Origin of the sequence: Ramlibacter sp. (assembly GCF_050250995.1) — a bacterium.
In the GTDB taxonomy this organism is placed as follows: domain Bacteria; phylum Pseudomonadota; class Gammaproteobacteria; order Burkholderiales; family Burkholderiaceae_C; genus Ramlibacter.
Genome location: NZ_JBFWNP010000037.1, coordinates 1 through 55,863, shown reverse-complemented (window position 1 = coordinate 55,863; position 55,863 = coordinate 1). Strand labels below are relative to the sequence as shown.

55 protein-coding genes (1 of these 55 only partly in view) are annotated in these 55,863 nt (G+C 69.8%); 49 read left to right on the top strand and 6 right to left on the bottom strand.

Translation table 11 applies throughout. The features are described 5' to 3' along the window. The 5 genes in view from AB7E83_RS20320 to AB7E83_RS20300 are tightly spaced (at most 30 nt apart) and all read left to right on the top strand, a layout consistent with a single transcriptional unit that may run on beyond the window. Positions 1-228 carry the final stretch of an IclR family transcriptional regulator gene (locus AB7E83_RS20320; RefSeq protein WP_428572620.1) on the top strand. 585 nt of this gene lie to the left of the window's left edge, so 228 of the gene's 813 nt are visible here — the last part of the coding sequence; the start codon falls outside the window, past its left edge; the stop codon is at positions 226-228. After that, on the top strand, positions 225-1,028 hold the full coding sequence (locus AB7E83_RS20315; protein WP_428572619.1) for an IclR family transcriptional regulator: 804 nt from the start codon (positions 225-227) through the stop codon (positions 1,026-1,028). Before AB7E83_RS20320 ends, AB7E83_RS20315 begins: the two co-directional genes overlap by 4 nt. 30 nt (positions 1,029-1,058) lie before the next feature. Continuing rightward, entirely contained in the window at positions 1,059-2,249 is a 1,191-nt protein-coding gene (locus AB7E83_RS20310) for a CaiB/BaiF CoA transferase family protein (protein WP_428572618.1), read from the top strand. Then, positions 2,236-3,159 (top strand): alpha/beta fold hydrolase, encoded by a 924-nt coding sequence (locus AB7E83_RS20305; RefSeq protein ID WP_428572617.1) that lies wholly within the window; start codon positions 2,236-2,238, stop codon positions 3,157-3,159. Before AB7E83_RS20310 ends, AB7E83_RS20305 begins: the two co-directional genes overlap by 14 nt. Continuing rightward, a complete protein-coding gene (locus tag AB7E83_RS20300; RefSeq protein ID WP_428572616.1) occupies positions 3,122-4,045 on the top strand; it encodes a LysR family transcriptional regulator in 924 nt (307 codons plus the stop codon). The genes AB7E83_RS20305 and AB7E83_RS20300 overlap by 38 nt, the downstream gene beginning before the upstream one ends. 6 nt (positions 4,046-4,051) lie before the next feature. Here AB7E83_RS20300 and ppc read toward each other — a convergent pair whose 3' ends face one another. Continuing rightward, a complete protein-coding gene (gene ppc, locus AB7E83_RS20295; protein WP_428572615.1) occupies positions 4,052-6,844 on the bottom strand; it encodes a phosphoenolpyruvate carboxylase in 2,793 nt (930 codons plus the stop codon). 143 nt (positions 6,845-6,987) lie between these two features. Here ppc and hemC point away from each other — a divergent pair, with 143 nt between their 5' ends. From hemC to AB7E83_RS20275, 4 genes are all read left to right on the top strand, one after another. Then, positions 6,988-7,887 carry a hydroxymethylbilane synthase gene (gene hemC / locus AB7E83_RS20290; RefSeq protein ID WP_428572614.1) on the top strand — a complete coding sequence of 300 codons (900 nt, stop codon included), beginning with the start codon at positions 6,988-6,990 and terminating at the stop codon, positions 7,885-7,887. Between the two features lie 11 nt (positions 7,888-7,898). Then, positions 7,899-8,663, top strand: coding sequence for a uroporphyrinogen-III synthase (locus AB7E83_RS20285; protein ID WP_428572613.1), 765 nt, complete (start codon positions 7,899-7,901; stop codon positions 8,661-8,663). An 87-nt stretch (positions 8,664-8,750) separates the two neighbouring features. After that, the gene (locus tag AB7E83_RS20280) at positions 8,751-9,833 is read left to right on the top strand and encodes a uroporphyrinogen-III C-methyltransferase (RefSeq protein WP_428572612.1); all 1,083 of its coding nucleotides are present in this window, start codon (positions 8,751-8,753) and stop codon (positions 9,831-9,833) included. A gap of 8 nt (positions 9,834-9,841) precedes the next feature. Beyond that, entirely contained in the window at positions 9,842-11,095 is a 1,254-nt protein-coding gene (locus AB7E83_RS20275; protein ID WP_428572611.1) for a heme biosynthesis protein HemY, read from the top strand. A gap of 37 nt (positions 11,096-11,132) precedes the next feature. Here the strand turns inward: AB7E83_RS20275 and AB7E83_RS20270 are convergent, their stop codons facing one another. After that, complete coding sequence (locus tag AB7E83_RS20270; RefSeq protein WP_428572610.1) at positions 11,133-14,420, bottom strand: Rne/Rng family ribonuclease; 3,288 nt, start codon at positions 14,418-14,420, stop codon at positions 11,133-11,135. A gap of 94 nt (positions 14,421-14,514) precedes the next feature. Continuing rightward, entirely contained in the window at positions 14,515-14,673 is a 159-nt protein-coding gene (locus tag AB7E83_RS20265) for a hypothetical protein (RefSeq protein WP_428572609.1), read from the bottom strand. Positions 14,674-14,890: 217 nt separating this feature from the next. Between AB7E83_RS20265 and AB7E83_RS20260 the strand changes: the two genes are divergently transcribed. The 4 genes from AB7E83_RS20260 to AB7E83_RS20245 are packed head-to-tail and all read left to right on the top strand — an operon-like array spanning position 14,891 to position 17,981. Further along, entirely contained in the window at positions 14,891-15,865 is a 975-nt protein-coding gene (locus tag AB7E83_RS20260; RefSeq protein ID WP_428572608.1) for an RluA family pseudouridine synthase, read from the top strand. Beyond that, positions 15,862-16,530, top strand: a complete 669-nt coding sequence (locus tag AB7E83_RS20255; protein WP_428572607.1) for an HAD family hydrolase — start codon at positions 15,862-15,864, stop codon at positions 16,528-16,530. The genes AB7E83_RS20260 and AB7E83_RS20255 overlap by 4 nt, the downstream gene beginning before the upstream one ends. Before the next feature lie 8 nt (positions 16,531-16,538). Further along, positions 16,539-16,904, top strand: coding sequence for a Rieske (2Fe-2S) protein (locus tag AB7E83_RS20250; protein WP_428572606.1), 366 nt, complete (start codon positions 16,539-16,541; stop codon positions 16,902-16,904). Next, positions 16,905-17,981 (top strand): S49 family peptidase, encoded by a 1,077-nt coding sequence (locus tag AB7E83_RS20245; RefSeq protein ID WP_428572605.1) that lies wholly within the window; start codon positions 16,905-16,907, stop codon positions 17,979-17,981. It abuts the gene before it with no gap. Between the two features lie 25 nt (positions 17,982-18,006). Here the strand turns inward: AB7E83_RS20245 and AB7E83_RS20240 are convergent, their stop codons facing one another. Together AB7E83_RS20240 and AB7E83_RS20235 are read right to left on the bottom strand one after the other, a co-directional pair. Continuing rightward, the gene (locus AB7E83_RS20240; protein ID WP_428572604.1) at positions 18,007-18,768 is read right to left on the bottom strand and encodes an SAM-dependent methyltransferase; all 762 of its coding nucleotides are present in this window, start codon (positions 18,766-18,768) and stop codon (positions 18,007-18,009) included. Next, positions 18,765-19,370 (bottom strand): Maf family nucleotide pyrophosphatase, encoded by a 606-nt coding sequence (locus AB7E83_RS20235; protein ID WP_428572603.1) that lies wholly within the window; start codon positions 19,368-19,370, stop codon positions 18,765-18,767. The genes AB7E83_RS20240 and AB7E83_RS20235 overlap by 4 nt, the downstream gene beginning before the upstream one ends. A 26-nt stretch (positions 19,371-19,396) precedes the next feature. On the opposite strand from AB7E83_RS20235, the gene AB7E83_RS20230 reads away from it, so the two are divergent. The 22 genes from AB7E83_RS20230 (at position 19,397) to nagZ (ending at position 38,450) form a co-directional block, all read left to right on the top strand. Continuing rightward, a complete protein-coding gene (locus tag AB7E83_RS20230) occupies positions 19,397-19,960 on the top strand; it encodes a YceD family protein (RefSeq protein ID WP_428572602.1) in 564 nt (187 codons plus the stop codon). Positions 19,961-20,091: 131 nt separating this feature from the next. Beyond that, entirely contained in the window at positions 20,092-20,274 is a 183-nt protein-coding gene (gene rpmF / locus AB7E83_RS20225; RefSeq protein WP_428572601.1) for a 50S ribosomal protein L32, read from the top strand. A 61-nt stretch (positions 20,275-20,335) separates the two neighbouring features. Then, the gene (gene plsX, locus AB7E83_RS20220) at positions 20,336-21,385 is read left to right on the top strand and encodes a phosphate acyltransferase PlsX (RefSeq protein WP_428572600.1); all 1,050 of its coding nucleotides are present in this window, start codon (positions 20,336-20,338) and stop codon (positions 21,383-21,385) included. Beyond that, positions 21,386-22,363 (top strand): beta-ketoacyl-ACP synthase III, encoded by a 978-nt coding sequence (locus AB7E83_RS20215; RefSeq protein WP_428572599.1) that lies wholly within the window; start codon positions 21,386-21,388, stop codon positions 22,361-22,363. Positions 22,364-22,377: 14 nt separating this feature from the next. Then, positions 22,378-23,328: an ACP S-malonyltransferase gene (fabD, locus tag AB7E83_RS20210; protein WP_428572598.1), complete on the top strand. Its 951-nt coding sequence runs from the start codon at positions 22,378-22,380 to the stop codon at positions 23,326-23,328. Then, positions 23,325-24,074 carry a 3-oxoacyl-ACP reductase FabG gene (fabG, locus tag AB7E83_RS20205; RefSeq protein WP_428572597.1) on the top strand — a complete coding sequence of 250 codons (750 nt, stop codon included), beginning with the start codon at positions 23,325-23,327 and terminating at the stop codon, positions 24,072-24,074. The genes fabD and fabG overlap by 4 nt, the downstream gene beginning before the upstream one ends. A gap of 95 nt (positions 24,075-24,169) precedes the next feature. Beyond that, positions 24,170-24,409, top strand: a complete 240-nt coding sequence (gene acpP, locus AB7E83_RS20200) for an acyl carrier protein (RefSeq protein ID WP_428572596.1) — start codon at positions 24,170-24,172, stop codon at positions 24,407-24,409. 7 nt (positions 24,410-24,416) lie between these two features. After that, positions 24,417-25,664, top strand: a complete 1,248-nt coding sequence (fabF, locus tag AB7E83_RS20195; protein ID WP_428572595.1) for a beta-ketoacyl-ACP synthase II — start codon at positions 24,417-24,419, stop codon at positions 25,662-25,664. Between the two features lie 22 nt (positions 25,665-25,686). Continuing rightward, positions 25,687-26,178 carry a hypothetical protein gene (locus AB7E83_RS20190; protein WP_428572594.1) on the top strand — a complete coding sequence of 164 codons (492 nt, stop codon included), beginning with the start codon at positions 25,687-25,689 and terminating at the stop codon, positions 26,176-26,178. Further along, positions 26,175-26,810: an RNA polymerase sigma factor RpoE gene (rpoE, locus tag AB7E83_RS20185; RefSeq protein ID WP_428572593.1), complete on the top strand. Its 636-nt coding sequence runs from the start codon at positions 26,175-26,177 to the stop codon at positions 26,808-26,810. Before AB7E83_RS20190 ends, rpoE begins: the two co-directional genes overlap by 4 nt. 58 nt (positions 26,811-26,868) lie before the next feature. Then, positions 26,869-27,423, top strand: coding sequence for a sigma-E factor negative regulatory protein (locus tag AB7E83_RS20180; RefSeq protein ID WP_428572592.1), 555 nt, complete (start codon positions 26,869-26,871; stop codon positions 27,421-27,423). Between the two features lie 10 nt (positions 27,424-27,433). Continuing rightward, positions 27,434-28,456 (top strand): MucB/RseB C-terminal domain-containing protein, encoded by a 1,023-nt coding sequence (locus AB7E83_RS20175; protein ID WP_428572591.1) that lies wholly within the window; start codon positions 27,434-27,436, stop codon positions 28,454-28,456. 115 nt (positions 28,457-28,571) lie between these two features. Next, entirely contained in the window at positions 28,572-30,083 is a 1,512-nt protein-coding gene (locus AB7E83_RS20170; RefSeq protein ID WP_428572590.1) for a DegQ family serine endoprotease, read from the top strand. A gap of 508 nt (positions 30,084-30,591) precedes the next feature. Then, complete coding sequence (gene lepA, locus AB7E83_RS20165; protein ID WP_428572589.1) at positions 30,592-32,400, top strand: translation elongation factor 4; 1,809 nt, start codon at positions 30,592-30,594, stop codon at positions 32,398-32,400. Next, positions 32,400-33,368: a signal peptidase I gene (lepB, locus tag AB7E83_RS20160; protein WP_428572588.1), complete on the top strand. Its 969-nt coding sequence runs from the start codon at positions 32,400-32,402 to the stop codon at positions 33,366-33,368. Before lepA ends, lepB begins: the two co-directional genes overlap by 1 nt. A 27-nt stretch (positions 33,369-33,395) precedes the next feature. Continuing rightward, entirely contained in the window at positions 33,396-33,749 is a 354-nt protein-coding gene (locus AB7E83_RS20155; protein WP_428572587.1) for a DUF4845 domain-containing protein, read from the top strand. Between the two features lie 16 nt (positions 33,750-33,765). Further along, positions 33,766-34,455, top strand: a complete 690-nt coding sequence (gene rnc, locus AB7E83_RS20150; RefSeq protein ID WP_428572586.1) for a ribonuclease III — start codon at positions 33,766-33,768, stop codon at positions 34,453-34,455. A 29-nt stretch (positions 34,456-34,484) separates the two neighbouring features. Then, the gene (era, locus tag AB7E83_RS20145; protein WP_428572622.1) at positions 34,485-35,417 is read left to right on the top strand and encodes a GTPase Era; all 933 of its coding nucleotides are present in this window, start codon (positions 34,485-34,487) and stop codon (positions 35,415-35,417) included. Positions 35,418-35,504: 87 nt separating this feature from the next. Continuing rightward, the gene (gene recO / locus AB7E83_RS20140) at positions 35,505-36,251 is read left to right on the top strand and encodes a DNA repair protein RecO (protein ID WP_428572585.1); all 747 of its coding nucleotides are present in this window, start codon (positions 35,505-35,507) and stop codon (positions 36,249-36,251) included. 8 nt (positions 36,252-36,259) lie between these two features. Continuing rightward, positions 36,260-37,000, top strand: a complete 741-nt coding sequence (locus AB7E83_RS20135) for a pyridoxine 5'-phosphate synthase (RefSeq protein WP_428572584.1) — start codon at positions 36,260-36,262, stop codon at positions 36,998-37,000. Further along, entirely contained in the window at positions 36,997-37,392 is a 396-nt protein-coding gene (gene acpS / locus AB7E83_RS20130; RefSeq protein ID WP_428572583.1) for a holo-ACP synthase, read from the top strand. The genes AB7E83_RS20135 and acpS overlap by 4 nt, the downstream gene beginning before the upstream one ends. Beyond that, a complete protein-coding gene (gene nagZ, locus AB7E83_RS20125; protein WP_428572582.1) occupies positions 37,389-38,450 on the top strand; it encodes a beta-N-acetylhexosaminidase in 1,062 nt (353 codons plus the stop codon). The genes acpS and nagZ overlap by 4 nt, the downstream gene beginning before the upstream one ends. A gap of 9 nt (positions 38,451-38,459) precedes the next feature. On the opposite strand, the gene lysS is transcribed toward nagZ, so the two are convergent. Continuing rightward, complete coding sequence (gene lysS / locus AB7E83_RS20120; protein WP_428572581.1) at positions 38,460-40,004, bottom strand: lysine--tRNA ligase; 1,545 nt, start codon at positions 40,002-40,004, stop codon at positions 38,460-38,462. A gap of 82 nt (positions 40,005-40,086) precedes the next feature. On the opposite strand from lysS, the gene AB7E83_RS20115 reads away from it, so the two are divergent. From AB7E83_RS20115 to AB7E83_RS20050, 14 genes are all read left to right on the top strand, one after another. Then, the gene (locus AB7E83_RS20115) at positions 40,087-41,541 is read left to right on the top strand and encodes a lipid II flippase MurJ (RefSeq protein ID WP_428572580.1); all 1,455 of its coding nucleotides are present in this window, start codon (positions 40,087-40,089) and stop codon (positions 41,539-41,541) included. 6 nt (positions 41,542-41,547) lie between these two features. Further along, positions 41,548-42,354 (top strand): aldolase/citrate lyase family protein, encoded by an 807-nt coding sequence (locus AB7E83_RS20110; protein WP_428572579.1) that lies wholly within the window; start codon positions 41,548-41,550, stop codon positions 42,352-42,354. 64 nt (positions 42,355-42,418) lie between these two features. After that, positions 42,419-42,973, top strand: coding sequence for a sugar transferase (locus tag AB7E83_RS20105; protein WP_428572578.1), 555 nt, complete (start codon positions 42,419-42,421; stop codon positions 42,971-42,973). Positions 42,974-43,002: 29 nt separating this feature from the next. Further along, positions 43,003-44,787 (top strand): asparagine synthase (glutamine-hydrolyzing), encoded by a 1,785-nt coding sequence (gene asnB, locus AB7E83_RS20100; RefSeq protein WP_428572577.1) that lies wholly within the window; start codon positions 43,003-43,005, stop codon positions 44,785-44,787. Next, entirely contained in the window at positions 44,784-45,983 is a 1,200-nt protein-coding gene (locus AB7E83_RS20095; RefSeq protein ID WP_428572575.1) for a UDP-glycosyltransferase, read from the top strand. The genes asnB and AB7E83_RS20095 overlap by 4 nt, the downstream gene beginning before the upstream one ends. A 15-nt stretch (positions 45,984-45,998) precedes the next feature. Beyond that, positions 45,999-47,318, top strand: coding sequence for an N-acetyl sugar amidotransferase (locus tag AB7E83_RS20090; RefSeq protein WP_428572574.1), 1,320 nt, complete (start codon positions 45,999-46,001; stop codon positions 47,316-47,318). A gap of 68 nt (positions 47,319-47,386) precedes the next feature. After that, positions 47,387-48,166, top strand: a complete 780-nt coding sequence (gene hisF, locus AB7E83_RS20085) for an imidazole glycerol phosphate synthase subunit HisF (RefSeq protein ID WP_428572573.1) — start codon at positions 47,387-47,389, stop codon at positions 48,164-48,166. 58 nt (positions 48,167-48,224) lie between these two features. Continuing rightward, on the top strand, positions 48,225-48,863 hold the full coding sequence (hisH, locus tag AB7E83_RS20080) for an imidazole glycerol phosphate synthase subunit HisH (RefSeq protein WP_428572571.1): 639 nt from the start codon (positions 48,225-48,227) through the stop codon (positions 48,861-48,863). Continuing rightward, a complete protein-coding gene (locus AB7E83_RS20075; RefSeq protein ID WP_428572570.1) occupies positions 48,860-49,585 on the top strand; it encodes an acylneuraminate cytidylyltransferase family protein in 726 nt (241 codons plus the stop codon). The genes hisH and AB7E83_RS20075 overlap by 4 nt, the downstream gene beginning before the upstream one ends. Beyond that, the gene (gene neuB, locus AB7E83_RS20070) at positions 49,578-50,600 is read left to right on the top strand and encodes an N-acetylneuraminate synthase (protein WP_428572569.1); all 1,023 of its coding nucleotides are present in this window, start codon (positions 49,578-49,580) and stop codon (positions 50,598-50,600) included. The genes AB7E83_RS20075 and neuB overlap by 8 nt, the downstream gene beginning before the upstream one ends. A gap of 7 nt (positions 50,601-50,607) precedes the next feature. Next, positions 50,608-51,741: a UDP-N-acetylglucosamine 2-epimerase gene (neuC, locus tag AB7E83_RS20065; RefSeq protein ID WP_428572568.1), complete on the top strand. Its 1,134-nt coding sequence runs from the start codon at positions 50,608-50,610 to the stop codon at positions 51,739-51,741. A 22-nt stretch (positions 51,742-51,763) separates the two neighbouring features. After that, complete coding sequence (locus AB7E83_RS20060; protein ID WP_428572567.1) at positions 51,764-52,399, top strand: NeuD/PglB/VioB family sugar acetyltransferase; 636 nt, start codon at positions 51,764-51,766, stop codon at positions 52,397-52,399. A gap of 43 nt (positions 52,400-52,442) precedes the next feature. Next, positions 52,443-53,945, top strand: a complete 1,503-nt coding sequence (locus AB7E83_RS20055; protein WP_428572566.1) for an aminotransferase class I/II-fold pyridoxal phosphate-dependent enzyme — start codon at positions 52,443-52,445, stop codon at positions 53,943-53,945. Continuing rightward, positions 53,932-55,743 carry an SDR family NAD(P)-dependent oxidoreductase gene (locus AB7E83_RS20050; protein WP_428572565.1) on the top strand — a complete coding sequence of 604 codons (1,812 nt, stop codon included), beginning with the start codon at positions 53,932-53,934 and terminating at the stop codon, positions 55,741-55,743. The genes AB7E83_RS20055 and AB7E83_RS20050 overlap by 14 nt, the downstream gene beginning before the upstream one ends. Positions 55,744-55,863: the final 120 nt, after the last annotated feature.

Sequence of the window (55,863 nt, the reverse complement as noted above, 5' to 3'; positions counted from 1 at the left end):
GAGGCCATCGCGCAGGTCTACGAAAGCGGCTGGCTGACGGCCGCAGCGGACTGGGACGAACGCCTGGGCGTCGCCGCGGCGCCCGTGCTCGTGGCGGGCCATGCGCCCTTCGTGCTGGCCTGCGTCGGCACGAGCGAGGAGATTTCGCGCACGCGCGTGCAGCGCGAACTCGGGCCGCGCCTGCTGGCCGCCGCCGACGAGATCGCGCAGGCGAGTGCCGCGTCATGAGCCTCGGGCAGCTCGCCATGGCCGCCGAGGGCAGCGCCCGCATCCTCACCGTGTCGCGCGGCATGGAAGTGCTGCGCGCCTTCCGCGCGGAGCGCGTGCCGCTCACCAACGCCGAGCTGGTGCGCCGCACGGGGCTCGCCAAGGCGACGGTCTCGCGCCTGACCACGACGCTCATGCAGCTCGGCTTCCTGCGCCACCTGCCGGGCAGCCGCGAATTCGAACTCGCGGCCGGCCCGCTCGCCATCGGCAATGCGCTCGTCGCCTCGAGCGCGCTGCTCAAGGCCGCTGAAGCGCCGCTGCAGGAGCTTGCCGACCGCCTGGGCATGGGCATCGCGCTCGGCGTGCCGGAGGGCGACGACATGCTCTACATCGCGTATCGCGCGAGCACGCGCGTCGTGGCGCTGCGCCTGGGCGTCGGCGCCTTGCTGCCGATGGGCACGACGGCGATCGGCCATGCCTGGCTGTGGGCCCTGCCGCCCGCGCAGCGCGAAGCGCGCATCGCCGCCCTCGCCGCCGCGGCCGGCGAACGCTCGGGCGCGGTGCGGCAATCGATCGCGACGAGCTTCGACGAACTGGAATCGACCGGCACGTGCGCCGTGCTGGGACAGTTCCAGCGCGACGCGTATGGCATCGCGCTGCCGGTGCGAATCGGCCGCGACCGCGTGCTGATGGGGCTCAACGCCGGCAAGGCCGACATGCAGCCCGACGTCGCCGCCGAGCACCGGCGCGTGACCCCGGCGCTGCGAGCCGCGGCCGCGCAACTCGAACAGACGCTGGCGAACTTCGACAGCCGTCCCTGAATTCCCCACCAAAGATCACGGGAGACCCACTTGGAACAAAAGAAAGTACTGGACGGCATCCGCGTCGTCGACCTGGGGCGCTTCATCGCCGCGCCGTTCTGCGCCGCGCTGCTCGCCGACTACGGCGCCGACGTGATCCGCGTCGACCGCGTCGGCGGCAGCGAGGACCGCTACATCGTGCCGGTGAGCACCGAAGGCGAGGGCGCGCTCTTCCTGCAGGTGAACCGCAACAAGCGCTCGATCACGCTCGACCTCGACTCGCCGCAGGGCCAGGAGGTGCTGCACCGCCTGGTGCGCGGGGCCGACATCGTGATCGCGAACATGCCGCCGCGCACCATGCAGAGCCTGGGCCTCGACTACGAGAGCCTGCGAAAGATCAAGCCCGACATCATCCTCACCGCCTCGTCCGCCTTCGGCGACCAGCCCGCGGTGCGCGACCGCACGGGTTTCGACGGCACGGGCCAGGCCATGAGCGGCGCGGTGCATGTGACCGGCCTGCCCGACCAGCCGATGAAACCCATGGTGCCGATGGTCGATTTCTCGACGGCGCTGTCCTGCGCGTTCGGCACGATGATGGCCCTGTACGAGCGCAAGGCGAGCGGCATGGGCCAGGAAGTCGGCGCCTCGCTGCTGCGCACGGGACTCAACCTCGCGAGCGGCACCCTGATCGAGGAGGCCGTGCTGAAGCTCGATCGCAAGGCGCAGGGCAACCGCAGCCCGAACTACGGCCCCTCGGACCTCTTCCGTGCGAAGGACGGCTGGTTCATCACGCAGGCGATCGGCCCCGCGATGTTCAAGCGCTGGACGCGCCTGGTCGGCAAGCCGGAACTGCTGGACGACCCGCGCTTCAGGGATGACAAGACCCGGGGCGAGAACGGCGAGGCGCTCAGCGCCATCATGAACGCCTGGGCCGGCACGCGCACGCGCAAGGAGTGCCTGGCCGAGCTCGAGCAGGCGCGCATTCCGTCGAGCCCGGTGTATTCGCCGCGCGAGGCGCTCGAGGACAAGGACGTGAACGCGGCCGAGTCCTTCAAGTGGATGGACTATCCCGGCATCGAGGGCGGCATGCCCATCGTGCAGCCGCCCGCCTGGATGTCGCGTACGCCGCCGTCCATCGACAAACGTCCGCCGACGCCGGGCGAGCACACCGACGAGGTGCTGCGCGAGATCGGCTATTCCATCGAACAGATCCGGGAGTTGAAGAAGAATGAAATCGTCTGAACGCGAACGCCTGCCGGGCACGCCCGAGCCCATGACCTTCTGGGAGGGCGACGGCGGCGTCGCCATCGCCGGCGACGTCTGGGGCGACCCCGACGCGCCGCTGGTGATTCTGCTGCACGGCGGCGGCCAGACGCGCCATGCGTGGCGCGGCACGGGCGAGCGCCTGGGCGAGGCGGGCTGGCGCGCCATCGCGCTCGACGCGCGCGGCCACGGCGACTCCGGCTGGGCCGAGGACGTCGACTACAGCATCGATGCGCAGGTGCGCGACCTGCAGGCCGTGGTCCGCGCCGAAGGCGGACGCCGCCCGGCGCTCGTCGGCGCCTCGATGGGCGGCGTGTGCAGCCTCGCCGCCATCGGCGAGGGCCATGTCGACGCCACCGCGCTGATCCTCGTCGACGTGGTGCCCTCCACGGAGCCCGCGGGCGTGCACCGGATCCAGTCCTTCATGCGCGACGGCACCGAGGGTTTCGATTCCCTCGAGGAGATCGCGCAGGCCATCGGCTCGTACAAGGGCAGCACGCTGCCGGCGGGCGAGCGGCCAGGCCTCGCCAAGAACGTGCGGCGCGGCAAGGACGGCCGCTACTACTTCCACTACGACCCGCGCTACGCCCATTCCCGCCGCAGCATGGAGGAGCGCCGCGCGCGTCTCACCGAGGCATCGCGCAATCTGCGCCTGCCGACGCTGCTGGTGCGCGGCGGAGCGTCGGACGTGGTGAGCGAAGAGGGCGTGCGCGACTTCCTCGCGCTGGCGCCGCATGCGGAATACGTGAACGTCGCCGAGGCCGGCCACATGGTCGCGGGCGACCGCAACGATGCCTTCGGCCGCGCGGCCGTCGAGTTCCTCGCCCGCGCGGTTCCTCCCCGGAGCGCCCATGGCCTTCAATCGACTGCACCTGATACGGCAAGTTGACCTGTTCACCCTGAGGCTCTTCCTCTCGGCGGTGGAGGAGCAGCAGATCGGCCGGGCGGCGGTGCGCGAGAACATCGCCGCCTCCACCGCCACCAAGCGCATCCAGGACCTCGAGGAGATCGCGGGCGTGCAGCTGCTCGAGCGCACGCCCAAGGGGGTGTCGCCCACGCCCGCCGGCGCCGTGCTCGTGCGCTACCTGCGCGCGATCTTCGGCAACCTCGACGACATGCGCGCGGAGATCTCCGCCTTCACCGAGGGCATGCGCGGCGAACTCGCGATCGCGTCGGCGCGCTCGATCATCGTGCCCTTTCTCGCACGCGAGATGAGCGACTTCGCGCGCGACTTCCCCGGCGTCGACCTCGTGCTGCGCGAGCTGGAGAACGCGACCATCGTGCAGGCGGTGACGCAGGGCGAAGCCGACGTCGGCGTGTTCGCCGTGACGCCGGGCGTGGACCTGAGCGGCGTCGACGCGGTGGCTTACCGCAGCGACAAGCTGATCGCGGCGGTGCCGGCCGGGCACCCGCTGGCGACGCGCACGGACATCACCTTCGACGACCTGCTGGCCTCCAGCCTCGTGGCCGTCGCGGCGCTGGAGCCGGCGCTGGCCGCCGCCGCCCGGCGGCGGGGCCGGGAGTACAAGGCGCGCTTCACGGTGCGCAGCGTCGAGGTGGCGTTGAGCCTCGTGCAGGCGGGCCTGGGCGTCACCGTCGTGCCGGAGTTCCTGTTCTTCGGCCCCGAGCTGTCGGACAACGTGGTGATGCTGCAGTTGCGCGAGTCGTGGACGAATCGCGTGATCCAGGTGTGTACGCCGCGCGGCCGCACGCCGGGGCCGGCGGCGCGGGCGTTCATCAAGCAGTTGCTGGACCGGCCGCCCTTGCCGGGGTGAGTCGACTCACCCCGTATTCCGCAACCCCGCCGAAATCCCGTTGATCGCGAGGTGGATGCCGCGCTTGGCGCGTTCGTCCCCATGCCCCTGCCGCCAGCGGCGCACGAGTTCGACCTGCAGGTGATGCAGCGGGTCGATGTAGGGGAAGCGGTGGCGGATCGAGCGCGCAAGGGACGCGTTGCCCGCCAGGCGCTGCTTCTCGCCGGTGATCGCCACGAGCGCCTCGACCGTCAGGTGCCACTCCGATTCGATCGCGCTGAAGATGCGCTTGCGCAGCCGCGCATCGGGCAGCAGTTCGGCATAGCGCGAACCGAGCGCGAGATCGCTCTTGGCCAGCACCATGTCGATGTTCGACAGCAGCGTGCGGAAGAAGGGCCACTGGCGGTACATCTTCTGCAGCAGCGCGAGCTGCTCGCGGTCGGTGCGGAAGGCGCGCACGGCGGAGCCGAATCCATACCAGCCCGGCAGCGTGAGGCGGCACTGGCCCCAGCTGAATCCCCAGGGAATGGCGCGCAGGTCCTCGATCTTCTGCGAGGCCTTGCGCGACGCGGGGCGCGAGCCGATGTTCAGCTCCGCGATCTCGCGGATCGGCGTCGCGCCGAAGAAGAAATCGGTGAAGCCCGGCGTCTCGTACACGAGCTTGCGGTACGCCGCCATGCTGTCGCGCGACAGCGTCTCGGCCGTGTCGAGGAACAGCTTCGGCGCGGGCTTGGTCGGCTGCAGCAGCGTCGCCTCGAGCGTGGCGGCGACGAGCGTCTCCAGGTTGCGGCGGCCGATCTCGGCGTTCGCGTACTTCGAGGCGATCACCTCGCCCTGCTCGGTGAGTCGGATCTGGCCGCGCACCGTGCCGGGCGGCTGCGCGAGGATGGCCTGGTAGCTCGGGCCGCCGCCGCGGCCCACCGTGCCGCCGCGGCCGTGGAAGAGGCGCAGCTGGATGTCGTGCGAATTGGCCAGCTCGTCGAACAGGGCGACCAGCGCGATCTCGGCGCGATACAGCTCCCAGTTGCTCGTGAAGATGCCGCCGTCCTTGTTGCTGTCGCTGTAGCCGAGCATGATGTCCTGCTCGGCGCCGGAGCGCTGCACCAGCTTGGCGATGCCCGGCAGCGCGTAGAACTCGCGCATGATGCCCGCGGCATTGCGCAGGTCCTCGATCGTTTCGAAGAGCGGCGAGACGATGAGGTCGCAGCGCGCGTTCTCGTCGGCGAGCGCGCCGCGCATCAGGCCCACTTCCTTTTGCAGCAGCAGCACCTCGAGCAGGTCGCTCACCGCCTCGGTGTGGCTGATGATGTAGTGCCGGATCGACTCGTCGCCGTAGCGCGCGCGCATGCGCACGGCCGATTCGAAGATCGCGAGTTCGCGCCTCGCATGGTCGGAATACGCGGCGCCCATCACGCGCAGCGGACGCGCATCGGCCAGCAGGGCGAGCAGCACTTCGCGCTTGCGCGCCTCGGGCAGGGCGCTGTAGCCCGCCTCGACGCGCGCGGTGGCGAGAAGCTCCGCCACCACCTCCTCGTGCTGCTCGGAGTTCTGCCGCAGGTCCACCGTCGCGAGATGGAAGCCGAAGACCTCGACCGCGCGGATCAGCGGATTCAGGCGTTGCTGCACCAGCGCGCCGCCGTGATGCGCCAGGATGGATTCGCGGATCGTGCGCAGGTCGCGCAGCAGTTCGGCGGCGCTCGCGTACGGATTCCTCGGCGCGATGACGTGGCGCGCGGCGTCGCCACCGGTGAGTTCCTTGAGCGTGGCGGCCAGCCGCGAGTACATGCCGGTGATCGCGCGGCGGTAGGGCTCGTCTTCCCGATGGCCGCTGTCGTCGGCCGAGGCGTCGGCCAGCGCGCGCATGGCGGGCGTCACGCCCACCAGCATCGCGGACAACGACATCTCGCTGCCCAGCCAGAACAGCTCGGTGAGGTAGTAGCGCAGCGCGACTTCGCACTGCCGGCGCAGCGCGTATTCGAGCGTCTCGGCGCTCACGTTCGGATTGCCGTCGCGGTCGCCGCCGATCCACTGGCCCATGCGAAGGAAGCCGGCGACGGGGTGCGCGCCGAGCGCACGTTCGAGCTCGCCATAGAGCTTCGGAATCTCGCGCAGGAACGTCGCCTCGTAGTACGACAGCGCGGTCTCGATCTCGTCGGCGACGGTCAACTTGGTGAAGCGCAGCAGGCGCGTGTGCCACAGCTGCAGCACGCGCGCGCGGATCATCGCTTCGTTGGCCGACAGCTCGCGCGGCGCGAGCGCGTCCTTGGGCAGCGCGCGAGCCTTGATCTCGTCGCGCTCCGTGAGCAGCCGGGCGATGTCGCGCTCGGCATCGAGGATGCTCTTGCGCTGCACCTCGGTCGGATGCGCGGTGAGCACGGGCGCGAGGTAGCTCTGGGCGAGCGTCTGCGCCACCGTCTTCGCGCCGATGCCGGCCCAGCGCAGGCGCGCGAGGGCGACTTCGATGCTGCCTTCCTGCGTGTCGCCCGCGCGCTCGTGGATCTCGCGGCGTCGGATGTGGTGGCGGTCCTCCGCGAGGTTCGCGAGGTGGCTGAAGTACGTGAAGGCGCGGATGACGCTCACCGCCTGGTCGCTCGACAGGGCCTTCAGCAGGGTCTTGAGGGCGCGGTCGGCGTCGTGGTCGGCGTCGCGCCGGAAGGCGACCGACATCTTGCGGACGCGCTCGACGAGTTCGAAGGCTTCGACGCCCTCCTGCTCGCGGATGACGTCGCCGAGGATCCGCCCGAGCAGGCGGATGTCTTCGACGAGCGGGCGCTCGTTCTCCCTGGCACGCCGAACGGGCGGCTGCGGGCTGCTGGCCATGGTGTGGAACTCCTCCGGGGGTTGCGGCGCATGCTAGCATCCCCCGCAGTTGGCATACGGGTTTACGTGAATGTCGAAGGCACTTCGCGCTCGCGGCCCGCGACCCGGACCGTGACTCCTATCCACCCGCATCACTCGCCCCCATGACGCTCACGATCGCCACCCGCGAAAGCCGCCTTGCACTGTGGCAGGCCGAACACGTGCGTGCGTTGCTGCGGGAGCGCGGCGCGTCGGTCGAGCTGCTCGGCATGACGACGCGCGGCGACCAGATCCTGGACCGCACCCTCTCCAAGGTGGGCGGCAAGGGCCTCTTCGTCAAGGAACTCGAGACGGCGCTCGAGGAGGGCCGCGCGGACCTCGCCGTGCATTCGCTGAAGGACGTGCCGATGGAGCTGCCCGAGGGCTTCGCGCTCGCGTGCGTCCTCGAGCGCGAGGACCCGCGCGACGCCTTCGTCTCCGTCCGCCACGAATCGCTGGCCGCGCTGCCGCAAGGCGCCGTGGTGGGCACGTCGAGCCTGCGCCGCGTCGTGCTGCTGCGCGCGCTGAGGCCGGACCTGCGCATCGAGCCCCTGCGCGGCAACCTCGACACGCGGCTGCGCAAGCTCGACGACGGGCAGTACGACGCGATCGTGCTCGCCGCCGCGGGCCTGAAGCGGCTGGGCCTCGAATCGCGCATCCGGGCCGTGTTCGGGACGAACGACATGTTGCCGGCGGCGGGGCAGGGCGCCCTGGGCATCGAGGTGCGCGCCGATCGGGCCGACGTCGCCGCGCTTCTGGCGCCGCTCGCGCACCATGCCACGAGCCTGTGCGTGGCGGCCGAACGCGCGGTGAGCCGTGCGATGGGCGGCAGTTGCTCCATGCCGCTCGCGGCGCATGCGCGGCTCGACGGCGAACTGCTCGTGCTGCAGGCGGCCTGGGGCGACGTCGACGTGCCGGGGCCGCTCCTGCGCGCGAGCGGCGCCGCGGCCATCGCGGACGTGGAAGCGGCGGCGCGGCTGGGCGGTCAGGTCGCGAAGCAGCTGCGCGACGCGGGCGCCCGCTGAGGGGCGTTCCAATGCAGCGTCCGCCGGTCGTCGTGACGCGGCCGCGCCACGAGGCGCTGCAGTGGGTCGAGCGCCTGCGCGACGCGGGCTTGAATGCGCTGGCGCTGCCGCTGATCGAGATCGGACCCGCGCCCGAGCCGGACGCGCTGCGCCGGGCGTGGGCCGAACTGCCCCGCCACGCGGCCGTCATGTTCGTGAGCGCCAATGCGGTGCGCGCCTTTTTCGATGCCCGGCCCGCAGGCTCGGCCTTCGGCGCACGTGCCTGGGCGCCCGGTCCCGGCACGCGCGAGGCGCTGCTGGCGGCGGGGGTGGACCCGTCGGCGATCGACTCGCCGGCCGACGACGCGCCGCAGTTCGATTCCGAAAACCTGTGGGCGCGGGTCTCGGGCTCGGTGGCGGCGGGCCAGCGCATCCTCATCGTGCGCGGCGGCGGGGACGCCGGCAGCGGGCGCGACTGGCTTGCCCGGCAGTTGCAGGCGCGGAACGTGGCCATCGATACCGTGACGGCCTATGTGCGCGCCGCGCCCGTCTGGTCGCCGCGGCAGCGCGAGGACGCCAGCCGGCTGCTGGACGATGACGGCGCCACATGGATCTTCAGCAGCTCGGAGGCCATCGCGAACCTCGCGGCCCTGCTGCCCGGCCGCGCGTTCTCTGGGGCGTCCGCGCTCGTCACCCATCCGCGCATCGGCGAGGCCGCGAAGCGCGCCGGCTTCGGACGCGTGCGCGCGACGGCGGCCCGCCTTCGCGACGTCGTCGCGGCCCTAGAATCGAGTTGAAATGACGCCCCCCCGCCTGCCGCCTCGTGTGCTGCTCTGCCCCCCGAGGGGGCTGTCGTTCCTTCGCGCGGCCCGGCGGAACGGCGAATGAGTTCGGAGACCGTCGTGACCAGCGAAACGCCGGAGGACGCGGTGCCCGTGCCGCAGGCGTCGCCACCGGCGGCCGCCGCCGGACCCGACTCTCCGCGCACCGCCACGGTCACCCGGGCCACGCTCGTCGCGCTCGTGCTGCTGGCCGGCGCGGCGCTGCTGACGAGCGTCATGCTCTGGCAGAAGCTCTCGGGCATCCAGGAACAGCTCGCGCGCCAGAGCGCCGACAGCGGCGCCGCGGCCATCGAGGCGCGCGCGCTGGCGCGCCAGGCGCAGGAGGTCGCGCGCGACAGCGCCTCGCGGCAGGCGCTGCTCGAGTCGCGCCTGAACGAGGTCGCGCTCCAGCGCACGCAGCTCGAGGAGCTGATGCAGAGCCTGTCGCGCTCGCGCGACGAGAACCTGGTGGTCGACGTCGAATCCGCGCTGCGCCTCGCGCAGCAGCAGATGCAGCTGACGGGCAGCGCCGAGCCGCTGCTGGCCGCGCTGCGCACCGCCGAGCAGCGCCTTGCGCGCGCCGCCGAGCCGCGCTTCGCGCGCGTGCGCGCCGCCATCACGCGCGACAGCGACCGCATCAAGAGCGCGGGGCTCACCGATCTTCAGGGCGTGCTCGCGAGGCTCGACGAGCTCACGCGGCAGATCGACGAGCTGCCCGCCGTGAATGCGGTGCCGCGCGCGCCGGAAGCCTTGCGCCGCAGCAACGTGCCCGCGGCCGAGCGTCCCTGGTGGCAACGCTTCCTCGATGCCGCGCTCGAGGAGGCGCGAGGCCTCGTGCGCGTGAGCCGCATCGACCAGCCCGAGGGTGCGCTGCTGGCGCCCGAGCAGGTCTTCTTCCTGCGCGAGAACATCAAGCTGAAACTCCTCAACGCGCGCCTGTCGCTGCTCGCACGGCAGATCGACGTGGCCCGCGCCGACGTGTCCGCCGCGGCCCTCGCGCTGCCGAAGTACTTCGACGGCGCCTCGCGCCGCACGCAGGCCGCGGCGGCGCAGCTGCAGCAGGTGCAGGCCCAACTGCGCAACGCCGAGATGCCGCGCATCGACGAGACGCTGGCCGCGCTCGCGACCGTGGCGGGCGGGCGCTAGGACGCCGAATGCGCGCCGCGCTCTGGTTCCTCGCGCTCTTCGGCATCGCCGTGGCCGTCGCGCTCTTCGCCGGCAACAACCAGGGGACGGTCACCGTGTTCTGGCCGCCGCACCGCATCGACCTGTCGCTCAACCTCGTGCTGCTGCTGCTCGTGGGCGCGTTCGTGCTGCTGCACGCGGCGCTCGGCGCGCTCGCGGCGCTGCTCGATCTGCCGAAGCAGGCGTTGCGCTGGCGCACGCAGCAGAAGGAGCGCGCGATGCACCGCGCGCTGCACGATGCGATCTCGCATCTCTGGGCCGGCCGCTTCATTCGCGCGCGCAAGTCCGCCGAGGCCGCGTTGGCGCAGGAGGCGTCGCTCGACGCCGGCGGCCAGCGCGCACCGGCCGCGGAGCAGCTGCGCGCCGTGGCGCACCTGCTCGCGGCCGAGAGCGCGCAGGCGCTGCAGGACAAGTCCGCGCGCGAGGAACATCTGCGCCGTGCGCTCGATGCCGCCGTGGCGCGCGACGCGCAGGAAACGCGCGAAGGCGCGCTGATGCGCGCCGCCGAATGGTCGCTGGAAGAAAGCGATCCCGAGGGCGCGATGGGCTGGCTCAAGGGCCTGCCGCAGGGCGCGGCGCGCCGCACGCTTGCGCTGCGCATGAAGCTGCGCGCCGCGCGGCTCGCCGGTCGCACCTCCGAGGCGCTCGAGACCGCGCGCCTGCTCGCGAAGCATCACGCCTTCTCGCCCGGCGCGGCGCAGAGCATCGTGCGCGGGCTCGCCATCGACTCGCTCAACGGCGCCTACGACGTGCCGCAGTTGCAGGCGGCGTGGCAGGCGCTGGAGCCCAACGAGCGCGCGATGGCCGAAGTGGCGATGCATGCGTCGCACCGGCTCGTGCAGCTCGGCGGGGATGCGGCCATGTCGCGCGAGTGGCTGCTGCCGGTGTGGGAGCGCGAGTCGCAACTCGCGCCTGCGCTGCGCGTGAAGCTCGTGGACGCGTTCGAAGAGGGGCTGGAGAGCGTCGACGGCGCATGGCTCGCGCGCTTCGAGGCCGCGCAGAAGGCGAATCCGCGCGATGCCAATCTGCAGTATCTCGCGGGCATGGCCTGCGTGAAGCGCCAGCTGTGGGGCAAGGCGCAGCAGTTGCTGATGCAGGCCGCGCTCGGCCAGCAGGACGCGCGCCTGCACCGCAATGCGTGGCGCGCGCTGGCGAAGCTCGCCGAGCAGCGCGGGGACGGGGATACCGCGGCGCAGGCCTGGAAGCGCGCGGCGGATCGGTAGCGGACGAGTTCCCTCCCCAGCAGGGGAGGGAGTCTCTTCAGCGCTGCTCGAAGGGCAGCGTCATCGAGCGCAGGTCGCGCTTCGTTTCCACGAGCACCAGCGGACCTTCGTCGAGCACCACCGCCGGCGGACGCTCGCGCGGCACGCGCACCGGTTTCGGCTCGGCGGCGATGGCGGCCTGCACGGCCGCGATCTTGTCCGAATCCGAATTGATCCACTGGAGGCCCGAGCCCTCGGCCACCTGGACCAGCTGCGACACCGGCAGATCGAAAGGCTGAACCTTCGGCAGGCCGCCCGCGTGGGACGCGGCCGGCGCCGCCGCGGTCTGCGCGACCGGGGATGCCGTGGATGCGACCGCTGCGACCGCTGCGACCGATGCAGTGGTTACGGGTGCGGCGTATGCAGGATCCTGCGGCGCGGCTTCCGCCCGGAAGGCATCCGCCTGCTCGTCGGCCGCGCGCTCGGCGCCGGCCGGCGCGTCCTCGCGCGGCGTGCGTTCGCCACGTTCACCACGCTCGCGGCGGTCGCGGCCATAGCGGTCGCGCGAACGGCGCTCGCGGCGCTCTTCGCCCTCGGCTTCCGGCTGGGCGTCCTGATGCGTGTGCGACTCGAGCACCGCATTGGCCGAAGGCGGCAGCATGTCCGGGCTTTCGGTCACGACGCCAACGGTCGAAGCAGCGCCTGCGACGGTGCCGCCGGCCACGTCCACTGCGCCGGCAGCGTTCGCGGCGGAAGCGTCGTCGCGCGGTCCGCGTTCGCGGCGGCCGCCCCGCTCGCCACGTTCTCCCCGCTGTTGCGCAACTGCGCCTTCGGCATTGGGCTCATCTTGCGGTGCGCCTTCGACCGCGCTCCCGGCCACCGACGCGGCGCTCCCTTCGGCCTCGCGCGCCTCTCGGCGCATCCGGGCCTCGTGGCGTTCGCGGCTTTCCTGCGGTTCGCGATTGTCGACGCCCTCGAGCGGGCCTCGGGCCTCACGCGGCACGCGGGCCTCGCGAGGTTCGCGGCCTTCACGCGGCTCGCGGCCCTCGCGGGCCTCACGGCCTTCACGACCTTCGCGGGGTTCGCGGCCTTCGCGGCCTTCGCGGGTCTCACGGCCTTCGCGCGGCTCACGGCCCTCACGAGCTTCGCGGGGTTCGCGGGGTTCGCGGTTCTCGCGAGCTTCCCGCGGTTCGCGGTTTTCGCGCGGCTCGCGGCCGTCGCGGGCTTCGCGGCCGTCACGCGGTTCGCGGCTCTCGCGCCCTTCGCGAGAACGGTTGTCACGGCCTTCGCCGCGCTCGCCCCGTTCCCGACGTTGCTGCGGGTCTCCGGTGCGCTGCGCACCCTCGGCGCCATCGGCTGCCGCACGGTCGCGGCGGGGCTCGCCGTCGCGCGGACGCGCGTCGCGCTCGCCGCCCGCGCCGCCACGGCGTCCGTCGCGTCCGCCGCGGCCCTCGCCCCGGCGCCCATCGCGGCCCCGGCCGCCTTCGCGTCCTTCACGGCCCTCGCGCTTTTCTTCCCTCTTTCCTTCGGCCGGCTGCGCCGCGGTCGCGGCGGCGGCGGGTACGGCGGCCGGCGGCGCGCCGAACAGGCCCTTGATCCACGACAGGAAGCCCGTGTCGGCCGGCGCGGGTGCGACGGTCGGCGCCGGTGCGGCCACGGGCGGCTTCGCCTGCGCGGCAGGCGGCACGGCCTGGGCTTGCGCCTGCGGCTGCGGCTCGGGCTTGGCCACCGGCATCGGCGCGGGCGCGTCGGGCAGCACGCCCTTGATGATCGGCTCCTGCTTGTTCGCCCGTTCGTGCGAGCGGCGCGTGACCGTCGTCGGGTCTTCCATTTCCTCGGCCATGTGGTAGCTGGCCTGCAGGTTGTCGAGGCGCGGGTCGTCGTGCTTCAGCCGCTCGAGCTTGTAATGCGGCGTGTCGAGCGACTTGTTGGGCACCAGCAGCACGTTGAGGCGCTGCTTCAACTCGATCTTGGTGATTTCCGTGCGTTTCTCGTTCAGCAGGAACGAGGCGACTTCGACCGGCACCTGGCAATGCACGGCCGCCGTGCTGTCCTTCATCGACTCTTCCTGGATGATCCGCAGGATCTGCAGGGCGGAGCTTTCGGTGTCGCGGATGTGGCCGTGGCCGCCGCAGCGCGGGCAGGGGATCGACGCGCCTTCGGACAGCGCCGGGCGCAGCCGCTGGCGGCTCATCTCCATCAGGCCGAACTTGCTGATGCTGCCGAACTGCACGCGGGCGCGGTCCTGGCGCAGCGCGTCGCGCAGGCGGTTCTCGACCTCGCGGCGGTTGCGCGACTCCTCCATGTCGATGAAGTCGATGACGATCAGGCCGCCCAGGTCGCGCAGGCGCATCTGGCGCGCCACTTCGTCGGCGGCTTCGAGGTTGGTGCGCGTGGCGGTCTCCTCGATGTCGCCGCCCTTGATGGCGCGCGCCGAGTTGACGTCGATGGACACCAGCGCTTCGGTGTGGTCGATGACGACGACGCCGCCCGAGGGCAGCTTCACCTCGCGCGCATAGGCCGATTCGATCTGGTGCTCGATCTGGAAGCGGCTGAACAGCGGCGCATCGTCGCGGTAGCGCTTCACGCGGGCGGCATGCTCGGGCATGACGTGCGCCATGAACTGGTGCGCCTGCTCGTAGATGTCGTCGGTGTCGATCAGGATGTCGCCGATGTCGTGATTGAAGTAATCGCGGATGCAGCGGATGACGAGGCTCGACTCCTGGTAGATCAGGAACGCGCCCTTGCCGCCCTTGGCCGCGCCGTCGATGGCGGTCCAGAGCTTGAGCAGGTAGTTGAGGTCCCACTGGAGCTCGGGCGCGCTCCTGCCGATGCCGGCGGTGCGCGCGATGATGGACATGCCGTTGGGATACTCCAGCTGGTCCATGTTCTCCTTGAGCTCGGCCCGGTCCTCGCCCTCGATGCGGCGCGAGACGCCGCCGCCGCGCGGGTTGTTGGGCATGAGCACGACGTAGCGGCCCGCCAGCGAAACGAAGGTCGTCAGCGCCGCGCCCTTGTTGCCGCGCTCTTCCTTCTCGACCTGGACCAGGAGTTCCTGGCCCTCGCGGATCGCGTCGCTGATGCGCGCCTGCGATGGCGGCACGTTGCCCTGGAAATAGGAGCGGGAGATTTCCTTGAAGGGCAGGAAGCCGTGGCGGTCTTCGCCGTAGTCGACGAAGCAGGCTTCGAGCGAGGGCTCGACGCGCGTGACGACGGCCTTGTAGATGTTGCCCTTGCGCTGCTCGCGCCCTTCGATCTCGATTTCGTAGTCGAGGAGCTTCTGTCCGTCGACGATGGCCAGCCGGCGTTCCTCGGCCTGCGTGGCATTGATCAGCATCCGCTTCATCGCGTCACCTTCTTGTTTTCAGCACTCAACAGCTCCATGAACGGAGCAACGATGCGAGAACAGACGCTTCGAAACGGGAAAGGGAACGACGGCGCTAGCCTGCCAGGCGCGCGCGAGCGCGGCGGGCGAAGGGCCAGGGCACGTGGATGGGAGCGAGCAGCACGAAGCGCGGCCGCGCCGCGGGAAGCGCGGCGAGGGCGGGGCGTGTCGGGGGGTACGCCGCGAGCAATGCACCGGCCGCGGCGGGGCTCATGAGCCACCTCCAGAGAGCCAGGATATATGCCAGCAGCACGTCGTTCTCGCTTCGATCCGCCCGCCAGCCTTGCGCTGGCGGACTTGTCATTCCGTATCGGGTTTCAAAGTGTCGGTTCGGCGCTGCACGGGCAGCATCGCATCGACCCCCGGCGTCGCCTCGTGGGATGCGGAGAGCTAAACTCCCGCCAAAATCAACCACTTACGGCCTGACGCCAGTGAAACCGATTATAGGGGGCGATCCGCCGCCCGCAAGCGCCGGGGTGCGGCAGCTCACGATCGGCGAGGAGTCGGCCGGCCAGCGCCTCGACAACTTCCTCATCCGCGAGCTGAAGGGCGTGCCGAAGACGCACGTGTACCGGATCATCCGCTCGGGCGAAGTGCGGGTGAACAAGGGACGGGCGCAGGCCGACACGCGGGTGGCGTCGGGCGACGTCGTGCGGCTGCCCCCGGTGCGCGTCTCGGAAAAGTTGGCCGAGAAGCGGGACCATCCCGCGCCGCCGCGCGAGTTCCCGATCGTGTTCGAGGACGAGCACGTGCTTGCCATCGACAAGCCGGCCGGCGTCGCGGTGCATGGGGGCAGCGGGGTGAGCTTCGGCGTCATCGAGCAGTTGCGCCAGGCGCGGCCGGCCGCGAAATTCCTCGAACTCGTCCACCGGCTCGACCGCGAGACCTCGGGCCTGCTGCTCGTGGCCAAGCGGCGCTCGGCGCTCACCGCGCTGCAGGACCAGTTCCGCGAGCGCGAGACGGGCAAGACCTACCTGGCGCTCGTGGTCGGCGCCTGGCCGGCCAACAGGAAGGTGATCGACCAGCCGCTGCACAAGTACCTGCTGGCCGATGGCGAGCGCCGGGTGAAGGTGGTGGCGAAGGACGATCCGGACGGGATGCGGTCGGTGACGCTGGTGAAGGTCGCACAGCGCGTGGGAGACTTCACGCTTCTCGAAGTCACGATCAGGACCGGCCGCACCCACCAGATCCGCGTGCACCTCGCCTCCAACGGCCACCCCATCGTCGGGGACGAGAAGTACGGCGATTTCGAGATGAACAGGGCGCTGGCGAAGCGGGGCGTGAAGCGAATGTTCCTCCATGCGTGGAAGCTGAGGTTCGCGCACCCGTCCACGGGAGAAAATGTCGCGCTGGAGGCACCGTTGCCCCCCGAACTCGCCTCCGTGCTCTCCATAATCAGTGGATGACCGAAACACGGCCGCGGCAATTCGATCTCATCGCCTTCGACTGGGACGGCACGCTCTACGACTCCACCCAGATCATCGTGCGCTGCATCCAGCGCGCGGTGGAGGACGTGGGCGGCAAAACGCCCAGCGACAAGGATGCGTCCTACGTGATCGGCATGGCGCTCTCGCAGGCGCTCGCGCACGCGGCGCCCGACGTGCCGCCGGAGAAGTACGCGGAGCTCGGCAGCCGCTACCGCCACTACTACATGAAGCACCAGGACGACCTCGTGCTCTTCGACGGCGTGCTGCCCATGCTGGAGTCGTTGCGCGCGCGCCAACATTGGCTCGTCGTCGCCACGGGCAAGTCGCGGCGCGGGCTCGACGAGGTGCTGCACACCTCGCAGCTCAAGGGTGTCTTCGACGGCTCGCGCACCGCCGACGAGACCGCCGGCAAGCCGCATCCGCGCATGCTGCAGGAGCTGATGCGGGAATTCGGCGCCGAGCCCGCGCGCACGCTCATGATCGGCGACACGACGCACGACCTGCAGATGGCCGCGAACGCCGGCTGCGCGAGCGTGGGCGTGAGCTACGGTGCGCACGAGCCGGGTGAGTTCGGCGCGCACGGCCCCCGCTTCGTCGCCCATTCCGTGCGCGAACTGCACGACTGGCTGCTCGCCAACGCCTGAGGTCGGCGATGGAGCAGGCGATTCCCCTCTGCAATTCCGCCGACCTGCCCGACGGCGGCCGGGCCGTCCCCTTCGACGTCGTCTACGGCGGCCAGACCTGCCAGGCCTTCGCGGTGCGCTGGCGCGGCGCCCCGCATGCGTACCTCAATCGATGCGCGCACGTGGCGATGCAGATGGACTACGAGCCCAACCGCTTCTTCGACGACAGCGGCGAGTGGCTGCTCTGCGCGTCGCACGGCGCCGTGTACCGGCCCGACACGGGCGAGTGCGGCGGCGGCCCCTGCCGCGGCGGGCTGGTGAAGATCGCGCTGAGCGAGCGCGACGGCGTGGTGCGCTGGCATACTGCCTTCAATCTCCAGCCTGTCGAGTTCTAGATGAACGAGCCGCCTAATTCCACGCCGCCGCCCACTTCCACGCCGCCTCCCATCGCCTATCCCGAGTCGTCGTTTCCCGGCGAGCCGGAGTCTTCGGGGCCGCCTTCCGCCGCGCCCGCGGCATCGGTCGCGCCGGCTGCCGCGCTCTCGCCCGGCTGGGAGCGGGGCACGCTCGAGAAGCTGCTGTTCGCCACGCTCGAGGAGCAGAAGCGCTCGCGCCGCTGGCGCACCTTCGTGCGGCTCGCGTGGCTCACGTTCTTCGCGGTGCTGCTGTGGAATCTCTCCTTCCGCGGCGGCCCGTCGAGCACGGCGAAGGCGGTCGCCCACACGGCGGTGATCGAGGTCAAGGGCGAAATCGCGGCGGATTCGACCGCGAGCGCCGAAGGCATCGTGTCGGCCGTGAAGGCCGCATTCGAGGACCCCGGAGCCCAGGCGGTGGTGCTGCTCGTGAACTCGCCGGGCGGCAGCCCGGTGCAGGCCGGAATCATCAACGACGAAATCAGGCGCCTGAAGGCGAAATACAAGAAGCCGGTGTATGCGGTGGTCGAGGAGTCGTGCGCCTCGGCGGCGTACTACATCGCCGCGTCGGCCGACCGCATCTTCGTCGACAAGGCGAGCATCGTGGGCAGCATCGGCGTGCTGATGGACGGCTTCGGCTTCGTCGGCCTCATGGAAAAGCTGGGCGTCGAGCGGCGCCTCATGACGGCCGGCGAGAACAAGGGGTTCCTCGACCCGTTCAGCCCGCAGACGGACAAGCAGCGCGCCCTGGCGCAGGACATGCTCGACCAGGTCCACAAGCAGTTCATCGACGTCGTGCGCGCCGGCCGCGGCAAGCGCCTGAAGGAAACGCCCGAGCTCTTCAGCGGCCTGTTCTGGACGGGGCAGCAGGCCATCGACATGGGCCTGGCCGACCAGCTGGGCAACCTGGAGTTCGTCGCGCGCGAGGTCGTGAAGGCCGAGGAGCTGGTCGACTACACGCGCCGCGAGAACGTCGCCGAGCGCCTGGCCAAGAGATTCGGCGCGTCGATCGGCGAGGGGATGGTGCGGGCGTTGAAAGGGATTCCGGCGCTGCGTTGAGCGCGTCATTCGCGCGGGAGCGGCGTCACGCGCCGATGGCGAACACCGCTGGCTTGGTGTTCGACAACGGACATGCCTTGGCGCGCCAGTGAGCCGCGCTGTCGCTGCGGCTCATCGCGGCGTCGAGCGTCAGTCCGCTGCTCACCGCCAGCCGCGTCGACGGCTGCAGCGCCTGCAGCAGCGCGCCCCACAGCGACTCGTTGCGGTACGGCGTCTCGATGAAGAGCTGCGTCTGCTTCGTGCGCAGCGCCAGCGCCTCGAGTTCCCGGATGCGCTGCGTGCGGGCCGCGGGCTCCTGCGGCAGGTAGCCGACGAAGGCGAAGTTCTGGCCGTTGAGGCCGCTGGCGGCCAGCGCGAGAAGCAGGGAGGACGGACCGGCCAGCGCGACCACGACAAGGCCGAGCTCGTGCGCGGCGCGGACGACCGAGCTGCCGGGGTCCGCGACGGCAGGCATGCCCGCTTCGCTGACAAGGCCCACGTCGTGCCCCTCGATCGCCGCGCGCAGCATCGGCTTCGCATCGAAGCCGCCGAAATGATCGCCCTTCTTGTGGACCTCGCGCGGCAGCTCGGCGATCTCCATCTGCTGCAGCGGCACAGGGAGGGGGTGTGTCTCGGCAATGCGCTTGAGATACGCGCGCGTCGTCTTCGCGCTTTCGCAGATCCAGTGCGTGAGCTTCGAGGCGGCAAGAAGCGTTGCAGCGGGGAGCGCACGGTCGAGCGGCGCGGGCGGCTCGCAGCCGAAGTCCAGCGGCGCCGGCACCAGAAGCAGACGGCCCGGCGACGTCATCGGATCACCCGCACGCCCGCGGCGCGCAGCATGCGGCACGTGCGGATCAGGGGCAGGCCGATCAGGGCCGTGGGATCGTCGCTGTCGATCGCCTCGAGCAGCGCGATGCCCAGTCCTTCGCTTTTCGCGCTGCCGGCGCAGTCGTAGGGCCGTTCCTTGCGCAGGTAGGCCTCGATCTCGTCGCCGTCCAGTTCGCGAAAGCGCACATGCACCGGCGCGACGTCGACCTGCTCGAAGCCGGTCTCGGCGCACACCACTGCGAGCGCCGTCTGGAACACGACGGCGCGCCCGCTCATGCGGCGCAGCTGTGCGACGGCGTTCTCGTGCGTGCCCGGCTTGCCGAGCGGCTCCCCGCCGAGGTCCGCCACCTGGTCGGAGCCGATGACGACCGCGCCGGGCAGGTGCGCGGCCACGGCCCGCGCCTTGGCGAGCGCCAGCCGGCGGGCGAGCGCGAGCGGCGCTTCGCCGGGCACGGGCGTCTCGTCGACTTCGGGCGCCTGCACCGTGAACGGCAGCTGCAAACGTTCGAGCAGCTCGCGGCGGTAACGCGAGGTGGAGCCCAGCACGACAGGGCGATCGGCATGCTCAGTGACGTTCGGCATGCCGGGATTCTCTTACACTGCCTGCAATGAAATCGGGCCATGACCCTCGCCGCCTCGACGTGCGGCGCTTCGCCGAGGAAAGATCCGTCGTCGGCGGCGAGACGCCCCTGCGCGACTTCCCGCGTCTGGCGGCCGAGGCCGAGGGCCGCGGCGCGGAAACGGCGGTCCGCTGGTCCGCGCAAGGCGCGATGCTCAACGCCGGTCATGTGCAGCCCCAGGTGTGGATCCACGTGGAAGCCGACGCGACGCTCTCGCTCATCTGCCAGCGCTGCCTGGCCGGGGTCGACGTCCATGTGCCGGTGCAGCGCGCGTTCCGTTTCGTGACCGACGAGGCCCGGGCGGCCGCGGAGGACGACGAATCCGAGGAGGACGTGCTGGCCGAAAGCCGCAGCTTCGACCTGATGGAGCTGGTCGAAGACGAACTGCTCATGGGCGTGCCGGTCGCGCCGCGCCATACGGCCTGTCCGGTGCTGCCGCCGTTCTCGGCGGGCGAAGACGAGTTCGAGGCCGCGCAGGAAAAGCGCGCCAACCCATTCGCGGTGCTGCAGAGCCTGATCCCGGCAAAGCCCGGAAAACCGGGGCCCGGCTGACCGGCTGGCAGGATCTCGGCTGCAGGCTATAATGGCGGGCTTCGTGCCGGTGCGCTTTCCTGCTGCCTGGCCCACACCAACCCTACTCATTCGCTGCTGCCGCCGGCAGCCCCGATTTCAGGAGCCCCCAAATGGCCGTCCAGCAAAACAAGAAGTCGCCTTCCAAGCGCGGCATGCACCGTTCCCACAACGCCCTGAACGTGCCGGGCCTGGCCGTGGAGCCGACCACCGGCGAAACGCACCTGCGCCACCACGTGAGCCCGACCGGCTTCTACCGCGGTCGCAAGGTCCTGAAGACCAAGAACGAAGGCTGACGCATCCCGTGCGCCACCGAAAGGCCCGCCCCGTGCGGGCCTTTTCTTTACAGTTGAGCCCATGACGACTCTGGCTGTCGATTGCATGGGGGGCGACCACGGACCCCGCGTCACGCTCGCCGCGTGCCGCCGTTTCCTCGACCTCCACGCCGATGCGCGGCTGCTCCTGGTTGGCCAGCCCGAGGCGCTGCGCGGATTCGCCCATGAGCGGGCGAGCATCGTTGCCGCGAGCGAAGTGGTGGCGATGGACGATTCGGTCGAGGTCGCGCTGCGGCGCAAGAAGGACTCGTCGATGCGCGTGGCCATCCAGCAGGTCAAGGACAGCGCCGCCCAGGCCGCCGTGTCGGCCGGCAACACCGGCGCGCTCATGGGGCTGGCGCGCTACGTGCTGAAGACCGTCGACGGCATCGACCGCCCCGCCATCGCCTATCCGCTGCCCAATGCGCGCGGCGGCGCGACGACGGTGCTGGATCTCGGCGCCAACGTCGACTGCACCGAGCATCACCTGCTGCAGTTCGCCGTGCTCGGCTCCGCGCTCGTGGCCGCGCTGAGCGACAACGACAACCCCACCGTGGGCCTGCTGAACATCGGCGAAGAGGCCATCAAGGGCAGCGAGGTCATCAAGCGCGCGGGCGAACTCCTGCGAGCGGCGGGCGCTGCGGGCGACCTCAACTTCCACGGCAACGTGGAGGGCAACGACATCTACAAGGGCACCACCGACATCGTGGTGTGCGACGGCTTCGTCGGCAACGTGGCCCTCAAGGCGAGCGAGGGGCTCGCGTCGATGATCGGCGGGTTCCTGCGCGAGGAGTTCTCGCGCAATCCGCTGACGAAGCTCGCGGCGCTCGCGGTCTATCCCATCCTTTCTTCCTTCAAGCGGCGCGTGGATTACCGCCGCTACAACGGCGCGGCGCTGCTCGGCCTGCGGGGCCTCGTATTCAAGAGCCACGGTTCGGCCGACGAGTTTGCCTTCGAGCAGGCCCTCAACCGGGCGTATGATGCGGCCCGAAACAACCTGCTCGAGCGGGTGCAGGCGCGCATCGCCCATGCCCGGCCCCTGCTGGTCGGACCCGGTGCCGAAGCCCCCGCGCCGGAAACGGCCACACACTGAATGACCAGATACTCCCGCATCACAGGCACCGGCAGCTACCTGCCGCCACGCAGGGTCACCAATGCCGAGCTCGCCGCCGAACTCAGCGGCCGCGGCATCGAGACCTCCGACGAATGGATCGTGGAGCGCACCGGCATCCGCGCGCGCCACTTCGCCGCGCCCGACGTGACGGCGAGCGACCTGGGCGCGCAGGCCGCGCGGCAGGCGCTCGACGCGGCGGGGCTGCCCGCCAGCCAGATCGACCTCATCATCGTCGCCACGTCCACGCCCGACATGGTGTTTCCGTCGGCCGCCTGCATCCTGCAGAACAAGCTCGGCATCGCGGGCTGCGCGGCGTTCGACGTGCAGGCGGTGTGCAGCGGCTTCGTCTACGCGCTCACCATCGCCGATTCGATGATCCGCTGCGGCGCGGCGCGCAAGGCGCTCGTCATCGGCTCCGAAGTGTTCTCGCGCATCCTCGACTTCGACGACCGCACGACCTGCGTGCTGTTCGGCGACGGCGCGGGCGCCGTGGTGCTCGAGGAATCCGATACGCCGGGCATCCTGGCTTCGGACCTCCATGCGGACGGCAAGCACGTCGGCATCCTTTGCGTGCCGGGTTCCGTGTCCGGCGGCAAGGTGACCGGCACGCCGCTGCTGAAGATGGACGGGCAGGCCGTGTTCAAGCTGGCGGTGGGCGTGCTCGAGAGCGCCGCCCGCGCCACGCTCGCCAAGGCCGGCAAGACCGAGGCCGACATCGACTGGCTCATCCCGCACCAGGCCAACATCCGCATCATGCAGGGAACGGCGAAGAAGCTGAAGCTGCCGATGGAGAAGCTCGTCGTCACGGTCGACCAGCACGGCAACACCTCGGCCGCGTCGATCCCGCTCGCGCTCGATGCCGCCGTGCGCGCCGGCAACGTGAAGAAAGGCGACACGCTCATGCTCGAAGGCGTGGGTGGCGGCTTCACCTGGGGCGCGGTTCTCCTCGACTTCTGAAACACGAACCGTCCATGAAACCATTCGCTTTCGTCTTTCCCGGGCAGGGCTCGCAGGCCGTCGGCATGCTCGACGCCTGGGGCGACCACCCCGCCGTGGCCGAGACGCTCAAAGAGGCGTCGGCCGCGCTCGGCGAGGACATCGCGCGCCTCGTCAAGGAAGGTCCCAAGGAGGCGCTGGCCCTCACGACCAACACCCAGCCGGTCATGCTCGTTGCCGGCGTCGCCGCGTTCCGCGCCTGGAAGGCCGAGGGCGGCCCCGATCCGGTCGTGATGGCGGGCCACTCGCTGGGCGAGTACTCGGCGCTGGTCGCCGCCGGCGTGCTGACGCTCGCGGACGCGGCGCCGCTCGTGCGCTTCCGTGCGCAGGCGATGCAGGAGGCCGTGCCGGTCGGCGCGGGCGCGATGGCCGCGATCCTCGGCATGAATGCGCAGTCCGTCGTGGAAGGCTGCGCGGAGGCGCTGCGCAGCTTCGGGCCGAACAGCGGGGAGGCGGTGGAAGCCGCCAACTTCAACGATCCCGCGCAGACCGTCATCTCGGGCAGCAAGGCCGCGGTCGAGAAGGCATGCGAAGTGCTCAAGGCGAAGGGCGCCAAGCGCGCACTGCCGCTGCCGGTGTCCGCGCCTTTCCATTCGAGCCTGATGAAACCGGCGGCCGAAAAGCTGAGGCAGCGGCTCGCCGAAACGAATTTCGCCGCGCCGCGCATCCCCGTCGTCAACAACATCGAGGTGAAGGTCGAGACCGACGCCGACCGCATCCGCGCTGCGCTCTACGAACAGGCGTTCGGGCCCGTGCGCTGGGTCGAGTGCGTGCAGGCGATCAAGGCGCGCGGCGTCGACCTCATCGTCGAATGCGGCCCGGGCAAGGTGCTTGCGGGCATGGTCAAGCGCATCGACCCCGCGCTCACCGGCGCGGCGATGTTCGACCCGGCGACGCTTGCCGAGGCGAAGGGACTCGTCGCATGACGGACGGCAAGGCACAACAGCAGGTCGCGCTCGTCACGGGCGCTTCGCGCGGCATCGGCGCCGCGATTGCGCAGGAGCTGGCCGCGCGCGGCTACAAGGTCATCGGCACGGCCACCACCGACGACGGCGCGGCCAAGATCGGGGCCGCGCTTTCGAAGCACCCCGGCTCGCGCGGCGCCACGCTCGACGTGAACGACGCCGCCGCCGCCGAGGCGCTGGTCGACGCGGTGGTCAAGGAGCACGGGGCGGTCCATGTGCTCGTGAACAACGCCGGCATCACCCGCGACACGCTGGCGATGCGCATGAAGGACGGCGACTGGGACGCCGTGCTCGACACCAACCTCAAGGCAGTGTTCAGGATGAGCCGCGCCGTCATGCGCACGATGATGAAGCAGCGCTACGGCCGCATCGTGAACATCACGAGCGTGGTCGGCGCCTCCGGCAATGCGGGGCAGGCGAACTACGCGGCGGCCAAGGCCGGCGTGGCCGGCATGACGCGGGCGCTCGCGCGCGAGCTCGGCAGCCGCGGGATCACGGTCAACTGCATCGCGCCCGGCTTCATCGAAACGGACATGACGGCGGCGTTGCCCGAAGATCAGCAGAAGGCGCTGCTCGGCCAGATCCCGCTGGGCCACCTCGGCAAGCCGGCCGACATCGCCAATGCCGTGGCCTGGCTCGCTTCGCGCGAGGCAGGCTATGTGACCGGCCAGGAAATCCATGTCAACGGCGGCATGTTCATGGCCTGACGGCGCTTCGTCCGTCCCCGGCCGCGCGTCGGCCGGAACGTCGGCCGCAGTCTAAAATCCCCGATTCAACCCACAAACCCCCCGAGGGAATCCAAATGAGCGATATCGAAGCACGTGTCAAGAAAATCATCGCCGAGCAGCTCGGCGTGGAGGAGTCCCAGGTCACCAACGAAAAGGCTTTCGTGGCGGACCTCGGCGCGGACTCCCTCGACACGGTCGAGCTGGTGATGGCGCTCGAAGACGAGTTCGGCATCGAGATCCCCGACGAGGACGCCGAGAAGATCACCACCGTGCAGCACGCGATCGACTACGCCCAGCAGCACCAGAAGGCTTAAGGCAGCAATGTCCAATCGTCGGCGCGTCGTCGTCACGGGCTTGGGCTGTGTTTCGCCCGTAGGCAATACGGCGGCCGAGTCCTGGGCCAACCTGCTTGCCGGCCAGTCCGGCATCGACAACATCACCCTGTTCGACGCGAGCAACTTCGCGTGCAGGTTCGCGGGCGAGGTGAAGGGCTTCAAGGTGGGCGACTACATGCCCGAGAAGGAAGCCCGGCACATGGACCGGTTCATCCATCTCGGGGTGGCGGCGGCCGTGCAGGCGGTGGCCGACAGCGGCCTGCCGACCGGCGACGCGCTGGACGACGAGCTGGCCACGCGCATCGGCGTGAACATCGGCGCGGGCATCGGCGGCTTGCCGATGATCGAGCAGCAGCACGCCGAGCTCGTCAATCGCGGCCCGCGGCGCGTGTCGCCGTTCTTCGTCCCGGCTTCGATCATCAACATGGTCTCGGGGCACGTGTCGATCATGTACCGCTTCAAGGGCCCGAACATCGCGGTGGTCACGGCCTGCACGACCGGCCTGCATGCGGTCGGCCTGTCCGCGCGGCTCATCGAGTACGGCGATGCCGACGTGATGATCGCGGGCGGGGCGGAGTCGGCCGTGTCGCCGCTGGGGATCGGCGGCTTCGCATCGTCGCGTGCGCTCTCCACGCGCAACGACGACCCGAAGACGGCCTCGCGCCCCTGGGACCGGGACCGCGACGGTTTCGTCCTGGGCGAAGGCGCGGGCGTGCTGGTGCTCGAGGAGTACGAGCACGCGAAGAAGCGCGGCGCGAAGATCTATGCCGAGGTCGCGGGCTTCGGCATGAGCGCCGACGCGTATCACATGACGGCGCCCGACGTCGACGGGCCGAAGCGCGCGATGGAAGCGGCGCTGCGCAACGCGGAAGTCAACCGTGACGAGGTGCAGTACCTCAACGCGCATGGCACCTCCACGCCGCTCGGCGACGTGAACGAGACCAATGCGATCAAGCTCGCGCTGGGCGACCATGCGAAGAAGATCGTCGTCAACTCCACGAAGTCGATGACCGGGCACCTGCTCGGCGGCGCCGGCGGCATCGAGTCCGTGTTCAGCGTGCTGGCCATCCACCACCAGAAGAGTCCGCCGACCATCAACATCTTCAACCAGGACCCCGCGTGCGACCTGGACTACTGCGCCAATGAGGCGCGCGACCTGAAGATCGACGTGGCGGTGAAGAACAACTTCGGCTTCGGCGGCACCAACGGCACGCTCGTCTTCAAGCGCGTCTGAGCGTTTCGCACCCGCCACTTCCATGCACAGCGCCCCATCGGTGACCTATCCGGTGGGGCGTTCCCGCTTCGCGGCGCGCCTGGCCGCGCTGGTGTGGCTGGCCGCTGCGGCCGGGCAGGTGGCATGGGCGCGGCACACGGAGCCGGGCGGCTGGCGGCAATGGCTGGCGCTCGCTCTCCTCGTCATGGCGGGCGCGCTGGCGGCCGCCGGCTGGCTGCGATCCCCGCGCGGCGAACTCGCATTCGAGCAGGGCGCCTGGCGCTGGCGCGCTGCGACAGGCGCTCGCGGCGCAGGCGAGGGCGCAGGCGCAGGCGACGAGGGCGGCCATGTCACGCTCGCCCTCGACCTGCAGCACCGGATGCTCCTGCGCTGGCGTGGCGAGCGGACCCGCTGGCTGTGGCTGGCGCGCGAAAGTGCGTCGCCGCGGTGGTCCGCGCTGCGCCGTGCGGTATATTCGCGCGCCAGTCCCGAAGAAGCGCCGCCAAGGGCGAAGCCGATGCCGGCGAACCCATGACTCCCCAGCCGCCCGCGCCCGCCCCCTCGCCCGCCGATACCGACCAGATGCTGGTCGAGCGCACGGTCGCGGGCGACCAGCGCGCCTACGAACTCCTGGTCATCAAGTACCAGCGCCGCATCGAACGCCTGATCGGCCGCATGGTGCGCGACACCGACCTGGTCGAGGACATCGCGCAGGAGACCTTCATCCGCGCCTACCGGGCGCTCGCCCAGTTCCGGGGCGAGGCGCAGTTCTATACCTGGCTGTACCGGATTGCCGTCAATACCGCGAAAAAAGCCCTCGTCGACCTCAAGCGGGATCCGCTGGTTTCCGAAAGCGCTTTGCGCGGCGGCGATGATGAAGACGAAACTTCCGGTGTCGAGAATGAACTAACCACGGCGGAAACACCCGAAACGGTATTGGCCGCCAAGGAAATCGCTGCTACGGTCAACTCGGCCATGGAAGCGCTCCCCGAGGAATTGCGGCAGGCGGTCACCCTCCGGGAGATCGAAGGCCTGAGTTACGAAGAGATCGCGGAAGCGATGAATTGCCCGATCGGCACCGTGCGTTCCCGCATTTTCCGGGCGCGCGAGGCGATCTCGGCGAAGGTGAAGCCCCTGCTGGAAAACCAGTCGGGCAAGCGTTGGTGATTCCGCCCGGTTCGCGGGCGGCAAGGTGAACAAGATGGACAGGACGGACACGCGTGAAATGATTTCGGCACTGGCCGACGGCCAGTTGCAAGGGGCTGCGTTCGCGCGGGCGGTCGAAGCCGCGCACGGCGATGCGGCCGCCCGCGAGGCGTGGCGGGACTACCACCTGATCGGCGACGTGCTGCGCTCCGGCGAACTCGCTTCCCATCGTGCGCCGGGCGAGTTCATGGCCCGTTTGCAGGCGCGCCTGCGCGACGAGCCCGGGTTTGCGCCGGTGGCGGCGCCGGCGGCGAAGCCCATCGTCGTGGCGCGCGCCTTGCCCGCCGCGAACGACGGCAGCATGCGCTGGAAGATGGTCGCCGGTGTCGCGTCGGTCGCGGCGGTCGCCGCGTTCACCTGGAACGTCGCGGTGCCTCCGGCCGCGCAGCCTCAGCTCGCCGCCGCGCCCGCCTCCGCGGCGCCGGTCGCCAAGGTCGTGCCGGCCGGCGTGATGATCCGGGACGCGCACATCGACCAGTTGCTGGCTGCCCACCGGCAGCTCGGAGGCGCGACCGCGCTGCAGGCGCCGGCCGGATTCCTGCGCAACGCCACCTTCGAGGGGCCGGCCCGCTAGGGCTCGACGCATGGCCCGGAGCGTCCCTCTCCACCTCGGTTTCGCCGCGCGCTGGCTCCTGGTCCTCTGGGCCGGCGGCGTCGTGGGCCTGGCCGCTGCCCAGGGCACGGGCAAGCACGGCACCGCGCGCGGCGCGGAGCCGCGCGAGCGCACGGTGAGCGAATGGCTGATGCGCATGCACGAAGCCTCGCGCTCGCGCAATTACGTCGGGACCTTCGTCGTGTCGTCCGGCGTCGGCGCGCTGGCCAGCGCGCGCATCTGGCATGCGTGCAAGGGCGATCTGCAGATGGAGCGCGTCGAGTCGCTCACCGGGACGCCGCGCTCGACCTTCCGCCGCGACGACGAGGTGCTCACTTTCCTGCCCGAGCAGCGCGTGGTGCGAAGCGAGCGGCGCGAATCTCTGGGCCTGTTCCCGGACACGCTGCGCGCGCCCGACAGCGGCATCGGCGAGTTCTATGCCGCGCGCCGCACCGGCGGCGAACGGGTCGCCGGCTTCGACGCGGACGTCGTGAACCTCGCGCCCAAGGATGCCCTTCGCTTCGGCTACCGCATCTGGAGCGAGAAGAAGAGCGGCCTCGTCCTGAAGACGCAGACGCTCGACGGCGACGGCAACGTGCTCGAGCAGGCCGCGTTTTCGGAGCTCCAGCTCGATGCGCCGGTGCGCATCGAACGGCTCGCGCAGATGATGGCCGTGCCCGAGGGCTGGCGCGTCGAGAAGCCCGATGCCCACAAGACCACGCCCGCCGCCGAAGGCTGGCAGCTCAAGGCGCCGGTGGCCGGCTACAAGCCGATGAGCTGCTACAAGCGGCCGGCCGAGGGCGCGATGCAGTGGATCTTCTCGGATGGGCTGGCCTCGCTGTCGCTCTTCGTCGAGACCTACGATCCCAAGCGCCACACGCAGGAAGGCGTGTTCGCCTCGGGCGCCACGCACACCTTGTTCCAGCGCGTGCAGGACTGGTGGCTCACCGCCGTGGGCGAGGTGCCGCCCCAGACGCTCAAGGCCTTCGCGCAGAACCTTGAACGACGGCGATAAGCCAATATCTACTGCGTCCAGGAAAAATTTCTCGGGTCCACGGCTGACGCAGAACCATTCGGCGCGGCCGTATTCTCAGCTTCAGGACACTTCTCTTTCTCGCTGAAAGGCCGCCATGCTCCAGATCGATTGGACGAAATTCCGCGCCTATGCGCTCGTCGCTGCCTTGTCGGTGACCGGCGCCGTGGCGCTCATGCCGGCGAAGCCCGTGGTGGCGCAGTCGGCTCCCCAGCCCCGCACCGGCCTGCCCGACTTCACCGACCTGGTGGAGCAGGTGGGTCCCGCCGTGGTCAACATCCGCACCGCGGAGCGTTCGCGCACCGCCGCCGCCGCCGGACCCGGCGGCGCGCCGATGGACGAGGAGATGCAGGAGTTCTTCCGGCGCTTCTTCGGCGTGCCGATGCCCAACAACCCCAACGCGCCGCGCACGCCGCGCACCCCGCGGCCCGAGCGCGACAGCGAGGAGGCCCAGCCGCGCGGCGTGGGCTCCGGCTTCATCGTGAGCGCCGACGGCTTCGTCATGACGAATGCGCACGTGGTCGAAGGCGCCGACGAAGTGATCGTCACGCTCACCGACAAGCGCGAGCTCAAGGCGCGCATCGTCGGCTCGGACAAGCGCACGGACGTCGCGGTCGTGAAGATCGAGGCGACGGGCCTGCCGCACGTGAAGATCGGCGCGATCGACAAGCTGAAGGTCGGCGAGTGGGTGATGGCCATCGGCTCGCCCTTCGGCCTCGACAACACCGTGACCGCGGGCATCGTGAGCGCGAAGCAGCGCGACACGGGCGACTACCTGCCCTTCATCCAGACCGACGTCGCGATCAACCCCGGCAACTCGGGCGGGCCCCTGATCAACCTGCGCGGCGAGGTGGTGGGCATCAACAGCCAGATCTATTCGCGCTCGGGCGGCTTCATGGGCATCTCGTTCGCCATCCCGATCGACGAGGCGATGCGCATCGCCGAGCAGTTGCGCGCGGTGGGCCGCGTGACGCGCGGGCGCATCGGCGTGCAGATCGACCAGGTGTCGAAGGACGTCGCGGAATCCATCGGCCTGGGCCGCGCGCAGGGCGCGCTGGTGCGCAGCGTCGAGAACGGCTCGCCCGCGTCGAACGCGGGTCTCGAGGCCGGCGACATCATCACGAAGTTCAACGGCCAGGCCATCGAGCGCGCGACCGACCTGCCGCGCCAGGTGGGCAACACGAAGCCCGGCAGCCGCGTGAACCTCACCGTGTTCCGCCGCGGCGCGACCCGCGACCTCGCGGTGACCGTGGCCGAACTCGAGCCCGAGCGCACCGCGCGCCGCGGGTCGCAGGAGCCGCAGCAGCAGTCGCGCGCAGCGGCCCCCGCATCGTCGTCGCTCGGCCTCGTCGTCAGCGACCTCAACGAAGCACAGAAGAAGGACCAGAAGATCAAGGGCGGCGTGAAGGTGGACTCCGTCGCGGAGGCCGCAGCGCGCGCGGGCATTCGCGAAGGCGACATCATCGTGGCCATCGGCAACACCGAGGTGCAGAACGCGCGCGAGTTCGAGTCCGCGGTCTCGAAGGCCGACAAGAGCAAGCCCGTGCCGGTGCTCCTGCGCCGCGGCGAGCTGGCCCAGTACCTCCTGATTCGTCCGCAACGGGGTTGAACCTAGGTTTTCAATCGCCCCGCCAAAGCCCCAGCCCCCAGTCGGGTTTGGGGCTTTTTTTCCGCCTGCGGCACCGAAAAAAAGACACCCGGCAAAAGATTTCTCCGGACCGATGTCGGTAGGCGGTCACTAACTTGCTGAAGGGCTAACGATGTTTTTCGATAGAATCCCGCCTGCCGTGCCGCGCATTGCTGCATAACGGCCCCTCCACCCTTCACGATGCGGGATGGTTTTCGCCGACAGGCGGCCGATCCACAGATCGCCCACATGTTGTCCTGACCACTGCCGCCACATTTTGTTGACAAGCTGTGTATAACAATCGAGTTGCGACCCTGCAACGGTCCTGCGCCGGGGGTGGGGCGACTGTACGTCCGGGGCTTTTTGCCTACAATGAAGTTCCAACTATCGCAGTTGCCATAGATTGTTGGTTTAGGGCGCAGCCAGAAACGGCGCGCCCTTTTTTCTTTGTGTGCGCCGTTTGAATTCAATCACTTAAGTGCTCTCGTTGATGAACCACATCAGAAACTTCTCGATCATCGCGCACATCGATCACGGCAAATCGACGCTCGCCGATCGCTTGATCCAGCGTTGCGGCGGACTCTCCGATCGCGAGATGGAAGAGCAGGTGCTCGACTCGATGGACATCGAAAGAGAGCGTGGGATAACCATCAAGGCGCAGACCGCTTCGCTCAAATACAAGGCAAGCGATGGCGTGGTCTACAACCTCAATCTGATCGACACGCCGGGACACGTCGACTTCTCGTACGAAGTCTCGCGCTCGCTCTCCGCATGCGAAGGCGCGCTGCTCGTCGTCGATGCGAGCCAGGGCGTCGAAGCGCAGACCGTCGCCAACTGCTACACCGCGCTCGAGCTCGGCGTCGAAGTCGTGCCGGTGCTGAACAAGATGGATCTGCCGCAGGCCGACCCCGAACGCGCGAAGGAAGAAGTGGAGGACGTGATTGGCATCGACGCGACCGACGCGATTCCGTGCTCCGCGAAAACCGGCATGGGCATCGACGACATCCTCGAGGCCATCGTCGCGCGCATTCCGCCGCCGAAGGGCAATCCCGACGCGCCGCTGCGCGCGATGATCATCGACAGCTGGTTCGACAGCTACGTCGGCGTGGTGATGCTGGTGCGCGTGGTCGACGGCCGCCTCGCGAAGGGCGACCGCATCAAGCTGATGGCGAGCGACACCACCTACGACGCCGACCAGCTCGGCGTGTTCACGCCCGGCAACGAGCCGCGCCCGTCGCTCGAGGCGGGCGAGGTCGGCTTCATCATCGCCGGCATCAAGGAGCTGACGGCGGCGCGCGTGGGCGACACGATCACGCGCATCCGCGCCGGCCAGAGCAACGTCGCGCCCGCCGCCGAGCCGCTGCCCGGCTTCAAGGAAATCCAGCCGCAGGTGTTCGCCGGCCTCTATCCGACCGAGGCGAACCAGTACGACAGCCTGCGCGACAGCCTCGAGAAGCTGAAGCTGAACGACTCGTCGCTGCGCTACGAGCCCGAGGTGAGCCAGGCGCTCGGCTTCGGCTTCCGCTGCGGCTTCCTCGGCCTGCTGCATCTCGAGATCGTGCAGGAGCGGCTCGAGCGCGAGTTCGACCAGGACCTGATCACCACGGCGCCGAGCGTGGTGTACGAGGTGCTGAAGAACGACGGCGAAGTCATCATGGTCGAGAACCCGGCCAAGATGCCCGACGTCGGCCAGATCAACGAGATCCGCGAGCCCATCGTCGTCGTGCATCTCTACATGCCGCAGGAGTACGTGGGCCCGGTCATGACGCTGGCCAACCAGAAGCGCGGCGTGCAGATCAACATGGCCTACCACGGCCGCCAGGTGATGCTCACGTACGAGCTGCCGCTCGGCGAGATCGTGCTCGACTTCTTCGACAAGCTGAAGTCGGTCAGCCGCGGCTACGCGTCGATGGACTACGAGTTCAAGGAATACCGCGCGGCCGACGTCGTGAAGGTCGACATCCTGCTCAACGGCGACCGCGTCGATGCGCTGTCGATCATCGTCCACCGAAGCCAGTCGCAGTACCGCGGGCGGGCCGTGGTGGCGAAGATGCGCGAGATCATCAGCCGGCAGATGTTCGACGTGGCGATCCAGGCCGCGATCGGCTCCAACATCATCGCCCGCGAGAGCATCAAGGCGCTGCGCAAGAACGTGCTGGCAAAATGCTACGGCGGCGACGTCAGCCGCAAGCGCAAGCTCCTCGAAAAACAGAAGGCAGGCAAGAAACGCATGAAGCAGATCGGCTCGGTCGAAGTCCCGCAAGAAGCCTTCCTCGCCATCCTCCAAGTGGAAGACTGATGCAGGCCCTTACCGCCGCGGTCCTCGCAGCCTTCGTCGCCTATGCGGGCGCCTGGTACCTCGAGATGGTGGAGGGCAACTTCGCCCTCCTGTTGTTCCTCGCGACCGTCGTGACCGGCGTGTACTGGATCGCCGAGCGCGTCTATTTCCTGCCGAAGCGGCGCGCCGCGGCGGCGGAGCTCGACGCGCAGGCCGAGGCCCGGCGCGCCAGCCTCGCCGCCCAGGGCATCCGTTCCGGCGACGGCAAGGACGTCGCGGAAGCCCGCGGCCGGCTTCTCATGCAGCCCTGGTGGCTCGACTGGACGGCGGGCCTGTTCCCGGTGATCTGCGCGGTGTTCATCCTGCGCTCGTTCCTCTTCGAGCCCTTCAAGATTCCTTCGGGCTCCATGATCCCGACTCTGCTGGTCGGCGACCTGATCCTGGTCAACAAGTACACCTACGGCCTGCGCCTGCCGGTCGTCAACACCAAGCTCACCGAGGGCACGCCGCCCGCGCGCGGCGACGTGATGGTCTTCCGCTACCCGCCGAAGCCGAGCCTCGACTACATCAAGCGCGTGGTGGGCGTGCCGGGCGACGAGGTGGCCTACCTGAACAAGCGCCTGACCATCAACGGGCAGCCCATCTCCAAGGCGCCGCTGAAGGAGTACTTCGAGGAAGACGCCATGCGCTACTTCAAGCACTTCGAGGAGCAGCTGGGCACGCACAAGCACCGCATCCTCAACGACGACGACCGGCCCGCCTTCGTGCCGGGCGTCGAGGAATTCCAGTTCAAGCAGAATTGCCGCTACAGTGTCGAGGGTGTGACCTGCCGGGTGCCGGCGGGCCACTATTTCGTGATGGGCGACAACCGCGATAATTCGCTCGATTCGCGGTACTGGGGGTTCGTCCCCGACCGCAACATCGTCGGGCGCGCGTTCTTCATCTGGATGAATTTCGGCAATTTCCGGCGCGTCGGCTCGTTCGACTGATCCACGACATCCGGGGGACACAAAGACATGAGGCAACAGGCGAAGTCAGGTCAGCGGGGCGTCTCGTTCATCGGCGTCATCTTCGTGATCGCGGTGCTGGCGTTCGTCGGCCTCGTGGGCGCGCAGGCGTTCCCCACGTACCTCGAGTACCAGTCGGTGCAGAAGGCGGTCAACAAGGCCAAGGAGGGCTCGTCCGTGCCCGAGGTGCGGATAATCTTCGACAAGGCCGCGCAGGTGGACGACATCAAGTCCATCACGGGCAAGGACCTCGACGTCGCCAAGGAAAACGACAAGGTGGTCGTGCGCTTCGCGTACAACAAGGAAATCCACATCTTCGGCCCGGCCTTCCTCCTGCTGAAGTACGCGGGCCAGTCCAAGTAGGGCGCGCCCGGAAACGATGCCGCCGGAGGATCCCCTCGCCGCCTTGCAGGCGCGCTTGCAGCATCGTTTCGCCGAGCCGGCGCTGCTCGCGCGCGCGCTCACCCATCGCAGCTTCTCGTCCGAACACAACGAGCGCCTCGAGTTCCTGGGGGACTCCGTGCTCAATCTCGCCGTCGCGGGCCTGCTGTACCGGCGGCTGCGTGACCTGCCCGAGGGCGACCTCTCTCGCGTTCGCGCGAACCTGGTGAAGCAGGAGACGCTGCACGGCATCGCCTCGTCGCTGGGACTGGGCGCGCTCCTGCGGCTCGGCGAGGGCGAGTCGCGCTCCGGCGGACACCGCCGCCCCTCGATCCTGGCCGATGCGCTCGAGGCGGTCATCGGCGCGGTGCATCTCGATGCCGGCTTCGTCGCGGCCGAGGCGCTGGTGCATCGGCTCTTCGCCGACGTCGAGATCACGCCGCATATGAGCGCGGCGGCCAAGGACCCCAAGACCGAATTGCAGGAGTGGCTGCAAGGGCGCAAGATGAAGCTGCCGATCTATCGCGTGGCCGGCACGCTCGGGGCCGCGCACAAGCAGACCTTCGACGTCGAGTGCGAGGTGAGCGAACTCGGCGTGGCCGAGCGCGGCATCGGCGCGTCGCGCCGCGCCGGCGAACAGGCGGCCGCAGCCGCCATGCTGATGACATTGAAGAGCAGGAAAAAGTGAACGAAGAGGCGAACCCGAAAGCCGGCGACATCGCGGGCCCCGCAGGCGCAGGCGCAGGCGAAGCCGGCGCCTTGCGCTGCGGCATGATCGCCATCGTCGGCAAGCCCAACGTGGGCAAGTCCACGCTGCTGAACGCGCTGGTGGGCCAGAAGGTCAGCATCACCTCGCGCAAGGCGCAGACCACGCGCCACCGCATCACCGGCATCCGCACGGTGGGCGAGACGCAGTTCGTCTTCGTCGACACGCCCGGCTTCCAGACGAAGCACGGGACGGCGCTCAACCGCTCGCTCAACCGCGCGGTGACCGGCGTGGTGGGCGATGTCGACCTGGTTCTGTTCGTCGTCGAGGCGGGGTCGTTCACGCTCGGCGATGCAAAGGTGCTGTCGCTGCTGAAGCCCGGCATTCCCGCGATCCTGCTGGCCAACAAGCTCGACACCATCCACCGCCGCGGCGACATCGCGCCCTGGCTGCGCGACATGCAGGCGCGCCACCCCTTCGCCGAGTTCGTGCCCATGTCCGCGAAGAACGCGAAGGACGTCGAGCGCCTCTTCGCCATCTGCGAAAAGTACCTGCCGCAGCAGCCCTGGTGGTATGGCGAGGACGAACTCACCGACAAGAGCGAGCGCTTCATGGCCGCCGAGGTCGTGCGCGAGAAGCTCTTCCGCCTGACGGGCGAGGAGCTGCCCTACACCTCCACGGTGATCATCGACAAGTTCGACGAGGAGCCGAGCCCGAAGCACAAGCGCTTCCTGAAGATCGCCGCGACCATCGTCGTCGAGCGCGACAGCCACAAGGCGATGGTGATCGGCGAGGGCGGCGAGCGGCTCAAGCGCATCGGCACCGAGGCCCGCACCGAACTCGAGAAGCTGTTCGACGGCAAGGTGTTCCTGCAGATGTGGGTGAAGGTGCGCAGCGGCTGGGCGGACGACGATGCCCGGGTGCGCTCATTCGGCTATGAATAGAGCCCCCACGCTCCCCGCTCCGCGAGGTTCGCTGCCCCCCGAGGGGGCTGGACCGCCTTGGGGCGGCCCGGCGGCGGTCCGGTCGCCATGAAGCGCGTCGGCGCCGAACCCGCCTACGTCCTGCACCGCTACGACTGGAGCGAATCCAGCCTCATCCTCGAGATCCTCACCCGCCACCACGGCCGCGTGGCCGTCGTCGCCAAGGGGGCGAAAAAGCCGAGCTCGAACTTCCGTCCGATCCTGCTGCCGCTGCAGCAGCTCGAGGTCGCCTTCGGCGGCGACGCGGAAATCCGCACGCTGAAGGCCGCGGAATGGGCCGGCGGCCAGGTCATGCCTACCGGCGATGCGCTTCTGGCCGGCTACTACCTCAACGAACTCCTGATGCGCCTGCTGGCAAGGGACGATCCGCACCCCGCGCTGTTCGATGCCTATGCCGGCGCGGTGCATGTGCTGGCCGGCGACCATGCCGAGAGCCTGGAGCCTGCGCTGCGCAGCTTCGAGCTCCTGCTGCTGCGCGAGATCGGGCTGCTGCCGTCGCTGAACCTGCAAACCCTCACGATGGCGCCGCTCGCGGCCGGGGGCCGTTATGCGCTCGTGCCCGAAAGCGGACTGATCGCGATCGCGGACGACGACGCGCGCGCCGCGCTGCACGGCGACCAATGGTCGAGCCTGCAGCGTTCGCTCGACGATGCCGCCCCCTTTTCGTCGACGGTCGCGCAGATCCCGGCTTTCGCCGCCGAACTCAAGCCCATGCTGCGCGCCCTGCTGCACTACCATTGCGGCGTGTCCACGCTGCGCACCCGGCAGATGATGATGGACCTCCAGTCGCTCTAGACCCGCAAATGGCCGCCACCCGACTCTCCGTCAATCTCAACAAGGTCGCGCTCGTGCGCAATACGCGGCACCTCGGCATTCCGAGCGTCGCGCGCGCCGCGGCGCTGTGCCTGCAGGCGGGCGCGCACGGCATCACGGTTCATCCGCGGCCCGACGAGCGCCACATCCGCGCGAGCGACGTCCGCGAGCTCGCCGCGCTGCTAAAGCGCGACTGGCCGGGCGTGGAGTTCAACATCGAGGGCAATCCCTTCCACAACCTCATGGCCTTCGTGCGTGAGCTGCGGCCCCACCAATGCACCTTCGTGCCCGACGGCGAAGGCCAGTTCACGAGCGACCACGGCTGGGACCTCGCGAAGGACGGCGAGCGCGTGAAGCCGCTCGTCGCCGAGGCGAAGGCGCTCGGCGTGCGCGTGAGCCTCTTCATGGACGCCGACGCCGCCGCGATGCCGCTCGCCAGGGCCGTGGGCGCCGACCGCGTGGAGCTCTACACCGAGCCGTATGCGGCCTCGTTCGGCAGGCCCGGGAACGAGGCGGTCCTGCGGCGGTTCGCCGACGCGGCGCGTGCCGCGCAGGCCGCGGGCCTCGGCGTCAATGCCGGCCACGATCTCAACCGCGACAACCTGCCCGATTTCGTGCGCGCCGTGCCGAACGTGCTGGAAGTGTCCATCGGCCATGCCCTCGTCGCCGACGCGCTGGAGCTCGGCTATGCCGACACGGTGCGGCGCTACGTCGCGGCGCTGTCCGCATGATCTACGGCATCGGCACCGACATCTGCGACGTGCGGCGCATCCGCGCCTCCCTCGAGCGGCATGGCGACCGCTTCGCCGAGCGCATCCTCGCCGAGGGCGAGCTCGCCACCTGGCGCGCCCGCGGCGCGCGCTGGCCGGAGCGCGGCGTGCGCTACGTCGCCACGCGCTTCTCGGCGAAGGAGGCTTTCAGCAAGGCCGTGAAGATGGGCATGCGCATGCCCATGACCTGGCGCTCCTGCGAGATTGCGAAGCTCGCGAGCGGCGAGCCGACCATCGTGCTGCACGGCGCGCTGAAGCAGTGGTTCGACGCGCGCGGCCTCGTTGCGCACGTGAGCGTCACCGACGAAAGCGATTACGCCGCGAGTTTCGTGGTGGTGGAAACGAAGACATGAACACACACGCCCCTCTCATCATCGACGTCGCCGGGCTCGCGCTCACGGACGTCGACCGCGAACGCCTCGCCGATCCGCTGGTCGGCGGCATGATCCTGTTCGGCCGCAACTGGAAGGACCGCGACCAGCTCTCCCGCCTGTGCGCCGAGGTCAAGGGCGTGCGCGACGACCTGCTGATCTGCGTCGACCACGAGGGCGGCCGCGTGCAGCGCTTCCGCACCGACGGCTTCACCCACCTGCCGCCCATGCGCAGCCTGGGCGAGATGTGGATGAAGGACGCGATGCAGGCGACGAACGCTGCATCGGCCTGCGGCTACGTGCTGGCGGCGGAGTTGCGGGCGTGCGGCGTGGACTTCAGCTTCGCACCGGTGCTCGACCTCGATTGGGGAGCGAGCGGCGTGATCGGGGACCGCGCCTTCCACAAGGACGCACGGGTCGCGGCGCTGCTCGCCAAGAGCGTCATGCACGGCATGCTGCAGGCCGGCATGGCGAACTGCGGCAAGCATTTCCCCGGCCACGGCTTCGTCAAGGCCGATTCGCACATCGCGATTCCGGTCGACACGCGCAGCCTGAAGAACATCCTGGCCGACGATGCCATGCCCTACGGCTGGCTCAGCACCTCGCTCACCGGCGTGATGCCGGCGCACGTCGTCTATCCGAAGGTCGACAAGCGCCCCGCCGGCTTCTCGTCGAAATGGCTCAACGACATCCTGCGGGGCCAGCTCGGCTTCCAGGGCGCGATCTTCAGCGACGACCTGAGCATGGCGGGCGCCAAGCAGATCGAGGGTCGCGAAGTCACCTATGCCGAAGCCGCGGTGGCGGCGCTGGGGGCCGGCTGCGACCTCGTCCTGCTGTGCAACGAATCGGCGCAGTCGGGCGGCAAGGGGATCGACGTGACGCTCGAAGCGCTCGCGCAGATGGGGGTCGCGGGCGACTGGACGGCGAGCGAGCGCAGCGAGCAGCGCCGCCTGGCGCTGCTGCCCACCTCGATCGCGCCGTCGTGGGATGCCTTGATGTCCGACCCCGTGTACATGCACGCGCTCGAACTGATCCCCTGAGCGGCCCGGTCAGCTCTCCCGGCGCAGGGCCGGGAACAGGATCACGTCGCGGATGCTCGGGCTGTCGGTCAGCAGCATCATCAGCCGGTCGATCCCGATGCCGCAGCCGCCCGCGGGCGGCATGCCGTACTCGAGCGCACGCACGAAGTCGTGGTCGTAGAACATCGCTTCGTCGTCGCCCGAGTCCTTGGCGCTCACCTGCGCATGGAAGCGCGCGGCCTGGTCCTCGGCATCGTTCAGCTCCGAGAAGCCGTTGGCGATCTCGCGGCCGGTGATGTAGAGCTCGAAGCGCTCCGTCACTTCGGGGCGCTCGTCGTTCGCGCGCGCGAGCGGCGAGATCTCGGTGGGGTGCTCCATGATGAAGGTCGGCTGCCAGAGCTTCTCCTCGACCTTCTCCTCGAAGTAGAGGACCTGCAGGCCCGCCAGCGTGCGCTGCGAGAGGCGGTTCTTCTCTTCGGTCAGGCGGATCTTGCGCAGCGCATTCACCAGCCACTCGCGATCGTCGACGTTGTCGCCGGCCTCGGTGTGCTTCAGGATCGCCTCGCGGATGGTCAGGCGCTCGAAGGGCTTGGCCAGGTCGACCGGCTGGCCGCCGTAGGTGAGGGCGAGCGTGCCCACCGACTTCTGGGCCGCGTCGCGCAGGAGCTGCTCGGTGAAATCCATCAGGTCGCGGTAATCCCAGTAGGCCGCGTAGAACTCCATCATCGTGAACTCGGGGTTGTGCCTCACCGAGATGCCTTCGTTGCGGAAGTTGCGGTTGATCTCGAACACGCGCTCGAAGCCGCCCACGAGCAGGCGCTTGAGATACAGCTCCGGCGCGATGCGCATGTACATCTGCTGGTCGAGCGCGTTGTGGTGCGTGACGAAGGGCTTGGCATTCGCGCCGCCGGGAATGGGGTGCAGCATCGGCGTCTCGACCTCGAGGAAGCCGGCCGCGACCATGAACTCGCGAATGCCCGACATCGCCTTGCTGCGGGCGACGAAGCGCTGGCGCGCGGCGTCGTCCATCATCAGGTCGACGTAGCGCTGGCGGTACTTCAGCTCCTGGTCGGCGACGCCGTGGAACTTGTCGGGGAGCGGCCGCAGGTTCTTGGTGAGCAGGCGGACCTTCGTGGCATGCACGCTGAGCTCGCCCGTCCGGGTCTTGAACATCGTGCCCTCGACGCCGAGGATGTCGCCCAGGTCCCAGTGCTTGAAGGCGGCGTAGGAAGCCTCGCCGACGGAGTCGCGCTGGACGTAGATCTGGATCTGCCCGCTCTGGTCGTGCAGCGTCGCGAAGCTCGCCTTGCCCATGACGCGCTTCAGGCGCATGCGGCCGGCGATCTTCGCCGGGATCTTCGCGGCCTCGAGCTGCGGCGCATCCGTCTCGCCGTGGACGCGGTGCAGTTCGGCCGCGGTGTCCGTCGGCTTGAAGTCGTTCGGGAAGGCGGGGCCCGCGCCGGAATTCTGCAGCTCGCGGATGCCGCGCAGCTTCTCGCGGCGCTCGGCGATGAGCTGGTTCTCGTCGACGGGGGCGGCGTCGGCTTCGGCGGCGGATTTGTTCTTGTCGGACATCGGGGGGCGGGCGCGAAAGGCGCATGGGGGAGGCGAGCCCTCCATTTTAGGGGGGCGTCCCCTCCCCTCGATAATCGCGGCCATGTTCCTGAAAGCGGGTGCGGTGTCGCTGGGCTTGCTCCTCGCGAGCCGCTTGTTCGGCCTCTTGCGCGAGAGTGCGCAGGCCGCCGCCTTCGGCGCGACGGGTGCGGCCGACGTGGCCGTCCTGATGCTCACGCTGCCGGACTGGATCGCGGGCGTCGTGGCGAGCGGGGCGCTGGCCTATGTGCTGCTGCCCGCCTGGGCGCGGCAGGCGAGGCCGGAGGTCGAGGCGGTCCAGCGCAACGTCATGCTCGTGCTGCTGGGGCTGGGGCTCGTGCTCGGTTTGCTGCTGCTGGTCGCGCACCGGCAGGCGCTGGCCTTGCTGGCGCCGGGCCTGTCGATCTTCTGGCGGCTGGTGGCCGGCGAGTTGCTGGTGTGGGCGGCGCTGGCCATTCCGCTGGCGCTGCTGGCGGCGCTGTGGGCCACGCGCCTGCAGCACGAGCGGGACTTCGCGGGCATGTATGGCGCGAATCTGGTCGTCAACGGCGTGCTGGTCGCGGTGCTGCTGTGGGCGGGGCGGGTGTCGAGCTTCTATGTGCTCGGCATGGGGCTGGTGGCGGCCATGGTGTTGCGGCTCGCATGGTTGCAGTGGCGCCTGAGGACCGCGAACAAGGAAGCCCTGGATTCCCGCCTGCGCGGGAATGACGAGGCCCGGCCGCGCGCCTCCCTCTGGCTCTGGGCCGCGCTCTCCGCAGGCCTGCCTCTCGCCTTGCCCTTCGTCGCCCGCTCCATCGCCTCGCAACACGGCGAAGGCGCGCTCGCCACCTTCAACTACGCCTGGAAGCTCGTGGAGCTGCCCCTGATGCTCGCCGTGCAGCTCGTGGCGACGCTTGCCTTCCCGCACATCGCACGGGCCATCGCCTCCGGCGGCGACGCCGTTCGACCCGTGCGCACCGCGATGGCGCTCGCCTGGACGCTCGCCGCCGCCGCCGCAGCGGGTCTGCTGCTTGCCGCGCCCGCGATTGCGCAGATCCTCTTCGGCTGGGGCCGCATGCAGCCCGAAAGCCTGGCCCAGGTCGCGCAATGGGGCCGTGCCGGCGCGTGGGGCCTGCTGCCGCAGGCCGCGATCGCGGTGGGGCTCACCGTGCTCGCGTCCATCGGCCGCATGCGTCCCGCCGTGATCGCGTACGCGGCCGCGCTCGGCGTGCTTCTGGCCACGGGCGTCGCCGGCTGGAGCCACGGCGCGCTCGTGATGGTGCTGATGAACGTGCTCTTCGCGACCGTCGCCCTCGTCGTGCTCGCCTCGATGCGGATGCGGCTGCGCGACGCGTTGCCGCTGCGCGCGATGGGCGTGTCGACACTGCTCGTCGGGGTCTGCCAGGTCCTGCACTTCGCGGGCGTGCTGCGCGGTGTCGCGCCCGTGTTCCAGGTTGCCGCCGCGCTCGCCGCCGCGGCCCTGGTCCTGGGCATCACGGCCCGTGCCAGCCCCGAGTTGCGCGCGGCCCTGCGGCGATAATCCGCTGTGCTCGAACTGATCCAGATCACGAACGACCCGGCGTTCGCGCGGCGCTGCGACGCCAGCGAAGGCTTTCGCCTGTTCGTCGACCTCGAGCGGCTCGGCAAGGCCGAGCGGCAGGCGGGCCGCAACACCTTCATCAGCGCGCACGACATCGCGGACGTCGGCCGCGTCCGCGAAGTCCTGCGGCGCTCGCGCCTCATGGTCCGCGTCAATCCGCTGCACGAAGGCACCGCCGCCGAACTCGATGCGGTGCTCGCCCAGCATCCGCATCTGCTGATGCTGCCCATGTTCACGCGCGCCGACGAAGTGCGCGAGTTCGCGCGCCTCGTCGCGGGGCGCGTGCGCTTCGTGGCCCTGCTCGAGACGGCGGGCGCGCTCGCGACGCTCGACGAATGGATCGCCACGCCCGGCATCGAGGAAGTGTTCGTGGGCCTCAACGACCTGCATCTCTCGCTGGGCTGCCGCTTCATGTTCGAGCCGCTGGCGCAGGGCCTCGTCGACCGCGTGGCGGACGTCGCGCGGCGGGCCGGCAAGCGTTTCGGTTTCGGGGGCATCGCCCGCCTCGACGAGGGGCTGCTGCCCGGGCGCGACGTGCTCGCCGAGCACCTGCGGCTCGGCTCGAACTCGGTCATCCTCTCGCGCACGTTCCACCGTGCCGATGCGTCGACCGTGTTCGAGGACGAAGTGGCGGCGCTGCGCGCGGCCGAGCGCGAACTGGCGCTGCGCAGTCCCGGCGACGAAGCGGCGGACCGGGGGCGGATTCGCGAACGCATCGAAGCCATCGCGCGCGAACTCGGGCCGCGGGGATGATTCGGGCGGGCGACGCCGAAGCAGGCGCGGCGCCAGCGTGGGCTATGCGCGCCATGGCCGCCGCATGAAGCGCGCGATGGACGTCCTGCTGTCGCTGCTCGCGCTGGCGGCGCTGTCGCCGGTCCTCGTGGCGGCGGCGCTCGCGATCGCGTGGGAGGACGGTCGCCCCGTCTTCTTCCGCCAGATCCGCGTCGGGCGCGGCGGGCGCGAGTTCGGCATGTTCAAGTTTCGCAGCATGGTGAAGAACGCCGCGGCCATCGGACCGTATTTCACGGCCGGCGACGACCCGCGCATCACGCGCGTCGGCCGGCTCCTTCGGCGAACCAGCATCGACGAGTTGCCGCAGCTGCTCAACGTGCTGCGCGGCGACATGAGCCTCGTCGGCCCGCGGCCCGACGTGCCCGCGCAGCGTTCGCTCTACACCGAGGCCGACTGGGCCGTGCGATGCAGCGTCCGGCCCGGCCTGACCGGGCTCGCGCAGGCGGAACTGCGTTCGGAGGCGACGCCCGAGCAGCGCCTCGCGCTGGACCTTCGGTATGCGCGGGAGCACGACGTGCGCATGGACCTGTGCATCATGGCCCGCACGGTGGGCCGCCTGGCCGGCCGCGGCGCGAACTAGCACACCAGGACGGAAACGGAACGCAAGGCATGTGCGGCATCTTCGGCTTCTGGGACCGCGCGCGGCGCGACGTCGCGCCCGACGTCCTGCGCGACATGGGGCAGCGCCTGCGGCATCGCGGGCCGGACGACAGCGGCGTGTGGCAGCCGCCGGGCCGCGGCGTGGCGCTGGGCAACATGCGCCTGTCGATCATCGACATCGCAGGGGGCCACCAGCCTTTCGTGTCGGACGACGGCGCCATCGCCGTCGTGCAGAACGGCGAAATCTTCAACCACGTGGAGCTCGCCGCCGAACTGCGCGCGCAGGGCGTGACGCTGAGGACGCATTCGGACACCGAGGTGATCCTGCGTCTGTACGAACGCGAGGGCATCGCGTGCATCCGCCGGCTCAACGGCATGTTCGCCATCGCCATCGACGACGCGCGCGAGGACGCCATGTACCTCGTGCGCGATCGCATCGGCGTGAAGCCACTCTACGTGCGCGACGACGGGACGCGGGTGCTGTTCGGCTCGGAGATCAAGGCGATCCTCGCCGCCGCGCCGTCGCCGGACGTGGACCTCGAAGCGATCCACCACTACCTGACGTTCAACTACATTCCCGCGCCGTGGACGGTGTGGCAGGGCGTCCGCCACGTCATGCCCGGCACGTGGGTGAAGTTCGGACGGGGTCCGGTGCCCGAGGTGCGGCGCTGGTGGGACCTGTCGACGCAGCGCGAGCAGGATGTCGCCTACGGCGCGTGGGCCGAGGAGTTCCTCTCCATCCTCGACGATGCGACGCGCATCCGCCTGCGCGCGGACGTTCCCTGGGGCGCGTTCCTCTCCGGCGGCGTCGACTCGTCGACCGTCGTGGCGCTGATGGCGAAGCACGTGGCACAGCCGGTGAAGACCTTCTGCATCGGCTTCGCCGACCCGCGCTTCGACGAATCGTCCTTCGCCGCCGAGGCCGCGAGGCGCTTCGGCTGCGACCATACGATGGAAGTCGCCGAGCTCAACATGCTCGACCGCTGGCCGCACGTGCTGCATCATCTCGACCAGCCGCACGGCGACGCCTCCTTCATGCCGACGCTGCGCGTGAGCGAGCTCGCGGCAAAGCACGTGAAGGTGGTGCTCACCGGCGACGGCGGCGACGAGCTGTTCGCGGGCTACGAGAAGTACGAGGCGTTCTTCGCGCGCCCCGGCGCCAATGCACTCGGCGACGCCGAATTCCAGCGGTCGTACTTCGATTCGATCTCGCTGTTCGCGCCGTCGGCGAAGCACGCGCTGTATCGCCCCGAGGTCGCCGCGCACCTCGCCGGCATCGACAGTTTCGCGGCCGCGGCCAAGCCCTGGTTCGACGAGGCCGCGCACTTCGACCGCGTCAACCAGGCGCTTTATCTCGACATGCAGCTGCTGCTGTCCGGCAACAACCTCGTGAAGCCGGACCGCATGGGCATGGCCGTGTCCATCGAGGCGCGCACGCCGTTTCTCGACTGGCGGATGATGGAATTCGCATTCCGCTCGCGCGGCGCGACCAAGCTGAGCGGCGCGGACAAGAAGCACTGGTACAAGAAGGCGGTGTCGCCCCTGATCGGCGACGACCTTGCGTACCGCAGGAAGCAGATGTTCACGGTGCCGGTGGGTGAGTGGTTCCGGCGCGAGAGCTTCGCCTGGCTGGCTTCGACGCTGCGCGACAGCGCGCTTCTCCAGCGCCTGTTTCGGCCGGACGCCATCGAGGGCATGCTCGCCGCGCATCGCGACGGCCATGCCAATCACACCCGCGAACTGCGCGCGCTCGCGGCACTGGCGCTGTGGGCCGCGCAGCATCCGGACGCATGAAGACGGTTCTCTTCGTCTGCTACGGCAGCGGCCATGTACGGATGGTGCTGCCCGTGGCGCGCGCGCTGCACGAGCAGCGGCGGGCGCGCGTGCAGATTCTTGCGCTCACCACGGCCGCGCCGGTGGTGCGCGTGGCCGGATTGCCGCTGCTGCAGTTCAAGGATTTCGTGCTGCCCGGCGATGTCGCCGCGCTTGCGCATGGCGAGCGGCTCGCGGCGTCGATGACCGACGTGGTGGATCGCGAGGAGACCGTCGCCTACCTTGGCCTCTCGTACGCCGACCTCGAAGCGGAGGTCGGCGCGGAAGAAGCGCGGCGACGCTACGAACGCGACGCGCGCCAGGCCTTCCTGCCGCGCGCCACCCTGCGGCGCATCCTCGAGCGCGTGAAGCCCGATCTCGTCGTCGCCACGAACTCCCCGCGGGCCGAACGTGCGGCCATCGAAAGTGCGCGCGAACTCGGCATCCCCTCGGTCTGCATCGTCGACCTGTTCGCCATCGACGAAGTGCGATGGATCGGGCGGCCGGGGTATGCGGACAAGGTGTGCGTGCTGAACGAGGACGTGAAGCGATTTCTCGTCGACGCCGGGCGGCGGCCTGGCGAGATCGAAGTGACCGGCAATCCGGCCTTCGACGGCCTGTTCGATCCCGCCGTGCGCGCGCAAGGCCATGCCCTGCGTGCAAGTCACGAGTGGACCGATCGCCGTGTGCTCCTCTGGGCCGAGCAGGTCGAACCCGCGCTGCATCCCTTCGATGGCCGCCCCGGCGACCCGACCCTGCCCGCTCGGGCGCTCGACGCGCTGATCGACTGGACCGAGCGCAACGCCGACGCGGTGCTGTGCATCCGGCCGCGCCCCGGCCAGGCGTTCCGGCTTCCGCGCGCCTCCGCCCGCATCCTCCTCACCGACCAGGACTGGCCGCTCGCACCGCTCCTGCACGCCACCGACTGCGTCGTCACGCTCACCTCCACCGTGGGTGTCGAAGGCCACCTCGCCGGCACGCGCGTGGTGCAGGTGCGTGGCTCCGTCTTCGACGAGGCGATGCCGCTCGCGCGCTTCGGCCTGGCCGACGCGGCGGTGCCCGTTGCGGAACTCCACACGGCCCTCGACACGGTGACGCGGCTCGGCCGCCGCCCGCTGGCACAATCCGAGAGTCCCGCGACGGGTCGCGTTCTTCCCGTCGTGCGCGCCTTTCTTTAATTCCTTGGTTTTCCGATGTCCCTGATCCCCGCTCCCCGGCCGGTCGACCTGGCGCCTTTCGACGCACCGCAGGCCACGGCCGGCGTGCGCTACGGCCTGCCGCGCTACGTCCATTTCTGCAAGCGCTGCGTCATCTCCAACCAGCGGCCCAACTCCGCGGTGGAGTACCAGCACACGAAGGACAGCAAGAAGGCCACGATCAACTTCGACGACGAGGGCATCTGTGACGCGTGCCGCTTCACCGAGCAAAAGCAGGCCGGCATCGACTGGAAGGCGCGGGAGGACCAGCTCGCGGCGCTGTGCGACCGGTTCCGCAGCAAGTCGGGTTACGACTGCCTCGTGCCCGGCTCGGGCGGCAAGGACAGTTTCTATGCCGCGCACATGCTCAAGACGCGCTTCGGCATGCATCCGCTCACCGTGACCTGGGCGCCGCACATCTACACAGAGTGGGGCTGGCGCAATTTCCAGTCGTGGCTGCATGCGGGCTTCGACAACGAGCTCACCACGCCGAACGGGCGCGTGCATCGCCTGCTCACGCGGCTCGCGGTGGAAAACCTCTTCCATCCATTCCAGGCCTTCATGTTCGGGCAGAAGTCCCTGGCGCCGAAGATGGCCATCCTGCACGACATTCCCTTCGTGATCTACGGCGAGAACGAAGCCGAGTACGGCAACCCCATCGGCGACACCACGACCGCGAAGCGCGACTGGTCGTATTTCACAGCGTCGGACAAATCGCAGATCTATCTGGGCGGAACGTCGATCCAGAGCCTCTACGACGATTTCGGCCTCGAGCCGCAGGACCTGCTGCCCTACCTGCCCGCGGACCCGGTCGACATCGAGAAGAAGAACATCGAGGTCCACTACCTCGGCTACTACCTCAGGTGGCATCCGCAGAGCTGCTACTACTACGCGGTGGAGCACGGCGGCTTCGAGGCCTCGCCAGAACGCACGCCCGGCACGTACAGCAAGTACAACAGCATCGACGACCGCATCGACGACTTCCATTACTACACGACGTTCACGAAGTTCGGCATCGGCCGCGCGACCTACGACGCGGCGCAGGAGATCCGCTCGGGCGACATCACGCGCGACGAAGGCGTGGCGCTGGTGCGGCGCTACGACGGCGAGTTCCCCGAGCGATTCGCCGACGAGGTGTTCCGCTACCTGAGCATTCCCGAGAAGGAATTCCCCAAGGCATCGAAGATGTTCGAGCAGCCGACCATGGATCGCGATTACTTCATGCGCCTGGCCGACACGTTCCGCTCGCCGCACCTCTGGCGGCGCGAGGGTGGCCAGTGGAAGCTGCGCAGCACGGTATGGGAAGAAGCGACCTGAGCGCCGCCGGGCCGCCCCAAGGCGCGAACGCCCCCTCGGGGGGCAGCGCAGTACACGAAGTGACAAGCGTGGGGGCTCATGTCGCAGGGCGGCATGTCCGCATCATCGCGCGGCTGGATATCAAGGGGCCGAACCTCATCAAGGGAATTCACCTCGAAGGGCTGCGCGTCGTCGGGGACCCCCACGAGCATGCGGTGCGCTACTACGCGGAGGGCGTCGACGAACTGCTCTTCATCGACATCGTCGCGAGCCTGTACCAGCGCAACAACCTCTCCGACATCATCAAGCGCGCGGCGGACCGCGTGTACGTGCCGATCACGGTGGGCGGCGGCATCCGCTCGCTCGCCGACGTCGCGACCATGATGATGTCCGGCGCCGACAAGGTCGCGATCAACACGGCGGCGCTTGCCCGTCCCGAACTGGTCACCGAAGTCGCCCGCCGCTACGGCTCGCAGTGCATGGTGCTGGGCGTCGAGGCGAAGCGCATCGCGCCCGGAAAGTGGGAGGCGTACACCGACAACGGCCGCGAACGCACGGGCAAGGACGTCGTGCAGTGGGTACGCGAAGCGGTGGACCGCGGCGCGGGCGAAGTGCTGCTGACGTCGGTGGACCAGGAGGGCACGCGCAAGGGTTTCGACGTGCCGCTCGTGCAGCAGGTGTGCGATGCGGTCAATGTGCCGGTGACGGCGAGCGGCGGCTTCGGCCGTGCGGAGGATCTCGCCGCGGTCGCGGCGACGGGCGTTTCCGCCATCGCGGTGGCGGATGCGCTGCACTGGAAGCGCATGACGCTCGCCGAGATCAAGTCGCACGCGGCGGCGGCGGGGCTCGACGTGCGGGGCGTGTCGTGAGCCGCCGCTGCGCCCCGCGGTGCACGGGTCCGCGGCGCAGGGCGCGCAGGAGCATCGAATGAGCGTTGCGGTCACGGTCCTCGACTACGGCATCGGCAACCTGCTCAACGTGCTGCGCGCGCTGGAGCACTGCGGCGCGTCGCCGACGGTGATCGACAAGGCGTCGGCGGGCGCCGCCGATGCGCCCCGGCTCGTGCTGCCCGGCGTCGGCGCATTCGGCGACGGCATGGCGGAGCTGAAGGCGCGGGGGTTGGACGAACTCGTGAAGCGCTTCGCGCAGACGGGGCGCCCGTTCCTCGGCATCTGCGTCGGGCTGCAGATGATGTTCGATGCGAGCGAGGAAATGGGCGAGCACCAAGGGTTGGGACTCTTGCGCGGCCGCGTGCGCGCCGTGCCCCCGACGGGCATGGACGGCGTGCCGCACCGCGTGCCGCACATCGGCTGGCGGCCGCTCGAGCCGGCTTCGCCGTGGCAGGGCACCGTGCTCGAAGACATACCGGCCGGCGAACGCGCTTACTTCGTCCATTCGTACGCAGCGGTGCCGGATGACGAGCGCGTGCGTCTCGCCGACGTGCATTACGACGGCCGCAGGCTGTGCGCCGCCGTGCATCGGGACAATCTGTACGGCTGCCAGTTCCATCCCGAGCGCAGCGGCGAAGCCGGCCTGCGCATGCTGCGGAAGTTCCTGGCCCTATGACCGCGCTTGCCGCACCGGCGCTCACCATCGCGACTGTCTGCGCGCGCGGCGGCAGCAAGGGTTTGCCCGGCAAGAACATCCGCCCGTTCGCCGGCAAGCCGCTGATCGTCCACACGATCGAGCAGGCGCTCGCCGCGCCGTCGATCCGGGGCGTGTACGTGTCGACGGACGACGACGAGATCGCGGCCGTCGCGCGCGCGGCCGGTGCGCAGGTTCCCTTCACGCGGCCGGCCGAACTCGCGAGCGACACGGCCGGCAAGCTGCCCGTCATCGAGCACCTCGTGCGCTTCCTCGAACTGCAAGGCAACGCCATCGCGTGCATCGTCGACCTGCAGCCGACTTCCCCGCTGCGCACGCCGGCCGACATCGAGGCGGCGCTGCGCGAGCGTCCCGACGCGGAGCTGGTCACCAGCGTGGCCGAAGCCGGCGACAACCCGTACTTCAACATGGTGGAGCGCGGCGCGGACGGCCTCGTGCGGCTGTGCCTCGGCGACGGCAGCCTGCGGCGGCAGGATGCGCCGCCGGTCTATGCGCTGAACGGCTCGATCTACGTGTGGCAGCGTGCGGCGCTCGCGCGCGCGGCGAAGCAGGGCCTGTGGAGCGTGCGCGTCGCGCCTTTCGTCATGCCGCGCTGGAAGTCCGCCGACATCGACCTGCTCGAGGATTTCGAGTACGCCGAGTGGCTGCATGCGCGGCACCGCGAGGAACTCGCCCATGGCTGAAAGGGTGTTCGTCATCGCCGAAGCCGGCGTGAACCACAACGGCGACATGGCGCTCGCCATGCGCCTGTGCGACGCCGCGAAGGACGCCGGCGCCGACGCGGTGAAGTTCCAGACCTTCCGTGCCGAGGATCTCGTGGTGCCCGGCGCGCCGACCGCCGGCTACCAGGCGCGGCAGACCGGCGAGCAGGACCAGTTCGCGATGCTGCGCAAGCTGGAACTCACGCAGGCGCAGCACATCGACTTGCGAGACCACTGCGCGCGCATCGGCATCGAGTTCTTCTCGACGCCGTTCTCGCTCGACGCGGTCGCGATGCTCGTCGCGCTCGGCGTGAAGCGGATGAAGATGCCCTCGGGCGAACTCACCCATCGCGCGCTGATCGAGGCCGCGGCGGCGACACGGCTTCCCCTGCTGTTGTCGACGGGCATGGCGAATCTCGACGAGGTGGGCGAAGCGCTGCGCTGGGTGCGTGCGGCGCGCGGGTCGCTCGACGATGTCTGCGTGATGCATTGCACCTCGGCCTATCCCGCGCCGGACGACACGCTCAACCTGCATGCGATGCAGACGCTCGCGCGCGAGTTCGGCGTGGCCGTCGGGTACTCGGATCACAGCCTCGGCATCGAGGCGTCGCTCGCCGCCGTCGCCCTGGGCGCGCGCGTCATCGAAAAGCACCTCACGCTCGACAACGCCTTGCCCGGCCCGGACCATGCCGCGTCGCTGGAGCCGGACGCGTTCGGCCGCATGGTGCAGGGCATCCGCCGCATCGAACCCATGCTGGGCGATGGTGTCAAGGCGCGCCGTCCCGAGGAAGAGGATACCGCGCGGGTCGCTCGGCGCAGCGTGGTGGCGGCGGTCGATATTCCCGCAGGCATGCGGGTGACGGAAACGATGATCGCGTGTCGCCGTCCCGCGACCGGGATCGCGCCGGCCGACATCGGCCGCGTCATCGGGAGCGTAACGCGCGAGGCGATCGCCGCGGGCACCGTTCTCCAGTGGTCGAATCTCGATCTTGGGTGAGGGCACCGTGAGGCACATCCTCTATCTCACCGGCACGCGCGCCGACTTCGGCCTGATGCAGCGCACGCTGACCGAAATCGCCCGCACCCCTGGCGTCGACCTGCAACTCGCCGTGACCGGCATGCACCTCAGCGACGCGCACGGCCGCACCGTCGACGAGGTGCGCGCAAGTGGCCTGCGCATCGCCGCCGAAATTCCGCTCGACATGGACACGCGCACCGGCGCGAGCATGGCGGCCGGCGTCGCGGACTGCCTGCGTGGCGTGACCGCGCTGCTCGAACGCGAGCGGCCCGACGCGCTGCTGCTGCTCGGCGACCGCGGCGAGATGCTCGCGGGCGCCATCGCGGCGCTGCACGTCGGCGTCCCCTGCGTCCACATCCACGGCGGCGAGCGCTCGGGCACGGTCGACGAGCCCGTGCGGCATGCGATCAGCAAGCTCGCGAGCTACCACTTCGCCGCCACCGACGACGCGCGCGACCGGCTCGTGCGCATGGGCGAGGACCCATCGCGCATCTTCGTGGTCGGCGCGCCCGGGCTCGACGGGCTGCGCGAACTCGGCGATGCGATGTCGCGCGACGCGCTTGCGAAGGCGACGGGCCTCGCGAGCGATTCGCCGTTCGTGCTCGCCGTCTTCCATCCGGTCGTGCAGCAGGCGGGCGAGGCGCATGCGCAGACCCGCGCGCTGCTCGCCGCACTGGCCGACATCGGCCTGCCGGTCCTGTGGACCGAGCCGAACGCCGACGCGGGCTCGATGGAGATCCTCCGCGCCCTCGACGAGACGCCGCTGCCCTCGGGCTCCGCGCGGGCGACGCACCTCGGTCGCCCCGTCTTCGCCGCCGCCATGCGCCATTGCGCGGCGATGGCGGGCAACTCGTCGGCCGGCATCATCGAAGCCGCGACCTTCGGCACGCCGGTGGTCAACATCGGCGACCGCCAGCGACTGCGCGAGCATGGCCTCAATGTGGTGGACGTCACGGGCGATACGCAGTCGATCGCACGGGCCTTGCACTCGCAACTCGGCCACGGCCGGTGGCCGTGTGAAAATCGCTGGGGCGACGGCCGCACGGCGCCGCGCATCGCGAACCTGCTCGCCTCGCTGCCGCTTGCCGCGTCGCTCACCGAAAAAGTCAACGCCTACTGACCGCGACCGGATACCCGCACGGATGCCCGCCACTTCGACTTCTCCTTCCACGCTCGTCATCCTCGGCGCCGGCGGCCACGGCCGCGTCGTCGCGGATGCGGCGCTCGCGCAGGGCCGGTGGCGGCGCGTGGTGGCGACCGATGCCGACCCCGCGCGCTGGCACGGCGAGCTGCTGCCGGGCGTGGCCCTGCTGCCGCTGGCGGAGGCCATGGCGCTCGACGGTGCGCAGATCCACATCGCCATCGGCCGCGCCGCAGCGCGGGTGAAGGAGTTCGCGGCCTTGCAGGCCCACGCCTTCGCGAGCGTCGTGCATCCCGCCGCCGCCGCTTCCGCGTTCGCGCAAGTCGGCCTGTGTACCTTCATCGCCGCCCAGGCGGTCGTCGCGCCGCAGGCACGCATCGGCCATTGCGTCATCGTGAACCACGGCGCCGTCGTCGACCATGATTGCGAGGTCGGCGACTTCGCGCATATCGCCCCGCAGGCCGCGCTGGGCGGCGGCGTCCGCGTCGGCGCGCGCGTGCTGGTCGGCTCGGGTGCGCGCATCCTGCCGGGTCTCGCCATCGCCGACGACGTCATCCTCGGCGCGGGCGCGGTCGTGACGCGGTCCATCGCCGAGCCCGGCACCTACGCGGGCCTGCCCGCCCGGAGAATCGCGTGACCGGGGTTTGCATCGACATCGACATGCGCCAATGGAGTATCGCGTGACCGCCGACGAATTCGCAGCCCTCCATGTCCCCGCGAGCTTCACGCTGCGCGAGGCGCTGGACCGCCTCGACCGCACGGCGCGCGGCGTGCTGCTCGTCGTGCATGCGGACGGCCGCCTGCGCCGCACGATCACCGACGGCGACCTGCGCCGCGCGGCGCTGGCGCATCTGCCCGAGACCGCGCGCCTCGACGAACTCCCCGAACATGCGCCGCTCACGGTCGGCGAGGACACGCCGCTTTCCCAGGCCGTCGCCCTCCTCGACAAGCACGGAATCGATCACCTGCCGGTCGTCGATGCGCAGGGCCGCCCCATCGACATCGTGTTGCGCCGCGAACTCTCGCAGCGCATCTGGCTGTCGCCGCCGCATCTCGGCGCGGAGGAAACTGCATTCGTCGACGAGGCCTTCCGCACGAACTGGATCGCGCCGCTCGGCCCGCACGTCGATGGCTTCGAGCGCGAAGTCGCGGACTACGTCGGCGTCGGCCATGCGGCGGCGCTCAGTTCGGGCACGGCAGCGATCCATCTCGCGCTGATCCTGCTCGGCGTGAAGCCGGGCGACACGGTGTTCTGTTCCTCGCTCACCTTCGTGGGCAGCTGCAATCCGATCCTGTACTGCGGCGCGCGGCCGGTCTTCATCGATTCGGAGCCGGGCAGCTGGAACATGTCGCCGCAGGCGCTCGAGCGCGCGCTGGAATGGGCGAAGCGCGAGAACCGCCTGCCGCGCTGCGTGATCCTCGTGAACCTGTACGGCCAGAGCGCCGACATGGACGTCCTGCTGCCGCTGTGCGAGCGTTACGGCGTGGCGGTGCTCGAGGATGCGGCGGAGTCGCTGGGCGCGTCGTATCGCGGCCGCAAGAGCGGCGCCTTCGGCCGCGTCGGCATTTTCTCGTTCAACGGCAACAAGATCATCACCACCTCCGGCGGCGGCATGCTGGTGGCGGACGATGGCGAGCTCGTCGCGCGCGCGCGTAAGCTGTCCACGCAGGCGCGCGACCCGGCCGCGCACTACGAGCACAGCGAGGTCGGCTTCAACTACCGCATGAGCAACGTGCTGGCCGGCATCGGCCGCGGCCAGCTGCGCGTGCTAGACGCGCGCGTCGCGCGCCGGCGCGAGCTGTTCGAGCTCTACCGCGACGCGCTCGCGGGGCTCGACGTGCAGTGGATGCCCGAGCCCGCCGGCAGCCGCTCGACGCGGTGGCTGACCTGCCTCACGCTGCCCGGGCCGAATGCCTCGGCGCGGCGGGACCGCGTGCTTCGCAGCCTCGAGCGCCATTCGATCGAGGCACGGCCGGTGTGGAAGCCCATGCACCTGCAGCCGCTTTTCGCGGGCGCACCGTATTTCGCGCACGACGAGGGCAAGGACGTGTGCGCCGCCCTCTTCGACGCCGGCATCTGCCTGCCTTCGGGGTCGAGCATGACGCAGGAGCAGGTGACCCGCGTGGTCGATTACCTCCAGCGTTCGCTCTCGCAGACGGAGCCCGCGGGTGCGCCTGCTTAGGAACACGTTCACGCTGCTCGCGGTCGACCTGCTGCTGGTCCTGGCGGCCTGGTGGCTCGCGTTCTGGCTGCGCTTCAACCTCGACCTGCCCGAGGAATACGTCGATCTCGCGCTCGCCTCCAGCCCGTGGTGCCTGCTCGGTTTCGGCGCGGGCCTGGTCGTCGCGCGCGTCTACCGGCATGTCTGGAGCTTCATCGGCCTGCCCGAATTGCGCCAGCTCGCCGCGGGTGTGCTGCTCGGCTCGCTGCTCACGGCGGCGGCGGTGCTCATGCTGCGCCTGCCGCAGTTTCCGCGCTCCGTGCTGCTGCTGCAGCCCGTGCTCGCGCTGCTGCTGCTCGGGGCGGTGCGCGCGACGTGGCGCACGCTGGCGGAGCGGCGCCTCGTCGTCGACGGCGGCAATGCGCTCGTCATCGTGGGGAATCTCCGCGATGCGGCCGATGCGATGCGGGCGCTGAAGGGCTCGCGCCAATGGCAGCCCGTCGGAATCGTGTCCCCGATCGCGACGGAGGTCGGGCGCGCCCTGCAGCACGTTCACGTGCTCGGCTCGGTGACGGAGCTTGCAAGCGTGTGCGAAGTGGCGAACGCGCGCGCCGCGCTGGTGGCGAGTCCGCCGGGCGCGAGCGAGCGCCGCGAGGCGCTGCTGCTCGCCGCCGATGCGGGCATCACGCTGCTCACGCTGCCGCGCGCCGACCAGTGGCTCAAGGCCGAGAGCACCGGGCCGCGCAAGATCGAGCTCGAAGACCTGCTGGGACGCGCGCCCGTGCAGCTCGACGTCGCGGGCCTCGCCGATTTGTTCTCCGGGCAGACGGCGCTGGTCACCGGCGCGGGGGGCTCGATCGGCTCCGAGCTGTGCCGCCAGATCGCGCGGCTGGGCGTCGCGCGCCTGGTCTGCGTCGACACGTCCGAGTACGCGATCTACGGATTGGAGCAGGAGCTGCGCGAGGCGCATCCGCAGATGCAGGGGCTTTACTACACGGCCAACGTGCGCGAGGCCGACCGCCTGCGCGCCATCTTCGCGAAGCATGCGCCGGCCGTGGTGTTCCATGCGGCCGCGTACAAGCACGTGCCCCTGATGGAGCAGGCCAACGAGATCGAGGCGCTGCGCACCAACGTGCTCGGCACGCTGAACGCGGCGCGCGCCGCGGGTGAGTGCGGGGCGAAGCGCTTCGTGATGATCTCCACCGACAAGGCGGTCAACCCGACGAACGTCATGGGCGCGACGAAGCGCCTCGCCGAGCTGCTGGTGCAGGCGGTCTGCGCGGAGCACCGGGGAACGCAGTACGTGTCGGTTCGCTTCGGCAACGTGCTGGGATCCAGCGGCTCGGTCGTGCCGCTCTTCGCCGCGCAGATCGCGCGCGGCGGGCCCGTGACGGTGACGCACCCGGACATCGTGCGCTATTTCATGACCATCCCCGAGGCCGCGCAACTCGTGCTGCAGGCCGGCCTGATGGGGACGTCCGGCCAGATCTTCGTGCTCGACATGGGCCAGCCCATGAAGATCGTCGAGCTCGCGCGCATGCTGATCCGCCTGTCGGGCCACACCGAGCAGGAGATCCCGATCACCTACAGCGGCCTGCGGCCGGGCGAGAAGCTCTACGAGGAACTGCTGGCCGACGACGAGACGACGCAGCCGACGCCGCATCCGAAGTTGCGGATCGCGAAGACGGCGGGAGTGTTGCCGCGGGTGGAGGATGTTCTGCGGTGGTTCGACGAGGTGGGTGCTGCGCCGTCGGGTGCGTCGGTGCGCGAATGGCTGCAGGCCCAAGTGCCGGAATATGCGGCGCGCCCCGAAACCTAGGAGTGTGGGCGGCAGAAGGGTAGCCCGCGCCCTTCTCCACAGATTCTGAAGCTGTGGCGTTGAATGCGGTGGCGCACCCCGGACCGGGACGGGGGCGGCCCCTTCCGCGAATGTCCCCCG

Excerpts from the sequence above, each read along its gene's own strand:
- AB7E83_RS20315 (WP_428572619.1), top strand. The coding sequence starts at position 225 with ATGAGCCTCGGGCAGCTCGCCATGGCCGCCGAGGGCAGCGCCCGCATC.
- AB7E83_RS20305 (WP_428572617.1), top strand. The coding sequence starts at position 2,236 with ATGAAATCGTCTGAACGCGAACGCCTGCCGGGCACGCCCGAGCCCATG.
- AB7E83_RS20300 (WP_428572616.1), top strand. The coding sequence starts at position 3,122 with ATGGCCTTCAATCGACTGCACCTGATACGGCAAGTTGACCTGTTCACC.
- ppc (WP_428572615.1), bottom strand. The coding sequence starts at position 6,844 with ATGGCCAGCAGCCCGCAGCCGCCCGTTCGGCGTGCCAGGGAGAACGAG.
- hemC (WP_428572614.1), top strand. The coding sequence starts at position 6,988 with ATGACGCTCACGATCGCCACCCGCGAAAGCCGCCTTGCACTGTGGCAG.
- AB7E83_RS20285 (WP_428572613.1), top strand. The coding sequence starts at position 7,899 with ATGCAGCGTCCGCCGGTCGTCGTGACGCGGCCGCGCCACGAGGCGCTG.
- AB7E83_RS20280 (WP_428572612.1), top strand. The coding sequence starts at position 8,751 with ATGAGTTCGGAGACCGTCGTGACCAGCGAAACGCCGGAGGACGCGGTG.
- AB7E83_RS20275 (WP_428572611.1), top strand. The coding sequence starts at position 9,842 with ATGCGCGCCGCGCTCTGGTTCCTCGCGCTCTTCGGCATCGCCGTGGCC.
- AB7E83_RS20270 (WP_428572610.1), bottom strand. The coding sequence starts at position 14,420 with ATGAAGCGGATGCTGATCAATGCCACGCAGGCCGAGGAACGCCGGCTG.
- AB7E83_RS20265 (WP_428572609.1), bottom strand. The coding sequence starts at position 14,673 with ATGAGCCCCGCCGCGGCCGGTGCATTGCTCGCGGCGTACCCCCCGACA.
- AB7E83_RS20255 (WP_428572607.1), top strand. The coding sequence starts at position 15,862 with ATGACCGAAACACGGCCGCGGCAATTCGATCTCATCGCCTTCGACTGG.
- AB7E83_RS20250 (WP_428572606.1), top strand. The coding sequence starts at position 16,539 with ATGGAGCAGGCGATTCCCCTCTGCAATTCCGCCGACCTGCCCGACGGC.
- AB7E83_RS20245 (WP_428572605.1), top strand. The coding sequence starts at position 16,905 with ATGAACGAGCCGCCTAATTCCACGCCGCCGCCCACTTCCACGCCGCCT.
- AB7E83_RS20240 (WP_428572604.1), bottom strand. The coding sequence starts at position 18,768 with ATGACGTCGCCGGGCCGTCTGCTTCTGGTGCCGGCGCCGCTGGACTTC.
- AB7E83_RS20235 (WP_428572603.1), bottom strand. The coding sequence starts at position 19,370 with ATGCCGAACGTCACTGAGCATGCCGATCGCCCTGTCGTGCTGGGCTCC.
- AB7E83_RS20230 (WP_428572602.1), top strand. The coding sequence starts at position 19,397 with ATGAAATCGGGCCATGACCCTCGCCGCCTCGACGTGCGGCGCTTCGCC.
- rpmF (WP_428572601.1), top strand. The coding sequence starts at position 20,092 with ATGGCCGTCCAGCAAAACAAGAAGTCGCCTTCCAAGCGCGGCATGCAC.
- plsX (WP_428572600.1), top strand. The coding sequence starts at position 20,336 with ATGACGACTCTGGCTGTCGATTGCATGGGGGGCGACCACGGACCCCGC.
- AB7E83_RS20215 (WP_428572599.1), top strand. The coding sequence starts at position 21,386 with ATGACCAGATACTCCCGCATCACAGGCACCGGCAGCTACCTGCCGCCA.
- fabD (WP_428572598.1), top strand. The coding sequence starts at position 22,378 with ATGAAACCATTCGCTTTCGTCTTTCCCGGGCAGGGCTCGCAGGCCGTC.
- fabG (WP_428572597.1), top strand. The coding sequence starts at position 23,325 with ATGACGGACGGCAAGGCACAACAGCAGGTCGCGCTCGTCACGGGCGCT.
- acpP (WP_428572596.1), top strand. The coding sequence starts at position 24,170 with ATGAGCGATATCGAAGCACGTGTCAAGAAAATCATCGCCGAGCAGCTC.
- fabF (WP_428572595.1), top strand. The coding sequence starts at position 24,417 with ATGTCCAATCGTCGGCGCGTCGTCGTCACGGGCTTGGGCTGTGTTTCG.
- AB7E83_RS20190 (WP_428572594.1), top strand. The coding sequence starts at position 25,687 with ATGCACAGCGCCCCATCGGTGACCTATCCGGTGGGGCGTTCCCGCTTC.
- rpoE (WP_428572593.1), top strand. The coding sequence starts at position 26,175 with ATGACTCCCCAGCCGCCCGCGCCCGCCCCCTCGCCCGCCGATACCGAC.
- AB7E83_RS20180 (WP_428572592.1), top strand. The coding sequence starts at position 26,869 with ATGATTTCGGCACTGGCCGACGGCCAGTTGCAAGGGGCTGCGTTCGCG.
- AB7E83_RS20175 (WP_428572591.1), top strand. The coding sequence starts at position 27,434 with ATGGCCCGGAGCGTCCCTCTCCACCTCGGTTTCGCCGCGCGCTGGCTC.
- AB7E83_RS20170 (WP_428572590.1), top strand. The coding sequence starts at position 28,572 with ATGCTCCAGATCGATTGGACGAAATTCCGCGCCTATGCGCTCGTCGCT.
- lepA (WP_428572589.1), top strand. The coding sequence starts at position 30,592 with ATGAACCACATCAGAAACTTCTCGATCATCGCGCACATCGATCACGGC.
- lepB (WP_428572588.1), top strand. The coding sequence starts at position 32,400 with ATGCAGGCCCTTACCGCCGCGGTCCTCGCAGCCTTCGTCGCCTATGCG.
- AB7E83_RS20155 (WP_428572587.1), top strand. The coding sequence starts at position 33,396 with ATGAGGCAACAGGCGAAGTCAGGTCAGCGGGGCGTCTCGTTCATCGGC.
- rnc (WP_428572586.1), top strand. The coding sequence starts at position 33,766 with ATGCCGCCGGAGGATCCCCTCGCCGCCTTGCAGGCGCGCTTGCAGCAT.
- recO (WP_428572585.1), top strand. The coding sequence starts at position 35,505 with ATGAAGCGCGTCGGCGCCGAACCCGCCTACGTCCTGCACCGCTACGAC.
- AB7E83_RS20135 (WP_428572584.1), top strand. The coding sequence starts at position 36,260 with ATGGCCGCCACCCGACTCTCCGTCAATCTCAACAAGGTCGCGCTCGTG.
- acpS (WP_428572583.1), top strand. The coding sequence starts at position 36,997 with ATGATCTACGGCATCGGCACCGACATCTGCGACGTGCGGCGCATCCGC.
- nagZ (WP_428572582.1), top strand. The coding sequence starts at position 37,389 with ATGAACACACACGCCCCTCTCATCATCGACGTCGCCGGGCTCGCGCTC.
- lysS (WP_428572581.1), bottom strand. The coding sequence starts at position 40,004 with ATGTCCGACAAGAACAAATCCGCCGCCGAAGCCGACGCCGCCCCCGTC.
- AB7E83_RS20115 (WP_428572580.1), top strand. The coding sequence starts at position 40,087 with ATGTTCCTGAAAGCGGGTGCGGTGTCGCTGGGCTTGCTCCTCGCGAGC.
- AB7E83_RS20105 (WP_428572578.1), top strand. The coding sequence starts at position 42,419 with ATGAAGCGCGCGATGGACGTCCTGCTGTCGCTGCTCGCGCTGGCGGCG.
- asnB (WP_428572577.1), top strand. The coding sequence starts at position 43,003 with ATGTGCGGCATCTTCGGCTTCTGGGACCGCGCGCGGCGCGACGTCGCG.
- AB7E83_RS20095 (WP_428572575.1), top strand. The coding sequence starts at position 44,784 with ATGAAGACGGTTCTCTTCGTCTGCTACGGCAGCGGCCATGTACGGATG.
- AB7E83_RS20090 (WP_428572574.1), top strand. The coding sequence starts at position 45,999 with ATGTCCCTGATCCCCGCTCCCCGGCCGGTCGACCTGGCGCCTTTCGAC.
- hisH (WP_428572571.1), top strand. The coding sequence starts at position 48,225 with ATGAGCGTTGCGGTCACGGTCCTCGACTACGGCATCGGCAACCTGCTC.
- AB7E83_RS20075 (WP_428572570.1), top strand. The coding sequence starts at position 48,860 with ATGACCGCGCTTGCCGCACCGGCGCTCACCATCGCGACTGTCTGCGCG.
- neuB (WP_428572569.1), top strand. The coding sequence starts at position 49,578 with ATGGCTGAAAGGGTGTTCGTCATCGCCGAAGCCGGCGTGAACCACAAC.
- AB7E83_RS20060 (WP_428572567.1), top strand. The coding sequence starts at position 51,764 with ATGCCCGCCACTTCGACTTCTCCTTCCACGCTCGTCATCCTCGGCGCC.